At 54.8% G+C, this 57671-nt stretch carries 44 protein-coding genes and 3 pseudogenes (1 of these 47 running past the window's edge); 19 read left to right on the top strand and 28 right to left on the bottom strand.

Annotation, left to right across the window (positions count from 1 at the left end):
* The 8 genes and pseudogenes from EAO80_RS17560 to EAO80_RS17525 all read right to left on the bottom strand — a co-directional run.
* Window positions 1–1152: the 5' portion of a serine hydroxymethyltransferase gene (locus tag EAO80_RS17560; RefSeq protein WP_122091136.1), read on the bottom strand. 105 nt of this gene lie to the left of the window's left edge; the window shows 1152 of its 1257 coding nt (coding positions 1–1152); it begins with the start codon at window positions 1150–1152; the stop codon falls past the left edge of the window.
* Between the two features lie 124 nt (window positions 1153–1276).
* Window positions 1277–1735, bottom strand: a complete 459-nt coding sequence (locus tag EAO80_RS17555; protein ID WP_122091135.1) for a hypothetical protein — start codon at window positions 1733–1735, stop codon at window positions 1277–1279.
* Window position 1736: 1 nt separating this feature from the next.
* Window positions 1737–2624 carry a DUF3100 domain-containing protein gene (locus tag EAO80_RS17550; RefSeq protein WP_122091134.1) on the bottom strand — a complete coding sequence of 296 codons (888 nt, stop codon included), beginning with the start codon at window positions 2622–2624 and terminating at the stop codon, window positions 1737–1739.
* Between the two features lie 196 nt (window positions 2625–2820).
* Entirely contained in the window at window positions 2821–3807 is a 987-nt protein-coding gene (locus tag EAO80_RS17545; protein ID WP_162994067.1) for an aminopeptidase, read from the bottom strand.
* A 425-nt stretch (window positions 3808–4232) separates the two neighbouring features.
* On the bottom strand, window positions 4233–4478 hold the full coding sequence (locus EAO80_RS17540; protein WP_122091132.1) for an acetyl-CoA carboxylase: 246 nt from the start codon (window positions 4476–4478) through the stop codon (window positions 4233–4235).
* Window positions 4479–4557: 79 nt separating this feature from the next.
* Window positions 4558–4950 (bottom strand): annotated as a pseudogene (locus tag EAO80_RS17535) (RNA-guided endonuclease InsQ/TnpB family protein); the annotation flags it as partial.
* A 45-nt stretch (window positions 4951–4995) separates the two neighbouring features.
* A complete protein-coding gene (locus EAO80_RS20905; RefSeq protein WP_122091131.1) occupies window positions 4996–5079 on the bottom strand; it encodes a helix-turn-helix domain-containing protein in 84 nt (27 codons plus the stop codon).
* 3 nt (window positions 5080–5082) lie between these two features.
* A complete protein-coding gene (locus EAO80_RS17525; protein WP_122091130.1) occupies window positions 5083–5229 on the bottom strand; it encodes a DUF2080 family transposase-associated protein in 147 nt (48 codons plus the stop codon).
* Between the two features lie 269 nt (window positions 5230–5498).
* Here EAO80_RS17525 and EAO80_RS17520 point away from each other — a divergent pair, with 269 nt between their 5' ends.
* From EAO80_RS17520 to EAO80_RS17510, 3 genes are read left to right on the top strand one after another with little or no spacing between them, the layout of a single operon-like run.
* A complete protein-coding gene (locus EAO80_RS17520) occupies window positions 5499–6401 on the top strand; it encodes a 5-oxoprolinase subunit B family protein (protein ID WP_122091129.1) in 903 nt (300 codons plus the stop codon).
* Window positions 6401–7390, top strand: coding sequence for a 5-oxoprolinase subunit C family protein (locus tag EAO80_RS17515; protein ID WP_122091128.1), 990 nt, complete (start codon window positions 6401–6403; stop codon window positions 7388–7390). Before EAO80_RS17520 ends, EAO80_RS17515 begins: the two co-directional genes overlap by 1 nt.
* On the top strand, window positions 7383–8735 hold the full coding sequence (locus tag EAO80_RS17510) for an acetyl-CoA carboxylase biotin carboxylase subunit (protein WP_122091127.1): 1353 nt from the start codon (window positions 7383–7385) through the stop codon (window positions 8733–8735). Before EAO80_RS17515 ends, EAO80_RS17510 begins: the two co-directional genes overlap by 8 nt.
* Before the next feature lie 35 nt (window positions 8736–8770).
* Here EAO80_RS17510 and EAO80_RS17505 read toward each other — a convergent pair whose 3' ends face one another.
* The gene (locus EAO80_RS17505) at window positions 8771–9532 is read right to left on the bottom strand and encodes a LamB/YcsF family protein (protein WP_122091126.1); all 762 of its coding nucleotides are present in this window, start codon (window positions 9530–9532) and stop codon (window positions 8771–8773) included.
* 115 nt (window positions 9533–9647) lie between these two features.
* On the opposite strand from EAO80_RS17505, the gene EAO80_RS17500 reads away from it, so the two are divergent.
* The gene (locus tag EAO80_RS17500; RefSeq protein ID WP_122091125.1) at window positions 9648–11150 is read left to right on the top strand and encodes an amidase; all 1503 of its coding nucleotides are present in this window, start codon (window positions 9648–9650) and stop codon (window positions 11148–11150) included.
* A 198-nt stretch (window positions 11151–11348) separates the two neighbouring features.
* Here the strand turns inward: EAO80_RS17500 and EAO80_RS17495 are convergent, their stop codons facing one another.
* From EAO80_RS17495 to EAO80_RS17475, 5 genes are all read right to left on the bottom strand, one after another.
* Window positions 11349–12221 carry an FAD binding domain-containing protein gene (locus EAO80_RS17495; RefSeq protein ID WP_122091124.1) on the bottom strand — a complete coding sequence of 291 codons (873 nt, stop codon included), beginning with the start codon at window positions 12219–12221 and terminating at the stop codon, window positions 11349–11351.
* Window positions 12221–14629: a xanthine dehydrogenase family protein molybdopterin-binding subunit gene (locus EAO80_RS17490; protein WP_122091123.1), complete on the bottom strand. Its 2409-nt coding sequence runs from the start codon at window positions 14627–14629 to the stop codon at window positions 12221–12223. Before EAO80_RS17490 ends, EAO80_RS17495 begins: the two co-directional genes overlap by 1 nt.
* Window positions 14626–15105: a (2Fe-2S)-binding protein gene (locus tag EAO80_RS17485; protein WP_122091122.1), complete on the bottom strand. Its 480-nt coding sequence runs from the start codon at window positions 15103–15105 to the stop codon at window positions 14626–14628. The genes EAO80_RS17490 and EAO80_RS17485 overlap by 4 nt, the downstream gene beginning before the upstream one ends.
* Window positions 15106–15622: 517 nt before the next feature.
* Window positions 15623–16951 (bottom strand): IS4 family transposase, encoded by a 1329-nt coding sequence (locus EAO80_RS17480; protein WP_122091121.1) that lies wholly within the window; start codon window positions 16949–16951, stop codon window positions 15623–15625.
* Between the two features lie 576 nt (window positions 16952–17527).
* Entirely contained in the window at window positions 17528–18082 is a 555-nt protein-coding gene (locus EAO80_RS17475) for a type 1 glutamine amidotransferase domain-containing protein (RefSeq protein WP_122091120.1), read from the bottom strand.
* A gap of 83 nt (window positions 18083–18165) precedes the next feature.
* Here EAO80_RS17475 and EAO80_RS20480 point away from each other — a divergent pair.
* Window positions 18166–18375 (top strand): annotated as a pseudogene (locus tag EAO80_RS20480) (branched-chain amino acid transaminase); the annotation flags it as partial.
* Between the two features lie 133 nt (window positions 18376–18508).
* On the opposite strand, the gene EAO80_RS17465 reads toward EAO80_RS20480, so the two are convergent.
* The 3 genes from EAO80_RS17465 to EAO80_RS17455 form a co-directional block, all read right to left on the bottom strand.
* Window positions 18509–19222 carry a haloacid dehalogenase type II gene (locus tag EAO80_RS17465; RefSeq protein WP_122091118.1) on the bottom strand — a complete coding sequence of 238 codons (714 nt, stop codon included), beginning with the start codon at window positions 19220–19222 and terminating at the stop codon, window positions 18509–18511.
* Between the two features lie 240 nt (window positions 19223–19462).
* On the bottom strand, window positions 19463–20230 hold the full coding sequence (locus EAO80_RS17460; RefSeq protein ID WP_122091117.1) for an IclR family transcriptional regulator: 768 nt from the start codon (window positions 20228–20230) through the stop codon (window positions 19463–19465).
* A gap of 159 nt (window positions 20231–20389) precedes the next feature.
* Window positions 20390–21472, bottom strand: coding sequence for an RNA-guided endonuclease InsQ/TnpB family protein (locus tag EAO80_RS17455; RefSeq protein ID WP_245998728.1), 1083 nt, complete (start codon window positions 21470–21472; stop codon window positions 20390–20392).
* Window positions 21473–22065: 593 nt separating this feature from the next.
* Here EAO80_RS17455 and EAO80_RS17445 point away from each other — a divergent pair.
* From EAO80_RS17445 to EAO80_RS17435, 3 genes are all read left to right on the top strand, one after another.
* Window positions 22066–23505, top strand: a complete 1440-nt coding sequence (locus tag EAO80_RS17445) for a sodium:solute symporter family protein (protein ID WP_122091114.1) — start codon at window positions 22066–22068, stop codon at window positions 23503–23505.
* A gap of 2 nt (window positions 23506–23507) precedes the next feature.
* Window positions 23508–24596 carry a phenylacetate--CoA ligase family protein gene (locus EAO80_RS17440; protein WP_245998697.1) on the top strand — a complete coding sequence of 363 codons (1089 nt, stop codon included), beginning with the start codon at window positions 23508–23510 and terminating at the stop codon, window positions 24594–24596.
* Between the two features lie 136 nt (window positions 24597–24732).
* Window positions 24733–26118 carry an aldehyde dehydrogenase family protein gene (locus EAO80_RS17435; RefSeq protein ID WP_122091112.1) on the top strand — a complete coding sequence of 462 codons (1386 nt, stop codon included), beginning with the start codon at window positions 24733–24735 and terminating at the stop codon, window positions 26116–26118.
* A gap of 46 nt (window positions 26119–26164) precedes the next feature.
* Here the strand turns inward: EAO80_RS17435 and EAO80_RS17430 are convergent, their stop codons facing one another.
* The 8 genes from EAO80_RS17430 to EAO80_RS17390 form a co-directional block, all read right to left on the bottom strand.
* Window positions 26165–26908, bottom strand: coding sequence for an SDR family NAD(P)-dependent oxidoreductase (locus EAO80_RS17430; protein WP_245998696.1), 744 nt, complete (start codon window positions 26906–26908; stop codon window positions 26165–26167).
* 680 nt (window positions 26909–27588) lie between these two features.
* A complete protein-coding gene (locus EAO80_RS17425; protein ID WP_122091110.1) occupies window positions 27589–28287 on the bottom strand; it encodes a hypothetical protein in 699 nt (232 codons plus the stop codon).
* A 172-nt stretch (window positions 28288–28459) separates the two neighbouring features.
* Window positions 28460–29215, bottom strand: coding sequence for a hypothetical protein (locus EAO80_RS17415; RefSeq protein WP_122091109.1), 756 nt, complete (start codon window positions 29213–29215; stop codon window positions 28460–28462).
* Complete coding sequence (locus tag EAO80_RS17410; protein ID WP_122091108.1) at window positions 29209–29415, bottom strand: hypothetical protein; 207 nt, start codon at window positions 29413–29415, stop codon at window positions 29209–29211. Before EAO80_RS17410 ends, EAO80_RS17415 begins: the two co-directional genes overlap by 7 nt.
* Window positions 29416–29983: 568 nt before the next feature.
* Window positions 29984–30907 (bottom strand): hypothetical protein, encoded by a 924-nt coding sequence (locus EAO80_RS17405; RefSeq protein ID WP_162994066.1) that lies wholly within the window; start codon window positions 30905–30907, stop codon window positions 29984–29986.
* Between the two features lie 77 nt (window positions 30908–30984).
* Window positions 30985–31605 carry a hypothetical protein gene (locus tag EAO80_RS17400; protein ID WP_162994065.1) on the bottom strand — a complete coding sequence of 207 codons (621 nt, stop codon included), beginning with the start codon at window positions 31603–31605 and terminating at the stop codon, window positions 30985–30987.
* A gap of 117 nt (window positions 31606–31722) precedes the next feature.
* Entirely contained in the window at window positions 31723–32382 is a 660-nt protein-coding gene (locus EAO80_RS17395; protein WP_162994064.1) for a hypothetical protein, read from the bottom strand.
* Between the two features lie 76 nt (window positions 32383–32458).
* A complete protein-coding gene (locus tag EAO80_RS17390; protein WP_122091104.1) occupies window positions 32459–33550 on the bottom strand; it encodes a hypothetical protein in 1092 nt (363 codons plus the stop codon).
* A gap of 308 nt (window positions 33551–33858) precedes the next feature.
* On the opposite strand from EAO80_RS17390, the gene drmD reads away from it, so the two are divergent.
* Genes drmD through EAO80_RS17370 form a run of 4 tightly spaced genes read left to right on the top strand, consistent with a single transcriptional unit; the run spans window position 33859 to window position 47695 of the window.
* Complete coding sequence (drmD, locus tag EAO80_RS17385; RefSeq protein ID WP_122091103.1) at window positions 33859–37137, top strand: DISARM system SNF2-like helicase DrmD; 3279 nt, start codon at window positions 33859–33861, stop codon at window positions 37135–37137.
* Window positions 37134–41681, top strand: coding sequence for an Eco57I restriction-modification methylase domain-containing protein (locus EAO80_RS17380; RefSeq protein ID WP_122091102.1), 4548 nt, complete (start codon window positions 37134–37136; stop codon window positions 41679–41681). The genes drmD and EAO80_RS17380 overlap by 4 nt, the downstream gene beginning before the upstream one ends.
* A 52-nt stretch (window positions 41682–41733) precedes the next feature.
* Entirely contained in the window at window positions 41734–42273 is a 540-nt protein-coding gene (locus EAO80_RS17375; protein WP_122091101.1) for a TATA-box-binding protein, read from the top strand.
* A 55-nt stretch (window positions 42274–42328) separates the two neighbouring features.
* The gene (locus EAO80_RS17370; RefSeq protein ID WP_122091100.1) at window positions 42329–47695 is read left to right on the top strand and encodes a DEAD/DEAH box helicase; all 5367 of its coding nucleotides are present in this window, start codon (window positions 42329–42331) and stop codon (window positions 47693–47695) included.
* Window positions 47696–47737: 42 nt separating this feature from the next.
* Here the strand turns inward: EAO80_RS17370 and EAO80_RS17365 are convergent.
* A pseudogene (locus tag EAO80_RS17365) lies at window positions 47738–48905 on the bottom strand (IS701 family transposase).
* 99 nt (window positions 48906–49004) lie between these two features.
* Here EAO80_RS17365 and EAO80_RS17360 point away from each other — a divergent pair.
* Window positions 49005–49958, top strand: coding sequence for a DUF4268 domain-containing protein (locus EAO80_RS17360; RefSeq protein WP_122091099.1), 954 nt, complete (start codon window positions 49005–49007; stop codon window positions 49956–49958).
* Between the two features lie 48 nt (window positions 49959–50006).
* Here EAO80_RS17360 and EAO80_RS17355 read toward each other — a convergent pair whose 3' ends face one another.
* Window positions 50007–50879 carry a PDDEXK family nuclease gene (locus EAO80_RS17355; RefSeq protein WP_122091098.1) on the bottom strand — a complete coding sequence of 291 codons (873 nt, stop codon included), beginning with the start codon at window positions 50877–50879 and terminating at the stop codon, window positions 50007–50009.
* Window positions 50880–51059: 180 nt separating this feature from the next.
* Complete coding sequence (locus EAO80_RS17350; RefSeq protein ID WP_162994061.1) at window positions 51060–51398, bottom strand: hypothetical protein; 339 nt, start codon at window positions 51396–51398, stop codon at window positions 51060–51062.
* 115 nt (window positions 51399–51513) lie between these two features.
* On the opposite strand from EAO80_RS17350, the gene EAO80_RS17345 reads away from it, so the two are divergent.
* The 6 genes from EAO80_RS17345 to EAO80_RS17310 form a co-directional block, all read left to right on the top strand.
* Window positions 51514–51852, top strand: coding sequence for a hypothetical protein (locus tag EAO80_RS17345; protein ID WP_122091096.1), 339 nt, complete (start codon window positions 51514–51516; stop codon window positions 51850–51852).
* Between the two features lie 303 nt (window positions 51853–52155).
* Window positions 52156–52338, top strand: a complete 183-nt coding sequence (locus EAO80_RS17340) for a hypothetical protein (protein ID WP_122091095.1) — start codon at window positions 52156–52158, stop codon at window positions 52336–52338.
* A gap of 539 nt (window positions 52339–52877) precedes the next feature.
* The gene (locus tag EAO80_RS17335) at window positions 52878–53708 is read left to right on the top strand and encodes a sulfite exporter TauE/SafE family protein (RefSeq protein ID WP_122091094.1); all 831 of its coding nucleotides are present in this window, start codon (window positions 52878–52880) and stop codon (window positions 53706–53708) included.
* Window positions 53709–53714: 6 nt separating this feature from the next.
* The gene (locus EAO80_RS17330) at window positions 53715–56132 is read left to right on the top strand and encodes a heavy metal translocating P-type ATPase (RefSeq protein ID WP_122091093.1); all 2418 of its coding nucleotides are present in this window, start codon (window positions 53715–53717) and stop codon (window positions 56130–56132) included.
* 467 nt (window positions 56133–56599) lie between these two features.
* A complete protein-coding gene (locus EAO80_RS17320; protein WP_122091091.1) occupies window positions 56600–56812 on the top strand; it encodes a hypothetical protein in 213 nt (70 codons plus the stop codon).
* A gap of 613 nt (window positions 56813–57425) precedes the next feature.
* Window positions 57426–57671 (top strand): FAD-binding oxidoreductase (locus tag EAO80_RS17310; protein ID WP_245998695.1); only part of this gene is annotated, 246 nt, incomplete at its 3' end.

Below are 57671 nucleotides of genomic sequence, written 5' to 3'. Positions count from 1 at the left end.
GATCAGGTCAGCAACGGTCTCCATCTCCTCCGGGCCGAGCCCCCGTGACGCCAGACAGGACGTTCCGAATCGGATTCCACTTGCACCTGACGGATGCCGGGGATCGGTAGGGACCGTTATTTTGTTCGCAACGATCCGGGCGTCTTCTAGAGCTCGTTCGGCTTCGCTCCCGGTTAGGTCCGGGTGGGAAGTCTGGAGATTGATGACCACGATGTGCGTTTTAGTCCCGTTGGCTACAACATCGATACCGGACTCACTCAACCGTGTTGCAAGCGCTTTCGCACTGGTGACGGTCCGCTGGATATATGTCTGAAACTCGGGACGGAGTGCTTCAGCGAACCCCACTGCTTTCCCTGCAATGTTCGGCAGTGCAGCACCACCTTGGAGATAGAGGAACAGTGCAGTATCAACCACGTCTGGATACTGTTGATCACACAGGATGAATCCTCCACGGCCCGCGCGGATCGTCTTATACCTTGAGCCAGTACAGAAATCGGCGTGAGCGACCGGTGAAGGATACTCGCCGGCTGCGATGATTCCGGCGATATGAGCGATATCAGCCAAATGAAATGCATCAACCGCATCAGTGATTGTCCGGAAACGTGCCCAGTCGATTTCACCGGGATACGCTGAATAGCCAGAGATGATGAGATCAGGGTCAACTGCTTTGGCACGATCAGCGATCTCTTCGTAGTCGAGTTGGCCGGTTGCGGGATCGACGTGATAATAGAACGTCTCGTACAGATCACTGGTAATATGCCGATCGTCTCCGTGGGTGATGTGCCCACCGTCTCGGGGGTCAAGTGCCAAGATAGAATCCCCCGGATCAAGCACAGCGAGATACACAGCGAGATTTGCCAGAGATCCGCTGTGTGGTTGGACATTGACGTGATCTGCATCCCACAGATCTTTCGCACATTGAATTGCGAACGATTCGATCGCGTCCATACTGTCGGCACCAGGATACAACCGGGAATCGGGATAACCGAGCACGTTACGATTAGTTAGCATGCTTCCCTGCGCTTCACGGACTGCCGAACTCGCGATGTTCTCCGACCCAATCATCATCAATGACTGGTCTTGTCGTGCATGTTCCGCTTCCAACGATTGGCGCAGTTCTTGTGTAACCGATCCCACGTGCTCGTATGATATACTGTCGCGCTATTTTTGGACACTGAGAATAAGCATTGTGACGACCAGGTTACGATCGGCGTACTCATCGGTTAAGGTCGGAGTCAGACATGCTATTACGACGATATCGAAACGTTGGAGGCGATTAGATAATCCCCTGCAAAGAGAGAACGATGTGCGCAACAATCGCGGATCCAAAGAATGTGCCGAAGAACACGAAGACTGCAACCAACACCAATTTCCAGCCAACCTGCTTCAAGCGATCCATCTGGAGACTGATCGAAAGCCCCGCGTAGGCCAAGATTGGGGTCGCAGTTGCCAAGAAGTTGATTCGATCCGTGAATTGGAGGAAGATGTCCTGTGTTGGCGAAAATGGAAGAGCAAGCAGCGTCGCGATAAATATCGCGTAGGCAAAGGCGGGGAGTTTCAGGGGAATTTCCTGAGCCAATATCAGAGAGACAAGGCCAATTGCGAGGATTATCGCCATACCAGGAAGAGCAGCAAGAATGTTCACGCCGTATCCCACTTGGTTCCCAACGAGGATGATAATCCCGACGATAATCAGCATCTTCAGTGCGTTCAGGGTGAATGCTGTGCGTTCCATGCTATTGTTCACCACCAATGATTGGGCTCATGATGGCGTACAACTTGTTGATCAACGGCACTGCGACGAACAGGACGACATACACACCTGTGAGACCGGTGAGGAGGTTACTAGTCGCAGCAAACGACAGTACCTGTTCTTCGGGAACCGCGGTAACAACTTGAGCCAGAGACGCGGAACATGCCGTCATCATACTGGCGCTTCCGATCCCACACGCCATTGATAACGCGAGTGGATGGATACCTGTCAATGGAGCAAGGCCCCCTAACAGTCCGAAAAAGAGAGTGCCGAGTAACGTTCCAGTCAAGTAGGTCCCTAGAACCCCGATCCCCTCCGGGGAATCCGGTCCATAGAGATCAGTGATGATTCCTAGCGTTGGTTCACGAGCGATACTGACTGCTGCACCGATCGCCTCCCGTTTGAGTCCGAGCAGCAATGCAATGGGGAGTGCAATGAAGATCGTTCCCAGATTGCCGAGTTCTTGTAAGAGGAACGCTGGTCCGGCACCAACGATCTCCCAGAAGGATGGTGCAACCAAGGTGCCGTACTTCACGCCAAGTGGCATCAGACAAACGATAATCATTGGCGAACTGATCACGCTGACCTCTTTTGGGGCTACCTGTTGGAGTTGGGTGATATATGCGCCGAGCGCTCGATAGCTGAGGAGCATCCCAAACACCACTGCATAGAGCATGGGAATGATAACGACTGCTCCAGGGCCAACGGAATACTCAAGGGTTCCGATGGCTTCGGCAATGACAACAATCACAAGCACCAGTAGATGTGCTTTGAGATGAAATGACCACCGGCCAGCGGTTCGTAATGGATCCCACCGTCCGTTCTCACCCGTTTCCTCTGAAGAGTCGTCTATAGAACTATTTTCTGGCATTGTGATTTATACACACGGTGCTGTCATCTGGTACTCTACTTAAGATTTCCCATAGGGCAGAGGGGTGGCTATTGATCAAGGATCGTTGGTGAGAACCGTCACTAGCCGTTTAAGAATACACCCGCCTCAACCAAGAATTCCTCGCGAGTTCCAGTGGTCGGACCCGTTAAACGGCGAGCGAGGCAGCGAGCAGACATCATAACGTGGCAGCATGATCCAGCACAGCCTGCCGTTGAAACCGTCCAGTATCAAGAACGGTGACACCATCGAACGTGACGGTCGCATTCAACAGAGTCATATCGAGATGAATATCACACACAACCGATCCGCCGAGGGTTACATTATCTCCAATCGCAATATGCATCGTCCCCATCTTTTTCTTATCAGTAGATTGGTTACCGGTCAGACTCACATCCGGATTCGTTCCAATTGACGGTGCCTCCGCGATATTTCGCGCGCAATCGCCGTTGTGGGCAACGACTTCGCGGAGCTTCTCCGCCTGTGACCCTCCTGAAATAGTCTTTACTCGTCCATCTGCAATCGTCAGTTCGACTGGGTCAGTGAGACGGCCGATGCTATCGATCGAATAATCTACTACCACCGTTCCCTCAGCGCTCCCTTCGACGGGCGTAATCGCGGACTTACCGGCCGGCAAAACCACAAGTCCCTCATCGAATCCATCATCGATTGGAAATCCAGATCGACCAGTGAGGTTGACCGTCAGATCAGTCCCCCGTTCGCTTGTAACCCGCGCCGAATCGGCGGCCGTCTGTATCGCTGCTACCGCTCGGGTCACCTTCTGGAGCTCCTCGTAATCAGTGTCCATCTGATCCATTAGCACGTCCTCTGTAATTGCACGCATCAGGACAAATCGAGTCCCAGCGTCGGATGCTGCTCGGCGGGCCTCTGTGTGTGCAATATCGTGCGTTCCGACATCGAACACGATATCTGCGTTGTATATAGCGCCAGCAACGGCAGAAGGCAGTTCGACATTGTGTGCGTCGAGTCGAGGTTTAATGAGTACCGTCGTCGTTGCTCCGATACCTCGAGATGTGGCAGCGAGTGGACGAGCGATCTCGACCATAAGAGGATCGGTAAGAACGACGACTTCCTCTTCAGCAGTCACATCGCCAACCTGTTCAATGATATCTCGACAAGCCTCACTGTATTCAAGTTCTTTCATTGGACAATTGCTCTGGTAGAGTGTCTCTATCAGGTTGTCTCTATCGATACCGTTTCTCAGATAGATATATTTCAATCTAAGTGAACCAGCTCAGTCTGTGCTTAGACCTCGGGATTACTGAGCGAGACCTACGACTGAAAGACTAATCACTGCATCTCTGAGGGACGACAATTAGAAGGGACCAATGGAAACTGCGGTAGAGAGCCTTGTACAACAGATCCAGTCGTGGGAGGCGAGTGTTGCACAAGGCGATGACTGCGCATAGCGTAGTGGGACATACATCCGAAGATAGAACCAGCAAAATCGTTGCTACTCCCTCTACCATCAGAACTTGTCCGCTATTCTACGTACTGAGATTATAGCTATATACGAAGGACTGTCCACAGGTAACTATCTAAGAAGACTGTAAAACGAATTTGCGAGAGTTACTCGGCCTCGAGAACGAAGAGATCGTCTCCAGCATCGACTTCTTGCTCGTTTTCTGCAAGAATCTCAGCGATCGTCCCATCTGCCGGAGCGGTAATATCGTGGAAATTCTTCATTACTCCAACTAACCCGACAACATCTCCTTCAGAGACGTTATCACCTTCTTTCACAAAGTCGTCTTCTTCTGGATCGGGGCGCCTGTAGAACACGCCAGGCATCGGCGATTGAATTTGTTCTGTTACCATCTCTGAAATCTCACCCTTCTATCTTCCCCCTGTCTACATAATCTTTGAGAAGGCCTATTCGTCGACCATCAGCGGTGAACTACCCCGCCCTGCTCGGCCTGACGGCCTCGCTGAGGACGGGGCTTCCTGTTTCTAAGACGCGCTTTGCAGGAACCGAATCGGTTCCCGTAGGGAGTGCAGTCTCCGCAGGCATTGAATCGGGGTGAACCACCCCTACTTGATTGAGACCGCGTGAAAGGATGTTGTAGGCGGCGTTGAGGTCGCGGTCCGCCTCGAACCCGCATGACGGACACGAGTGTTCCCGGACCCACAGCGGTTTGTCGGTCGAAACGCCACACTCCGAACACTCTTTCGTCGTTCCTCGTGGATCGACGGCGGCGAAGTGCGTACCTTCGCGTTCGCACTTGTACTCCAACATTCGGAGGAACGTCCCCCACGCCGCTCCGGCGCGGTTGCGGGAGTTCGACGGGAGTGTGCCGTCTACTCGGTTAAGTCGGTGAAGGAAGTGATTGTAGACCTACCGGCAGGTATCGACGGTCCACGCTAATCGTTCGTGGAGTTCGTCGGTCGGTTTGAGCCTGTACCGGTAGTTGTAGCGCATGGTCTACTCGTCGGCGGATGGATCGGTGACGCGGACGACCTTGACGGTCGCGCCGGCCCACGCTTTCGGGACGTAGACGTGCGCGCCGTTGCCGGATCGTTTGGCTTCTGTTTCGAGGACTTCGTGTCCTTCGACCTCGTACCGATCCATTGAGTGTATCTACGAAGTAGATACGCATAAAGCTACCGATGGCGTGGGCCTGCGGGTCGGCAGTATCGCATTGATGGAAGACGATGACGGCGCTGTATCCCCTCCCTACTCGCTCCCTTCGGTCGCTTGTTGAGGAAGGGGCCTTAGCGCCTGCGTTTTGGTAAATCCTTCAGTAGTGTCAATTGTGAGCAAACGGGTGCATTCAATATGTTCGCTATTAGGGTTGAGTCGATACCTATACGGTGGTAACTACTCTCTATCGCAGTAGAATGGCGAATAAAACGATAACGAGACAGGAGCTTTCCTCCCCACGATATGAATACGGTGGGGATGATTGGGTGTTCGTTGAGCTGGATGAAGCAATGAGCTTCGATGCGAATTTTAAAGCACAGGCGATAACACAGGAGATTCGCCAGAACGGTCCTGACGGCCTTATTGAAGTAGCACCATCGAATGCCTCGTATCTGATTCAATTCGATCCAGGGACACTCCACCCTGATGATCTAATTGACGAGCTCAAGGCACTCGAGGAAGAAATCGACGTCTCAGACTATCAGTGGGAAGCACGCATATTCGAGATTCCCGTCTTCTACGATGACCCATGGACGCATGAAACGGTGATGGATTTCCGGGATCGACATCAAGATCCGGATTCGACCGACCTCGAGTATTCTGCTGAGATCAACGGATTCGATTCGGTTGAGGCCTTCATCGATCATCACAGCGGCGCGCCACATATGGTGACGATGATCGGATTCGTTCCTGGACTCCCATTTTGCTTCCAAATGGTCCCTCGTGACGAGCAGATCGAGGTGCCAAAATACGAACAGCCACGAACAGCAACGCCAAGTCGAGCAGTTGGGTTCGGTGGTGCGTTCACTGCGATCTATCCTGTTCCTGGTGCTGGGGGCTATCAGCTCTATGGACGAACACCTGTTGAGGTGTTAGACGTTGATCAGAAGCTGTCGGCATTTGAGGATTCGATGGTACTTCCGAACCCAGGAGATATTATCAGCTTCCGTCAAATCGATCGCGACGAATACGATTCGATTCGAGAAGACGTTGAAGACAACTCCTACCAATACAATTACTCGAAGATAGACTTCGAACCGCAGGCGTTTTTCGAAGATCCACATGGCTACAACGAGCAGCTTCTGGAGGTGCTTGACTGATGCGTATCCTCGATGGGGGACTCGTTACGACGGTTCAAGACACTGGTCGCTATGGCCACTATCATATCGGAATGCCGCCATCCGGTGCGATGGATCAGTTTGCTCACAAAGTCGCTAACTGGCTTGTCGGGAACGACGAATCCGATGCCACTCTCGAAATGACGTACATGGGGGCGGATATCGAGTTTGCGGAGGACACCGTCTTCGCCATTACTGGTGCCGACATGGATCCATCGCTCAACGATGAGGAGGTTCCCCTATGGACGGCTGTGCAGGCTGAGGCCGGTGATACGCTTGCCTTCGAATTCGCAACGGAGGGAACACGCGCATATCTCGCCGTTGCTGGGGGAATAGATATTGAACCCGTAATGGGAAGCCGTTCGACCTATACACTCATTGGCATCGGTGGTCATGAAGGGCGCTCACTCGAAGAGGGCGATACATTGCCGATCGGTAGTTCGTCGAACGCCGAGGAGATGATCGGCACATCGATCGATGAGGACAACCAACCCGACTACGCGACACACGAGATCAACGTTGTGATGGGTCTGTGTGCGTATCGTCTGACCGACGATGGACGGGATCGGTTCATCGATGCCGAGTGGAAGATCTCCGATGAAGCCGATCGGGTCGGCTATCGATTTAATGGACCGGACATCACAGATATGTTCGAAAAGCGCGAGCAACCCTTTGGTGCTGGTCCGGATGTGACCAACGTTGTGGACCTTGGCTACCCCGTTGGGTCCATTCAGATGGCCGGGCAACCGATCATCCTCATGCGAGATGCCGTTACCGGTGGTGGGTATACGACTGTTGGAACCATTGTGAGTCCGGACCGAGATCTGCTTTCGCAGTGTCGAACCCACAATACAGTCACTTTCAACGCGGTCGATATCGATGACGCACTTGCGATGCGGCGCGAGCGAGACCAGACCCTCGAGCAGATCCGCACATCACTGCAGGAAGATTCCCCTTCAACAGATGATTGATAAAGTACTCGTCGCAAACCGGGGCGAAATCGCAGTTCGTGTGATGCAAGCAGCGGCCGAGCTTGGAATCGAGACGGTCGCCGTCTACAGCGACGCTGATGAGACGGCAAAACACGTTCGCCGTGCCGATGAAGCGTACCATATTGGATCATCAGTTGCCGGGAAAAGCTATCTCGATCAGGAATCGCTAATAGAGGCGGCAACCGAAGCTAACGCAGACGCAATCCACCCTGGCTACGGATTCCTTGCGGAAAACGAATCATTCGCTCGTCGCGTCGAAGAGTCCGAATTCATCTGGGTCGGGCCACCAGCAACGCTGATGGCTGATTTCGGTGAGAAGACGAAAGCACGCGCCATCATGCAGGAGGCGGGTGTTCCAACGGTCCCCGGAACGGACGAACCGATCGACGATGCGTCCGAAGTGAAAGCGTTTGCTGACGAACATGGCTATCCGGTAGCGATCAAAGCCGACGGTGGTGGCGGTGGACGAGGGCTAAAGGTCGTTACTGGGCCTGAGGAGATCGACGAGCAGTTCCAAGACGCCAAACGTGAAGGCGAGGCGTATTTCGACAACGACGCAGTCTACGTCGAGCGATTCCTTGAGAACCCACGTCACATCGAAGTACAGGTTATCGGTGATACACACGGGAACGTACGGCATCTCTACGAGCGCGACTGTTCTGTGCAACGTCGCCAGCAGAAGCTCATCGAAGAGACACCGTCGCCGGTACTCGATGCGGACACACGGGCTGATCTCTGTGAGGCAGCCCGAAGTGGGGTTGGCGAAGCCGGCTATAGCAGCGCCGGTACAGTGGAATTTCTCTATGAGGACGGCGAGTTCTACTTCCTCGAGGTCAATGCCCGAATCCAAGTCGAACATACCATAACGGAGGCTGTAACGGGGATCGATATCGTCAAAGAACAGTTCCGCGTCGCCGCGGGCGAGACGGTGTCGTTCGACCAGTCCGAAGTCGAACCTAGGGGCGTCGCCATGGAGTTCCGTATCAACGCAGAAGATCCGTTCGAGGAGTTCACGCCAACACCAGGAACACTTGAAACCTATCGGCCCCCGACAGGCATGGGGGTTCGTGTCGATGACGGCGTCAATGAGGGAGACCGAATCAGTCCGTTTTACGACTCGCTCGTTGGGAAGATCATCGTCACCGCACAAGACCGATCGGAAGTGCTTGCACGCAGCAAACGGACGCTCACGGAGACGGACATCGAGGGTATCGCGACGACGATTCCGTTCCACCGTGCCGTCCTCGAGGATGAGGTCTTCGTCGAGAGCAATCACACGACGAAATATCTCGATCAGCAGTTCAGTGGACTCGACGACTCCTGATCGAATCGACTAGCGTTGATACGTGTAAAGTTACTCTATACGATGTCGTCGAGGCGGGCCAGCTCGACGCCGTGTTGTTCGAATCGATCATGGATCGTTTCTAGAAGTTCGACGGAATTGGGACCATCACCGTGGATGCAGATCGACGAGGCAGGAATATCGATCACCGTTCCATCAGCGGCTTCGACTTCGCCACGCGTTGCAATAGAGACGGCTCGATCGGCGACCAAATCAGGGTCCTTTGGTTCAACTTCCTTCTCGACGATCAGCGTTCGATCCGGATTGTAGCTAAGATCGACGTAGCCTTCGAAAACAGCGTCTAGCTCGTCGTACTCCTGCGTTACCTCGTAGATGTTCATATCCGTCGCCAGATAGATGAGATCGGGATCGACCTCGAGGATTCCCTCGAGGACAGCACGACAATGGTCCTCGCTTTCCGAGAGCATGGAGTACATCGCCCCATGGGGTTTGACGTGCTGGACAGACGCGTCATGGCGCTGTGCAAACGCCATCAAAGCGCCCAGCTGATAGATGACGTAGTCTCGGAGTTCTTCAGGAGAGGCGTCCATCGTCCGGCGACCGAACCCCATTTTGTCTGGGAGGCCGGGATGAATGCCGAGTCCGACATCGTGCTCAGCGGCGAGTTCGACGGTTTCTCGTAGTACGTGCGGGTCGCCAGCATGATAGCCGCCAGCGATATTTGCGGACGTGATGTAGGGCATTACTTCCTCGTCGCGGCCCATTTCCCAATTTCCGAAACTCTCGCCCATATCGCCGTTGATGTCCATTGCTGTCATGGTTGATGGTCGTTGTTTGGTTTATCGCCCTCCTACTTGAGGTGTCGCAAATGTACTCCATCACGTCTCCAGTAGGTAGAGCTATGGCAGTATGTGGTGATTGTACCGTCGATCCGTGGCATTCGAAGTAACAGACGCAACGATCGACGAGATTCACACAGCCTACCAATCAGATGACCTCACCGCTCAAGAGCTGGTCGAGACATATCTCAACCGTATTGAAAAGTACGATCAGCACGGCCCTGAACTCAACGCAATCATCACTATCAACCCACAAGCAGTAGAGCAGGCAATCGAGCTGGACGAGAAATTCGATGCTGAAGGGCGTGTTGGACCTCTACACGGTATTCCGTTCGTGGTAAAAGATCAAGTCGAGACGGCAGGGATCACAACCACGTTCGGGTCGGAAGCATTTGCCAACTACCAGCCATCAGCAGATGCAACACTCATCAAGCATCTCCGTGAAGCAGGTGCAATCATACTGGCAAAGACGAACCTCCCAGATTGGGCGACATCCTGGTTTGGCTACTCGTCGGTAATCGGGCGAACGAAAAATCCGTATGATCCGGAACGCGATCCAGGAGGATCAAGTAGCGGGACTGGCGCCGCAGTTGCGGCGAATCTCGGAGCTATCGGAATTGGTGAAGACACCGGTGGATCGATCCGACTCCCTGCTTCGTTCAATAATCTCTTTGGAATTCGCGTGACACCAGGGCTTCTCAGCCGGACGGGTATGTCACCACTTGTCGCCTCGCAAGACACGCCTGGACCGATGGCCCGAACCGCGAAGGATCTCGCATCCGTGCTTGACGTTACAGTAGGTTACGATGCTGAAGACGAGTATACTGCTGTGACCGAGTTCGCGGATGAGGCGGGCTCGTATGTTGATCACCTCGACGCCGACGCGTTCGATGGCACACGAATCGGCGTCCTCCGGGATGCGTTCGGCGATGAAAACGATCCGGAGAGTGGACCGGTCACAACACTGGTCGACGAGGCAATTGACACAATGGCCGATTTAGGAGCCGAGATTGTTGAGCCGGTCAGTATCCCGAATCTCGATGAGCATCTCGATAGCACGTCACTGTATCTTCTGCAGTCAAAGCGAGATTTGAACGAATTCTTCCAAGCACGTCCGGATGCACCAGTTGATTCGGTTGCTGAGTTGTACGAATCGAACCAGTACTCCGAAATTCTCGATCTGTTTATCGGGATCGCCGAAGAAGCACCAACGGACCCAGAGTCGGACCCCGACTATTGGAAAAGTGTAGCCGCACAACTCTCATTCCAGCGTGATGTTTTGAACGTCTATGCAGCCAACGATCTCGATGTGTTGCTGTGTCCTGATGTCCAAGTCCTGCCACCCAAAGCAACGGATATCGAATCAGGTGCACTCGACACACTAACGTTTCCGACAAACACCGTCATTGCCTCTCAATCCGGACTGTGTGCAATATCGATTCCAGGAGGGCTGACGGACAACGGCCTCCCCGTCGGTGTCGAACTTCTCGGGAAGCCATACGATGAGTCGATGCTGCTGTCGTTGGCATACGCATTCGACCAGCATACCGATCTACGAGAACCACCCGAAAATGCACCGCCGCTCGAAGATCTGTAGAGATCAGTAGACACCGTCTGACTGATCACGCCGTGGTGTGTACGTTTCCGAGAGTAGAATCGACGAAATGTTTTTCAGCCGGATACGAGCATTCTCGACTCGAATGCACGCGACGACGACCCCTGTGGTCGCGTCCAGCACATCGATCGTCTACAGGTAGCGGGCCGAGTGTCTCGAACCACTTGGCCCCGAGGCGGTTCACCGACTGATATCCAGAACATCATACAGCGCACGCTCGGTATCGATCGTCAACAGGTGTTCGCGATACTCGGCGCTCGCCTGCACGTCCGAAACGAACGCTCCGTCGTCGACTGTTGTACCGGCTTTGGCCGATGCCGCGGTGATCGTATCCTCGGTAATCGCTTCCCCCTCGAGTGAGTCCTCGACAGCCGGCAGTCTCGCAGGAGTCGTCGTCGCACCGGTGACGGCGACTCGAGCTTCCTCGATCGTCTCGCCGTCGGTTCGAAGCCAGACGCCGATACCGACTAATGCATAGCCCGAGAGCGGATCTCGACGTTTGCGATAGCCGCTTACTGCATCGTCGATGGTCGGTATCCGAATGCCAGTGACGATCTCGTCATTAGCGATCGCCGTCTCGAACGGTCCCTCGAAAAGGTCGGTCGCGTCGATCGTTCGCTCGCCGTCTGACCCGCGAACCTTGAGCGAACCGCCGAGTGCGAGCAAGGCGGCCGGCGGATCCGAACGCGCATCGCCGTGGGCAAGATTGCCGCCGATCGTCCCACCGTTTCGAACCTGTGGGTCACCCAACTCGGCCGCAGCGTTGGCGAGTGCGCTCGCACGCTGTCGGACAGTCTCGGAGTCGGCGATTTCGGCGTGTGTAGCGAGTGCGCCGATCGAGAGGGCAGTCCCATCGTCATCCTCTTCGATCATATCGAGCCCACGCAGTTGGCCGATATCGACGAGCGCTGGCGGCGATTCGTCCCCTGTCTTCATTCGCGGTAACAGCCCGTGTGCGCCGGCGACCAGTTCGGCACCGGCGTGGTCACCGAGCAACGAGAGTGCGTCGTCGACGCTGTCTGCCCGGTAGTACTCGAAGTCATTCGTGTACATTACCGATCACCCTCCATGGCCCGCCAGACCGACTCCGGTGTGAGAGGCATATCGAGGTGGTCGACGCCGAACGGCTCGAGCGCGTCCACGACGGCCGACACCATCGTCGGTGTCGCCGCAATGGTAGCCGACTCGCCGACGCCTTTCACCCCAATCGGGTTGTGTGGACTCGGCGTTACCGTGTTGTCCGTCTCGAACTCCGGTAGCTGCGTCGAGTGCGGGACGGCGTACTCGTCCATTCGACGAGTCTGAAGGTGGCCATTGTCGTCGTACGCCGCTCCCTCGTAGAGTGCGGCCCCGATCCCCTGTGCGATTCCGCCGTGAACCTGCCCTTCGACGATCATCGGGTTGATGATCTCGCCGCAGTCGTCGACCGCGACGTAGCGTTCGATCTCGATTTCACCCGTTTCGGGATCGACTTCGACGACCGCGACGTGGGTTCCAAAGGGGTAGGTGAAGTTCTCCGGGTCGTAGAAGTTAGTTTCCTCGAGACCGGGATCCATTCCCTCAGGCAGGTCGTGACCGAGGTATGCCTCGTGTGCAATCGTCTGAATGTGAAGCGATCGATCTGGCGCACCGGTGATGCAGAACTCGCCGTCCTCGAACTCAAGGTCGTCTACGCTCGTCTCGAGCTGGTGGGCGGCGATCCGACGAGCTTTCTCCCGAACTTCGCGAGCACCCCGAGCGATGGAGCCGCCGCCGATTGAGGCGCTTCGGCTGCCGTACGTCCCCATTCCTTGCGGAATCCGATCGGTGTCGCCTTCGACGACATCGATGTCGTCAACGGAGAGCCCCAGTTCTTCGGCCGCGATCTGGGCGTAGGTCGTTCGGTGTCCCTGTCCCTGGTCGGCGGTTCCAGCGAGGACCGTTACCGACCCCGTCGAATCAAAGCGGACGATCGAACTCTCCCAGCCGCCGGCCTGTGCGCCGAGATCGCCGGCGAGTCCGGATGGCGAGAGCCCCGCGGATTCGACGAAGTTACCGATTCCGATTCCGAGGTACCGATCTTCGTCTCGAAGCTCGCGCTGGCGCTCGCGTAGTTCGTCGTAGTCGATGTGATCGAGCGCCAGATCCATCGCGCGTTCGTACTCGCCGCTGTCGTAGACGAGCGCCGCCGCCGATTCGTAGGGGAATTCGTCGGGTTGGACAAGATTGCGCCGTCGCAGTTCAGCCGGATCCATCCCGAGTTCCCGTGCACCGACGTCAACGAGTCGCTCGATCACGTAGATCCCCTCGGCCCGACCCGCACCGCGATAGGCGTCGACGGGTGTCGTGTTCGTGAACGCGCCAATGACCCGACAGTGAATCGCCGGGATGGTGTACTGGCCGGAGAGAACCGTAGAGTAAAGGTACGACGGTGTCGCTGTGCCGAACTGAGAAAGCTGTGCGCCGAGGCCAGCGTGCGTTTGGACTCGAACTCCACGGATCGTTCCGTCATCGTCCAGAGCGATCTCGCCGGTCGTCACGTGATCCCGGCCGTGGCAGTCGGTCAGATAGCTCTCCGAGCGCGTCGCCTGCCACTTTACCGGCCGGCCGAGTTGCATCGAACACCAGGCTGTCACGGCCTCGTCCGGATAGTGGTAGATCTTGCTCCCGAAGCCACCGCCGACTTCAGGAGCGATTACCTGAATCTTGTTCTCCGGAAGCCCCAATGTGCCCGCTGAGAGCAGCATTCGATGGAGATGGGGGTTCTGACTCGTCATCCAGAGACGCAGTTTTCCGGTTGCGTCCTCCCAGTCCGCGAGGGCCGCACGCGGTTCCATCGCGTTCGGAATGATACGTGGCTGTCGGAGGTCGACGCTCGCAACCCGGTCGGCGTCGGCGAACGCCTCGTCGGTGGCATCCACGTCGCCGAGTTCGAAGTCGAAGGCGACGTTGTCTGCTGCCTCGTCGTGAACCGGGGGCACGTCGCGTTCGACGGCCTCGACCGGATCGGTGACGTGCTCAAGCGGCTCGTACTCGACTGTGATCCGCTCGAGTGCGTCGTGGGCCACGTGGGGCGTCTCCGCGATGACGGCGGCAATACCTGTTCCCTCGTGACGAACCTTGTCCGTGGCGAGCATGCGATACTGTGGTTGGACGAGGCCAGGAAGGTCCCACGCGGTCGGAATCGTGTTCGGAACACCGCTTTCGACGACGTCCTCGCCGGTGTACACCGCGATAACGCCGTCCATAGCCTCGGCGTCGCTGGTATCGATACTCTCGATTCGTGCGTGGGCGTGATCGGACCGGCGAATAGCCAGATGAGTCGTTCCACGCAGGAAGATATCGTCGGTGTACTCCCCGTCACCGGTTAGCAGTGGAACGTCCTCGCCGCGTTTGATGGCAGAGCCGAAAGTGCCACTACTACCGTCCCCGTCGGGTTCGGCAGCTGCCGCCGTCGCTTCATTCGTATCCGCGTCGCTCATGGTTGTCCACCCAACTGGTTAGCTGTGGCTTCGATGGCATCTACGATGTTCTGGTAGCCGGTACACCGACAGAGGTTCCCCTCGATCGCCTCTCGAATTTCCTCACGGGTTGGATCGTCGTTCTCACGGAGGAACGTATCGGCGGTCATGAGCATCCCTGGCGTACAGTAGCCACACTGGAGTCCGTGTTGTTCCTGAAACTGCTCTTGTAGGGTCGTGAGATCGCCGTTGTCGGCGATTCCCTCGACCGTCTCGACTTCCGATCCGTCGACTTGGACGGCCAGGCGCGTACAGGACTTGATCGTTTCACTGTTCACCCTGACGGTACAGGCACCGCATCGTCCCGTTTCACAGCCGACGTTCGCCCCGGTATAGCCGAGTTCATCTCGAAGTGCCGATACGAGCAATGTTCGTGGCTCGACGGTCAGCTCGTGTTGTTCACCGTTAACTGTTATCGATATATTGTGTTCTGACATTCAGAATCCTCACAGTACGTGGCTTACTCATTCATGCGTATTGTTTCCAACATCCGTGTTAGAAGACCACATATCACACTCACCATATCGAGGTAAATAGGTTTGGACTCGAAATATCAGGTCCCAACGGTCAGTACTGCAAAAATCTCGCTCTGGAGTCTTCTCCGCGACATTCTAGTCCGAATAAACTATCAGCGGCGTGTTTGGCCTTGTGCAACAGATTTCGTTAGGTAAGTGATGAAGTTGCACAAGGTACCGTTAGACTACTCACACCGGGGTGTGATATGTGTCCGAAGCATCCGTTCTAGCTTAGCGATTGACTGAGACGGCGATCACGCCGAAATTGCGTTGAGTCTGACCGCAATCATGCCGTGATAGCTGCTGTTTCAGCAAACCAGTCGGTTATTGGTCATCTCTTCTGTCGAAGGCGGCGCACTCGCGGTCGTGAGTGCGCCGCCGTTCCAAGGCCGTCGCTGATCAGTCCGGGCGATCCAGTCCGTCTCGTCAGGCGAGTTCGTTACCAGAACTCGCCTGACTCCACCTGTTCACGTAACCTCGGTCGGTGTGGATTTGGATCTCGTGACGACCACAGCAACAACGAATCGAGATCCGGTAGCTCGTACCCCAGATCCAGCATTAGGTACAACTGGATCAGATGCGCGTGCCGTTCGACGGCGTGTGAACAGCGCCGTCGAGGAAGCCGCGTCGACGACGCTGAGGCGTCGTCGGCGCAGTCTCGCTGGGTTGCGTCCAGTTTCTGGAGTTCGTTGACGATAACCCGACTCATCAGCAACGAGAGTGCTGCCATGATGATCAGCGCCTCGATGATGTAGGCGTCGGTCGTGTTGATCTCGTCGAGGCCAAACCGTGATTTGAGTTCTTTGAACAGCAGTTCGATCTCCCAGCGCGCCCGATAAAGCTGTGCGATATCGGGCGCGCGGTAGTCGTCTCTGGCCAGATTCGTCAGGTACAGGTGATACTCGCCGCTGTCATCGTTGCGAACGCCGACTAATCGGAAGGTTCGGGTCGCGCTGGCGCCCGACCCTTGTTTACGGTCGAACGAGAGAGTGATCCGTACGTCGATTTCCTGTCGCTGCAGGTCGTCGAGGACGGCCTGCAGCGACTGTCCTTCTAGAGGAATGCTGTTCCCTCGCCACGTACGGAGTTCTTCGACAATCTCGAAGTCTGCGTTTTCTTTGACGCGAGAGACGAACCAGCCGTCATTGGCGTCAATGCGGTCGAACAGCCAGAAATCGTAGTAGCCCAGATCGAACAGGACGAGGGCGCCAGCTACCCACTCACCGGTGGGTAGCTGGCTTCGTTCGTGCGTTTTACCGTCGGTTGTCTGGAATCGCGTCGGAAGGCCAGTCGAGAGCGATTCGGTGAGATGGAGTTTCGCCCCGGCTCGGTCGTCATCGAGTGTATAGACATCTCTAGCGTCTTGATAGAGTGAGATGATCGTGGCGTCAACAATCAGGACGTCTCGAAATCGTTCGAGACGTCCGGTAAGCTCGCTTTGGCCGGTATCGAGATTCTCGATGGCGTCATCGAGAATCTCTCGAAGGAGTGCAACGAATCCAGGTTCAAACCATCCGTGAAAGGTCGCATAGGAGAGTTCGTCACAATCAGCCATCTCGACGTAGCGTTCGAGAAACGCCTGAATGGATCGGTCAGATCCAGCAGCGAAGCCGAGCGAAAGCGTGTAAAACAGCGCGACGACGTCGCGTTTCCGCTCTCGCTGGATGAGGTTCGTTGCGCGAGCACGCTCGCGCAACTCATCGGAGGGAAACGCTCTTTGAATTCGATCCACAACTATAGAATCCGGTGGTGTGTACACACTCTCCACCGGATTCTCACATTCCTAGTTACTGACTATTTTAGTTCGACGTCGCCGGATACATCGGTTCGTTAAACTAGAACGGATGATGCTTTACCCACATATGACTTGTCACTCAATATGGTTGTTCCCTCGAAGATACAACGGTGAGATACGCGTACGAACGGGTTATCAGTATTTACGGCTGAATACGGGGCAGAAATGGCAGCCTAGTTACTGCCTCTGAATCTCGCACGTGATTTCTGATAGAGATTAAGTAGATGGCTACCCAGAGCGACACATCGTTCGTCTGTATGTAGCGCTGGGTGGTCCTACCAGTTCATCTGTAGAGGATCTCAACAGAGTCGCGACTCGTTTTGAGCCCGACCCATGATTGTGGAACCGATGATCAGGCGGATATATCGTATGCCGAGAGTGTTTCAGAAACCGAAGCTTGTGCAACACAGTTGTGGAGAAGGGGTCGATATTGCACAAGGGCGTCAAAATGAAATCTGGTAACGTTCTGGCTGGAAAATCGGAGTATCGTCGATCTAATCAGTTATGGCATATTAAAATAGCGATACCGCTACTCGGCTGCTACACCCGCTAATGCTGTCCTTCTTCGAATTCCTCAACGATTTTATCGCAGAAGGCAGGCAAGTCATCGGGGTTGCGACTGGTTACCAGTCCTTCGTCGACGACGACTTCTTCGTCGACCCACTCACCGCCTGCATTTTGAATATCGGTCTGCAGGCTGGGATAGGAGGTTACGGTCCGACCCTCAACTGCATCCGCCTCAACCAGCACCCACGGCCCATGACAGATTATCCCCACTGGCATTTGTGCTTCAGCAAACTCACTAACTAAGTCCACTGCATCTTCATCCATCCGAAGGGTATCGGCCCCAACCGTGCCGCCCGGGACGATCAGCGCATCATAGTCGTCTGCGGAAACCTCTAAGAAGGTTTTCTCTATCTCGTAGGAATCGCCCGGTTCGAGATCGTTATTGACGGTTTGTACCTCGCCGGTTTCCGTACCGAGAACCTCAACATCGGCTCCGGCGTTCTCGACAGCTTCCCTTGGTTCGGTGAACTCAACCTCTTCAGTGCCTCTCTGTGCAAGAAAGACGGCGACAGTGGTATCGGTGAGTGGATCTGCCATTGTGAGTGTTCTCCACATGGCTAGGTAGCCTAATTCCAGTTAAAAAGAGAGCCTGCCACTGCAGCCACAATGAAACACGTTTCGAGTCGACTATATCGCGCGACAAACTGGAGACTGCCAGTGAGTTGTTCTTCGCAGGGACAGCTGCGGAAATCACGCCAATCCGCTCGGTTACTGATATCGCCATCGGCAACGGTACCAATGACCTTGTTACGGATGAGATCCAGTCTCGGTTCTTCGACATCGTTGCAGGTCGGACTGATGACTACGAAGAATGGTTCACTCCAGTGTAGGCCGGACTACGTGCTTTGAACACAGTGTCGGCACTCGGTAGAGTCGTCTATTGTCTGGAGTTGAAGCGGTGCCAACCTCGATCAGTGCCTTCAGACAGTTGCTTCGGTAAAGATGAAGCAGTCCCGGCTCCTCCTAAGAAGTTAGCCTATCAGCCAGTTCTCCGGTATCAGCAACGGTAAGATCCGGTCGGTGTATCCAGCCGCCGTACGGGTTCTCATGCCTGTTAAGGAATGCTCCGCGCATTCCGACCGCTTTTGCACCAACGAGGTCGAATGTATGAGAAGTTACAAATACTACCTCGTGAGGTGCGACATCGAATTCGTCACAGCACAGATCATACGACGCTCGGTGTGGTTTGTACGCGCCAGCATCAGCAACCGATACAACGCCGTCAAGCTCTGTCTCGAAGTTTGGACGTACCGCGTTGAGCATATCCGGATCACCATTCGAAAGCCCGACCAATTTGTACTCGTCACCTAAGCGATCCAGAGCTGAATCTACGTCCGGATAGGGTTGCAGGGTCTTCCATTGTCGGATGACTCGACGGATTTCCTCGTCAGGGACATCGAGACCGAGTTGCTCTAACCGGTAACTGAGCGCTCGACGGCTAATCTCCTTGAACGGAGTATGAGGCCCGGGAATCAGTGAGTCAATCATCGAGTCGCGGAAGTGCATCGCCAGATATCGTCGCAGTAAGATTTCTGGATCATAATCGCAGTCATGATCAGTCAGCAACTCATCTAATGCAGGGATTAGTGTCGATTCACGATCGAGCAGCGTATCCCACAGATCGAAGGCGAGAACGCTCGCTTCTTCTTGGATTGTCTCCGCAGCAATCTTGGACATTTGACGAGTAAATATACGAATTTATGGGTAATAATAGTATGTATTGTATGAACTATTGAAATAAGTGTAGCAATAGCGAATAATGCCAGCAAATTCACTACCGCATTCACTAATACCGAATACACCTTCGGCACAGTTACTGCAGCAAATATGCCGTTGCACTCGTGGTAACTAGAGAGCCGCCGATTTGCCACCAATTACTGCTGTTCTCTATCACCGAATTACACTAGCGAATAGAGATCACGTATATTTGAGATTGAGTGCAATATCTTCGATCGCCCCCAGTAATTTGTCACGATATTCCTCGTTTACCTCACCATCAGTCGCGATTCTATGAGCTGGCCCAGAGATACTAATAGCCCCGATTACTTGATCATCAACCGATAGAATTGGTGCACCGACAGCTATTAATCCGGCTACGGTTTCACCGTTATTCGTTGCAATCCCATCTTCTCGTATCGTTTCCAATTCTGATGCGAGTGTTTTTTCGTCTGTAATGGTATTCTCCGTCTGCTGTGGGAGGCCCCAGTGATCAATAATCTCGGTTCGACGCTCTTCTGGAAGATGTGCTAATATCGCTTTCCCTGAAGCGCATATATGGAGGTATCGAGGTTTTCCAAGGGACGTATTGTTCGGCGCTCCATGGACGCCTTCAGCTTTATCGATGTAGATTCCACGCCCCTGTTCCTCGACCATGAACTGGACACGCTCATTCGTCTCCTCAGCTAATCGCCTAACGTTTGTCTTGATACGATCAAGGCCCTCTACTCTCTTCTGCCCATGTCTCGCAAAATATAGAAATCGATTCGAGAGATTATATTTCCCGTCAACCATAATGAGATACCCGAGTTGGTGGAGGGTCGTTAGATGGGCGTGAACTGTACTCGGTGAATAATCGAGTTCCTCTGCGAGTTCGTTTACTCCCTTGGCACCGTTCGTTACAATATATTCTAGTATGGAGAACGACCGTTCAAGAGACTTGATCGTCTTGCTGTCCTTCGCGTGCATGCCTCACCCTAGTACACGACAATAGATAAGCCACATCTGTTATAGGCAGCGTCTAGTTATCGGTTTCTTACTTCCCTGGCAGGTGTACGCTCATCCAATGCTTGATTCGGCCGTTGTGTATTCTAGTAGTGGACGAAGAAGGCAGTCAACTGCCCCGCCCTAACGCTCGCTGACGCTCGCGTTTGAGGACGGGGCTTGTCCGTGGGACTCCCCCTCTGGCCGAAATTCGGCGGACGAACTGTCGTCACTCAGGTTTAACGTCCCGGACTTCAGAGCCAGTTGACCGTGGCTCAACCCCGAGGGGCGTTTGCCCTCGGGTACAGTTAGCAACTCCATCCCGATATTCTTCGCCGCGTTGTAGTCGCCGTCGTACTCTTGCCCACACTCGTTGCACGAAAACCACCCATCCGAACCGCGATTTGTAGACGATTGGTGGCCGCACCGCGAACACGTCTGCGACGTAAACGCGGGCGGGATGGGTTCGACCGAGATACCGTACTCGGCGGCTTTCCATTCGAGCATTTCCTGTAACTCGCGGAACGCCCAATTGTGCATCTGACGCTTGATGCGGTCGTTCCCGTTATCCATGTTCTCACGGATGTGGGTTAGCCGTTCGACGGCGATATACGAACAGTCGTGGGCGTCGGCTTCTTCTACGAGTCGCCGAGAAATGGTATGCAGGCGGTCCAAGACGAAGCGGTTTTCTCGGCCCGACAGTCGCGCAAGCGCCTGCGTTGCGGACCGAGTGCCTTTGGCTTGGAGGCTCCGGCGGACTCGGAAGTAGTGGTTCTGACCCCACAACAGTTCGCCACCATCAAAGAACGCGCCTGTACTGGTTACGGCGACGTTCTTCAAGTTCAAATCGACGCCCATCACGCGGTTGCCCTCCCGCTGTTCGACCTCTTTCAGGAGGACGATATGAAGGTAGAACGCGCCTTCGTCCTCGCGGTAGTGGAGCGTCCCCATCCGCTTCTCGTAGTTGTCGTCATCGAGGTACGACCGCTGGTAGTCACCGAGGACGTATTCGACGGCGACCCGTCCGTTAACCGTCGAGAGGGTCGCAGAACGGTCCTTGATGGTTAGCGTTCGTTTGTCGTAGACGGTGGACGGCTCCGAGAATCGGGGGAGCGGACGGCTGTTACCCTTCTTCCACTCGGCGACCGTCGATTTGAGAGCTTCGACGGCTTTCGAGTAGGCGCGAACGCAGAGGTTCGACGTGAGCTCGAGAAGAACATTCTTCAGCGCAATTTTTTGAATTGGGCATGAGGCGGGCCGAATCGACGCCCTAGGGACTGCGACCGCTACGATGCCGGTTGGTATCGGTAAGTTGCGCCATAAAACGGAATCTTTCCCTCAACCCATAAAGCACGTAGGTTGGGTATCTCACCAGTTGCAACGCGGATTCCGAGGGGGAAAGCTAGCCTAGCAGAGACGTGAACGCAGCAGCTCCGAAGTCACCGACTGTACGGTTTTCCATCGTCACCTACGGTGTGAGGAAAAACATCATCAGGACGATCAGCCCTACCGATGGGGATACCAGAGCTGGACAGCCGATTCGATAGATTAATCAAACCCGCTATAACCAGATAATACTATCCGATTATGACTTCGGAAATGATATCGGTTGATTCCGAGACCGGACTGTGGTGGTTGTTTGGAATCCTGTTCGTCTTGATGAGTCTAGCCGTGTGGCTTCCGGTCGAACCAATCGTTTGGGGGCTCCCGCTCTGGGCCGCTGCAACACTACTATTCATGATTACCGCAGCCTTCATTGCGGCGATAGCCGGTGTCCGCTACGAATGGCCTCTCAGGCGACCAGTAGAGGATGAGAAACGGTGAATACCGTCGTCATCGGCATCATCGCCGTCTATCTCCTCGTGACGCTAACGATCGGCTGGGCTGGCTACGTCCGCACCGGATCGACGCCCACGGAGTACTTCCTCGCGGGCAACACGTTGGGGGTCGTGGTGTTTCCTCTCACGATGTTCGCAACACTCATGAGCGCCTTCATTTTCCTCGGGAGTGCCGGCTGGGGCTATCAGCACGGGATGGCGTGGTTCGCTCTGTTAGGTGTTGAGGCACTTGCCGGGATTCCGCTTGCACTCGTCGGGTTGAAAGTCTGGCGCATCGGCCGCCAACGAGGGTATCTCACCCCGACCGAATATGTCGGGGACGCGTACGACAGCACGACAGTGAAGCTCCTGATCTTGGGAGTGCAGTTTGTCTGGGCGATTCCGTATCTCTCCATTCAGGCGATGGGAGGAGGGCTCCTGTTCGAAACAATCACAGAGGGAGCAATCACGTTCACCCAGGGAGCTATCCTCCTAACGCTTGTCACGACTATTTATTTGGGTCTGGGTGGGCTCAGAAGCGTCGCCTGGTCAGACGTCCTTCAAGGTATTGCGATGGTCGTCCTGCTCGTCGCCGCCTTCCTCTATTTGTTTCCGACGCTGGAGCCCGCGGGGACGACCGCGATGCTCGCCGAAACCTCGAACCACCTCGAACCCAGCGGCGATCTCGGATTCTTCACGCCCGGCGTCTGGGTTTCGTTTCTGCTGATGAATACGATGGCGATCATCGCGTACCCACAGATGTTTCAGCGATTTCTGGCGGCCGACGGCGAACGGGCATTCCGATCGCTATTGATCTGGTGGCCAGTGATGGTCATCGTGGCCGCACTAGTCCCGGTCCTGCTGGGGGTGTGGGGTGTCGTGACGATGCCTGGACTGGACTCCCCCGATACGATCCTCCCGGCGTTGCTCGCGGAGTACACCCCGGTGTGGATCTTCGGTATCATCATGGGTGGGGCGCTAGCTGCAATGATGAGTACCGCCGATAGCCTCGTACTGACGCTCTCTTCATTGGTATCTCATGATCTGTACCGGGCCCATCTCGCCCCGGCTGCGAGCAATCGACGTGAGACCTGGGTCGGCCGTCTTACGACCGTCGGCTTGCTAATTGGGGGGCTCGCACTTGCCCTGCCCCAGCAAGGAACGATCATCGACCTCGCGATATATTTCATTCAGGGGAACGCCCTCCTCCTACCGGCGTACATCGCCCCGCTGTACTGGTCGAGAGTGACTGCAACCGGCGCGATCGCGTCAGTCATGCTCGGCCAGGGGTACTTCCTCGCGGCTACATTCGGCCCTGCACCCTCGTTTATGTTCATGCCATTCCTCCCAGCACTCGTGCTTGCATGTAGCGGTCTCGTTCTCGGATCGCTTCTTTCCCCAGAATCGGAGCCGACAGAGTTCACCGCCCTCCTCGAATCATGACCATGACCGGAACCACCACGTGGACGAATCCGTACGGACCGGTAGATACGACCCTCAACGAGTGGATGCGACGGGTAATCGAAACGCACTTTGACCCCGACACCGGGACGCCGTTTTGGCTCGATTGGCAGGAGGCGCAAGGGATCGACGTTCGCGCCCGCGTTACCGGGTTCGACGACCTCACCGACATCTTCGAGCCATTCGACGAGGACGTTCTCCGGACGCTGCCCGTTGAGCAGTTCGCACCACGCTCGCTTAATGGGGAGCGGCGCGTCTACGAGACCGGCGGAACGACCGGCGCCCCGAAACGGGTGCTCATGCGGGACTACTGGCGCCAGCAGGCGGGTTGGATGACACGGGTCCTTGATCACTGGGAGTTCCCGACGGGCAACGTCCTCGGGGTCGCACCGCCCGGCGGTGCGAACAATGCCGGGACCTTCGTCCAGCATCTCGCGCATGAATGGGGTAGTCTCCCCTTCCACGTCACAATGGATCCACGCTGGGCGAAACGCCTCTCCGAGCGTCCGTCCCGCGGGGAGTTCGACGCATACGTCGATCACCTGCTCGAACAGGCCGAGCGCGTCCTCGGTACCCAGTCGATCGACGTTATGTTTACTACGGCCCGCCTGCTCGAGCGACCCGCGGTCCGGGATCTGATAGCTAATTCGGAGATCGACGGAATCATCCACGGCGGAACGTCCCTCGATAGGGACACGTACCGCGTCTTTCGGGAGAAGTGGTACGCCGATCAGACGCTTGTCGGCGAGTACGGTAACACTCTCATGGGTGTGGCACCGGAGGTACCGCCCACAATCAGTGCCCCTGAGGACCGTGGATACCATCTGGACTACGTCCCGTGTTACCCGCAGTTCGTTCCCGAAACCGTCGACAAGGACGGCGGCCTCGTCGACTACGGCGAGCGAGGGACTGTTCGACTGACGGTGCTCAACGAGGAATTTTTCCTCCCCCTATTCGAGGAGCGTGACGTCGCCACGCGAATCCCAGGAACGGATCCATTTCCCTGGGACTGGGTACGGACGCCCGCAACGGGCGAAGACGCCGAACAGGACGCAGTCGAGGGGGTGTACTGATGGTGCCGCTGCCGGCGACTGATCACCGATACGGGCTTGGTCCTACGGGAAAACGTCCCGCTCCGCCCGCGACCACGGCCGCGGTAAAATCCCCTCAGCCCCAATTCCGGATCCGCATATCGGTGAACGGGCACTGATGCTCCCCGTCGTCTCCAGTGGCGAGACCGAAACGGCTCGCACCATGCTTTTCGAGGCGATCGATGGGGAACCGCTCTACGAGGTGGCGCGAACGCCCCATGTCACCGTCCACGACGCCGTCTCGACGGCACGCGAGGACGGCTTCGACGCGTTGCAGGCGCTACCGGTAGGGACCCTGCTTGATCGGATCGCGACCGCCGGGCAGCTGTTCGTCGACGAGGGCGCGCCGGCGGCGAGTTCCACTACCTTTTGTGTCCCGTTCGACCGATACCAGCGAAGCGTCGTCAAGGCGACGGGGCTGCCGGCGGGCTGGGTACGGACGAGCGCTCACTGGCTTGCGTTCGGCCTCAGACACGCCGCCGAGTCGCTGCGTGCCCAATCGCCCACCGGCGCCCTCGATGTGTACGACGACCCGGCCTACACCCGGGAAACCGACGTCGGATTGGCGTTCACACCTCGTGTGCGGGTCCTCGGCGGGATGATGCCGTCGAACGATCCCGCGGTGTACGCTTGGCCAGCTCTCGCGCTTGCGATGAAGATACCGATCGTCCTCCGGCCGTCCGACCGTGATCCCCTGACGGCGATTCGACTGGCGCGCGCTCTCCGGGGTGCCGGCGTCCCCGAATCGGCGGTCCACGTGCTCCCAGGCGATCGGTCGATCGGTGAGACCGTGTGTCGCGAGACCGACCACGCGATGACGTTCGGCACCGAAGACGCGGTAGGGTCGTTTCGGACTGAGCCGAGCGTCGAGACGTACGGGCCGGGACAGAGCATCGCCGTCCTTGCCCGTAAGCCGACGGAGCAAGAACTCGATTCCCTCGCTCGTGGCGTGCTCCGTTCGGCCGGACGGGCATGCTATTGCCTCACTCGGATCGTCGCGACGGGCGAGTGTAACGGCGACGTGCTGGCCAAGCGGCTCGCCCGTCGGGTCACGGAACTGAGCGGACCGACATACGGATCATTAATCGACGAGCAGGCCACCGTTCCGGGATTCGCCCCGGATACGGCTGAACAGGTAACTAACGCTATAAGGCGTATTCCGGGACAGGACGTCACCGCCGCGTACTGCGAGCAGCGCCTCGTCGAACGAGACGGTATCGCCCGGTTGCGTCCGACTGTCTTTCGAACGGATACGCTGGTCCCCGAACTCCCATTCCAATTCGCCGGCGTTACCAACCGCGAGTCCGACGCCGTCGTGCCCCCCGATGGCGCCTACCTTGCGGTCGTGGTCGGGAGCGACGACCTCGAACGAACGCTGGTCCGCTCGCCAGCGATCGCGAACGTGTACGGCGGGCGGTACCCCGCGTCCGTCGATCTCCGGGAAACACACGAGACATATCTCACCTCGTTCCTCTATCGGACGACAACCTACGATCCGAGCTGATCGAGTCCCGAGCCGCCCGTAGGGTTCGATTGGTGGCGGCCCGTGCTCAACTGAGCGACATCCCGCCGTCGACATGCAGTATTTCGCCGGTGATGAACTCGTGGGTCGCGAGAAACCGCACTGCGGATGCGACCTCCTCCGGCGTCGCCTCATACCGATCGAGGAGCGTATCAACGGTGTGGTGGCCACGAAACCGGCGGTCCTCGAGCGAATCGGTGATCGTGTCGTTCATCGGGGTGTCTACCGGTCCGGGTGCGACGGCGTTGACGCGGACGCCATCTGGGCTGACTTCCCGCGCGAGCGATCTCGTAAATCCTAGCAGGCCCGCTTTCGCGGTCGCGTAGGTCGTATCGACGGTACCGTGGACCGCCGCGACACTGCTGATGTTGACCACGCTTCCATCGTTCTCTCGAAGCAATTTGATCGCCGGTGTCGTGACGTTGATCGCGCCCTCCACGTTAACTGCGAGCACGTTCCCGATGCTATCGGGTGCCTCCTCAACCGGCCCGGGATTGACGGCCCCCGCGCCGTTGACCACGACGGCGACCGGCCCTAAGGTGGCTGCTTGTTCGACGAGTGCAGCCGCCTCTTCGGTATCGCGGATATCGGCCTGGACGATCGTCGCTCGCTGACCGTGCTCTCGGACCGCTTCGGCAGCCGCTTTCGCTCCCGCTTCGTCTCGATGGTATGCGACAGTGACATCGAACCCCACCCGGGCGAGCGTCGGAGCAACCGCACGCCCGATCGCACCCGAGCCACCGGTCACAAGAGCTGTATCACCGTTGGGCATGATAGACAGTTGCCAAAGTCGGCACCTCTCGGATTAATCCCGTCGATTTCTGGGGCTCCGTCGAAATGACTTTAGACGCTTTTCATCGCGATATTTATCGTATATGTTTACGGGAGATGGTAAATAAAGAGAAAGAGATGAGAGCCAACTACGCGTATCCGCCTGCTTACTTCTGAGAAGTGGGCTACCCGTCGATTCATCGTCAGAGACACGGTCACGAACCAACCGGCTGTTGTCGTTCGCCAGTAGCTTGTCGGGAAGTTCGCTTGACGGCCTCTCGAGGAGTACTGTAGTGATTCTCGGATTGTAGCGCCTGCTCCAAAACCTTGTTCAACATACGGAATGGGCAAAGAATTTGAGCTTTACAGCCACCAATGAGACACGCACAACGGACCGACTATTCACGCCGACGTTTCGATCTGTTTCGAAATGGTGGCGATCTCAGTCTCAATGAAAGGCTCAAATAGTGTTGAACAAGGTACTGTATGAAGAGTCTGATTGAGATAACCAACCCAATCACACCGTGGTGTGATACGCGTCCGAAGGCAGAACCAGCAAATTCGTTTCTCCTCCCTCTACTACTACTATAACGGGAAGAGGGTGTTCGGAGTTGTGACTAGGAGAGGAGGGCTTACCCGGGGTGGTTGTCGTCGGCTCTGCTCCTTGTTGTTGTCCCGTTGTTAGGACATCACGCTCTCCGTAGGGGCGTGCTCACTATCCCGATCACAACGATCGTGATAGCGGTCGGCCGCCTCTTCGTCGACGACAACGAGCTTCTTGCCACGCCGTTTCGTCTGCTCGACCTCGTCTTTTCCAAGTTTTGCGAGGAAATCCATGACGCGGGCCACAGTTTGCGTGTGAGGCTTCGACCCTTCGGCGGCAGTGATGACCTTCGCAATCGTCCGGCTATCGAGCACGAGCCCAACAGGTGCCTTCTCGGCGTAGTCGCGCACGTCACGTGCGATGAAGCGAGCGCGTTTCTGATTCGTCGTGAGCTCGCGATCGGCGACGTGCTCGGGGAGCGTACAGATCCGTTCTAATGGTGTCTCCGTGGTCGTGGTCTGGGAGCCGTTCTCCTCGGGGTCGATAGTCTCCATGGGCGTCTCCTGAAGCGTTGTTTCGAGCTCGTCGGTCTGTTCTTCGACATCGGTAATCCGTCCGCGAACGTCGGCGAATTCCGAGCCGGCAAAGCGCTTGTACTCGGTGAGCTCTGCCTCGAGTTCCTCGATGCGCTCGTCTTTGCGTTCGACTTCGGCTTCAAGCTGCTCGAAGCGGTCGGTGAGCGCCTCGAGCTGTTCATAGACCGACTCAAGCGTTGGCTCATTGGTCGTCGCGGACTGGTCGGTGGCGGTGCTCTCGGTCGTTGTAGTGTCGGTCATTGGAAACAGGATGATGATGAGACGATCGCGGGGCCCGTCTCGTGGCTGGCAAGCGTTTCGACGACGTGGCGCAGCGGGGTGATGACACGTAGAACACAGACTGGGACAGGCAAGGCTCTCGGTGGGCGTACAGCGCTGGCGCTGTGCGAAAGCCCGCCCATTGTGGCGCGGGTTACTCCTGGCTCTGGTGGAGCGGTGTCCGAGCGCCCGTGCGTGTGGCCGGACTCGTCGCGCGCTGAGTGTCGGTGATCGCGGGGTCGCCGTCGGGAGTGGTCTCCTCGGCGGCGTCGGTCGGATCACCCGTACATGCCCGGACGTGTTGGGGCCACGCGCTCATCCCGATCTTGGTATTGCAGTGGGGACAGGACTTGGTCGCCTGTTGGCCCTCGCGGGCGATCTGGCAGTTCTCGCACCGGCGGGCCGTACTCGCCTCGGCTTCTTCGAGTGGGACCGGCGTGTACTGAGCGTTCGTCTCGCAGTTACAGAGGGGCTGGCCCTCCCCGTCGTCGATGTGATAGACGGCGCTGGCGGGGTTCTGGATGTGGGTATCCCGCAGGAGTGCTGTCGGGGGGTCGTCGGCGTGGGCTTCGGCACTGCCTTGGCTCGGGGCGCTTGTATCGAGCGTCTGGATCTCGCCGAGTGTCTGGAACTCACGCTGGGTGCGAACGTCCAGCGTTCGGGTAAGCCGGGTTTGGAGGAGGTGTTCGCTTAGGCCGAGCGTTGGATTGGTGAGTTCCTCGGGGGTGCACTGTCGGCAGTAGATGCGTTCGATGGCGAACGTGGGGGCGTCTTCTTGACGGGCGGCATAGATCGTGACCTGTTCGCCTTCTCTGAGGGTTCGGTTGCAGGCCGTGCAGTTGGGATTGGTTTGGGAGAGTCGCGCGCCGGCGAACAGTTGGGTGGTGTCGGTGGGAATTTCGGTCAGCATTGGTCGATCACCTCGCACTCGTCGGCGTGGAAGGTCTCGCGGTGGAGGTCCTGCTCGCGGATGGATTCGCGTTCGCAGGACTCACAGCGCCAGTAGGTGGTGGCGTTTGCAACCGTTGGGGGTTCGGCGTGGGGACCCGTGATTCGGTGCGTCTGTTCGGAGGCGATACTGTTTTCTGCGGTTGAGTTGCTAGTGCTCATTGCTTCTCCCTGGCGAGAAGCATGGTTCGGTGCCACAAACACCGGGCCAGATCAGTTCTGGCGAAACCATCCTCCTCAACTACTAGTGTGGCTTAATGCTACTTTAACTTTGCGTATTGCGAAGTACTAGTGCAAAGTATTATTGCAAAGCAGATACTAATACCCAAAGCGCCTATGCGCAATTGTATGCCGATTCAACTGACTGAATCTATGGTCGAGTTACTTGACTGGTTTGCCGGCCAGCCCTGTTCTTGTGCAACTGTTGGTCGGATTGAGAACGAAGTTGATTGGTCGCGAGAGACGATTCGAAATAATCTTAAGCAACTGATCGCAGCTGATTATGCTGAACAGATGTATGCACCAACCGGTGAATACCGACTAATAGAAGATCCTCGAGAGTCAAGAGATCATTCCTGATTATATACTGAAATAATAAAATTGGTTAGTGGGAGGGAGAGGTGTGTACTCATTTGTAACGGGAGAATCGGAACGGAAAACAAATGGCACAAATTGAACAAATATATTCGCAACATATAGTATATTATTTTATATACGGAATTATTAACTTCTATCCGTTTTCGAGATACTCGTTGATTGTTTCTCCTCTCTGCTCCGCGAACATTGCCAACATATCGTCAATATCCGCAGATAACTCAAGTCCTTGAGCTTCCGCGGCCTCGTCCAACTGCTTGAAGAAACTCGCTGGCGGGTAGCGCTCATTTCGAGGGAGTTCCAACCAGCGTAGATACTCCGTGACGAACTGATCTACAACACGGGTCGCGGTGACAAACCGCTCCGCCATACCCCGTTGCCGCAGATCTCCAGCGACGTGGACATGTACTTGCCCGTTCACATTGAGACTGGCCTGAATGTAGCGGTCGTCTAGCTCGAATTGTCCACGTAATTTTTCGAATTGATTTTCCGAGAGCAAGGCTGCGTGTATTAGACTACTGGTCACCAGCTCGTCGCCATCAAGTGTAATATCACGACCAAAGGTGTCAGTATCGCCGACCATTGTAGCACCGGTCAGTCGAATCGGTGTAATCTTGTCGAAGCGGGCAGTCGTATCATGCCAGTGGCCCGCATAGATCCACAGGAAGAACGCAGGTTCGAACTCAATTGGCAAGAGACGACCCTCGCGGCCGAGGTTTTGCTCCATTTGTTGCTTGATATTTTCAGTAAACTGATGTGGGCCGCGTATTAGTAACCGCTGGGGAGACATCGCCGCGATATCGGCCTGAGTGGTGTTGATCTGATGGACGTCGACAACGGTGTTGCTGTCGGGGTCGATGGCTTCAATACGGGCCCCAAGTTGGTACTGCGTAAGCCGAACCGCGCTCAAGGTCGGCGGAAGCTGCATGTGCGTTTCAGCGAGTTCGGCACTGAGATGGGCGACAAGGTCTTCGCGTTCATAACACTCTGGATGGGTCGTAGACAGTCCACTGCGACCGGGGCCGTTAGGGAGCGCTTCGAGTAGTTCCTCAACGCTCATCTCAGGTCCTCGGTACTCGTATGCGTGATACCTTAGCTGGCCTGTGTAATCGAACGGAGTAGCGTCAGTAGCCATCGTTAATCAGTCACCTTGATTTTTAGTAGTTCGTTACCGTCTCGCTTTAGTTCATCTGGCGGGAGTGGTCCGCCGGTATCGTTCTTCGAGACATCATACACGTAGACATACGTGTCGGGACCACCTGCGAGCCGGCCGATGCGCTCAATCTGCAGGATCGGTGTGACGATATCGTTATTCATCTCTCGGTCGAACCGAAACCCCTGGTTCTTAGGATAGGCAGATATGTCAGTTGGCAGCTCGTCGCCGAGCGTGAAGGTCACGCTGTTGCTTGGCGAGTGTAGTTGGATATCCATTGCATCGACTTGCCCAGGGATGCGTAAGATGAGCGCAATATCGTACGGTGTCTTGCGTTCAGCTCGGAACGTTCCGTGCTGGGCTTCCTCAATAACGCGGGCGGTGGGCCGAATTGGGAACCAGCTCGCCTCGTAAATGAACGATCCCGAGCGCCAATAGAAGCGGAAAGGTTGAATAATAAAAACTATCGCCAGCGCGAGGGCAGCGAAGATGAAAAACAGATCATTAGCGACACCCCGACTGACGTTTCCGTACAGAGGAATTTGTGCACCGGGAAGAAGTCTGACACAGATCCCGGCGATTATCCAGCAGACAGTCGTAAGCACAGTCGTCCGAGCGTACTCCACTGATTCACGGTACGCCGCAATGAAGAGCTTGAATCGTGCCCCGTATCCGGAGGGCCAAAGTGAGCGACCAGAGGTGATTATTCGCTCAAGAACCATCTACTGAGCTAGAACGTCTGTCTCGAACCGCTGGAGAATAAACTCGTATAATTCGTCGCTGTTGGTGGCAACCTCTAGGTGGCCGTGATCGTAAATGACGCTAACCGGATCACCCCAAGGAGCCTCGAATACGAGGTCGGCGAAGGCAATAGGATACTCGCCATCGATATCCTCGAAGGAGATATTCTCGGACTCTGCGTACTCGGTAAACGAGACGTCCTCGCTTTGAATCCGTAGCGTGAGCGAGCTTACCCATTCTGCGGAATGGATAAACGACCAGATGCCTTCGCGGGACGGATGAAACTGGTCGTGAACAGTAACATCTTCTCCCAACTCGTGGTCCAGTCGCTCGTCTAAGGCGCTCACAATAGACCGGAGCTTCGCTGATCCGCTCTTTTTCTGGACAAACAGGACACGAGAGCCGCGACGGAGCTGAAACGCTACTGACGCAGAGGCGATCCCCAAGAAGCTCTCGTCTTCATACTTGAACGTACCTTCAAGAATGCTCTGTTCAGGGTACGGATACTCGTCACGCGGCCGAATGTAGACTTCGTCTACCGTTCGAGAATGGACGAAATACTCGGTAATCGGAGACTCTCCAGGGAAGTCTTGTGAGTCAGCGCCATCAAATCCGACCTGTCGAACGCTGCTCTTACTCACTGGCATCTCCGGGTACTGAGTCTATGATGGCCGACATAATGGCAGTTTCGAAACGGTGAGTAGGTGTCATAGTTGTCTACGAGAAGTCTAGGTGCTTCCAGTCATCTAGCGATTCCTTGCGCTTGGCCACCTGTTTGCGGACAAGTTCCTTGTCAAAGTCAATTGAAACGTTTTGATCTTTCGCGTTATCATATAGCGTTTTCGAGAACTCCGGAGAGACGAACTTCTTGTCCGGATCGAAGTACTCCCATCTCTGTTGTGCTTGAACGAGGTTTTGGACAAATTGAATTCCCAAGAGTGCCCGTTCAAGCTTGGAGGCGGCACTGATGGCCTCTTCTGCGCGTATATGTATTCGACCGGAAGCACTAATGTCGGCAATTAGATACTCGCCACCAATATCGAACTTCGCTTCAAGCCCGATGGGTAGCATTCCGTGGAGGAGACCTGCAATCACTTGCACAGACTCAACGGCGTCAGTAGAGCCGGTCACCCGCGTTTTATCTCCAAACGTGTCTCTGATGTCGGCCTGCTGCTTCAGTTGAATATTCTGAATTCGAAAAATACCAATATCTTTACTTATTGGGTTCGAGTTGTTGTTTTGATATATAAGCCAGAACAGAAACCACGGGTCGAAGTCGACAGGCTTGATGCTAAGAAGGCTTTCAATCTTGTCATTAGTAATGCCTAGCGCATGATAAATCGCTTTCATCGCTCGCTCCCGATCCGGCTTTGCACCATGAACCAAGAGCAGTGATGTAAGATTCCAGTAGAGATATGCTGAGTGTTCTTCAATCTCCTCACCGCTGATTCGCTGGTTATCCTCAGTCAGAACAAGTGTCTTCCCAGTGAATTCCTCCTTAACGTACTCTAAGTCAAGCATATCCGAGACAATCTTAGAATGGATCGGTTCGGAGAGCTTCGCGTTCTCTGCATTGAAGTCGTACCGTTCAAGGGCCTCCGAGAATCCGATGTGCCGAAAGCCAGATTGAGGGCCGCCGCTTGTTGACGCCGCTAATTCTGGAATTTGAGCACGAATGCGCTCTTTGGCATCCTGTTGATTGAGATCATTAGACGGACTCTCTTTAAGTGTTGATGTGTAAATGCCGTTGAAGAGTAGCTGACCACTGTAGCTAAAATCTGGTTTTTCATCTTCAGCTGCCGACTGCATCGATTAATCCAAGTACCCACTTACATAATAAACCCTCGTGTAGAACGTTCTTTGACGCGGGATGAACCGAACTTGACTGAGCCGCAGCTCTTGATTTCCGTGGAAGCTAATTACAACGACCAATCTTGCGGGTACTACTCTTAGCGATAAATTCCAGGGAATGTGTAGTTTGGTCCTCGTCTAGGTTTCGAAGACTGTATTCATTGTCAAGATAGCCGCCGAAAGTTCCTGCCGATTTCTCCTATCAACAGGTTCATTACTATTCGATAGAAGTAATCCATTCATCAGAATATATTTGATCCCCAATCATGAATAGTTCTCGTCAAATCGCCTCGCAGCCCCCTGAACGTGGGCAACTCATACAGGTTCGGAATCGGCCAGCACTCGTAACAGGAGTGACGAACTCGAATAGTCAGGAACAGCCCTTGAACTTAGTCACTGTCGATTATCTCGATGGTCATGAGCATCCCCAAACTGATCAAATTCTGTGGGAACTTGAACCCACCTCTGGATTTTTAGAGAATGCTGGCTGGCCGAATATTCCACAACAACAGCCCGATCAACCACAATATTATGATGCCTATCTAGATTCTGTCCAATGGACTAGTCTCCAGTCCATTCAATCTCTTATCGATTCGAATGAAGATTTACCATTAGTCTCACCATGGGCATCAGCAATTCAAATCGAAGATTATCAACTGACGCCACTATTGAAGGCGATGAGCATGCCCCAGGTTTCGCTTCTTCTCGCAGACGACGTGGGGCTCGGCAAGACGATTCAGGCCGGTTTGATCGCAACGGAACTCATTCTTCGTCGGCGGATCAAACGGATCCTTATCGTTTGTCCAGCCAGTCTTCAGGTCCAGTGGCAGGAGGAGATGGAGGAGAAATTCCACCTCAACTTTACCATTCTCGATGCTGACGAGGCACGTCGTACGCAGCGTGAACTCGGGAGTGACGTGAATCCGTGGGCAGTCCACAACCACATCATTACGAGCATGGACTACCTCCGACAGGAGGTCATCTACCAGGACTTCGAAGCGAGTGCGAAAAAACGTCAAGAGGAGATGGGCGGCACCTTCGCACCGTGGGATCTTCTCATCGTCGATGAGGCTCATCACTTCGCGCCGAAATCCACGCGTGACGAGAAGGTCCGTACACAGATGATGCGGCGTCTCACAAAGTGGTTTGAGCATCGCCTCTTCCTCACTGCCACGCCACACGACGGCTATACCTCGCACTTCCTTGGGTTACTCGAACTGCTGGATCCCATTCGTTTCATCCAAAAACCGAGCCTCTCCGAAACGGACCGCCGACATCTCGATACCATCATGTCGAGGCGGCTAAAGAGGGAAATCAATCAGGCATCGACTATCGACAGATTCCCCGACCGGCACGTGAATGGCGTTCCTGTCGATCTGACGCCAGAGGAAAAGCAATTGTTCGAAGCCCTGCGTGAGTACCGTGATCGGGCGAAATCAGAACTCTCCGAGCGAGGAAAGCAAAAAGAGAACTGGGGACAGTTCATATTCACAATTCTCAATAAGCGACTCCTCAGTTCGCCGTACGCATTCGCTAGAACGTGGTGGCGTCACGTTGGATCGCGAGAGTTCTACACCACTGAACAAGAGCTGCAACAGACCTTCGACGAGGTGGAAGAGGATATCGAAGACGATATCGAGCGAGAGGATCGTGAACGGCTTGCAGCAGCCGAAGGTGGCTCGTGGCTTTTCGAGGAAGCACCCAGCTTGGAGGACCCTGCTGAGGTGGTAAGCGAAGCTCTACGCAACCTTGGGTGGACGGCAGAAGTCACAGCGAAGGGTCCTGAGACGGGACTCGACATTCCAGATTCGAAGGCTGACGCACTCGTTCAACATCTCAAACACGGATTCCCAACAGAAAACCTTCAGCCGCTTCTCGGTGCCCCTTCCGATCCGAAAGACGATGAGCGCCTTATTCTCTTTACTGAATACAAGGACACGCAAGATCACGTCTTAGCTCGACTCGAAGATGCTGGCTACAGCGGTCACACTGTGCAAGCCGTCTATGGCGGGATGTCGCGGACGGAGCGAGATGATATCAAGGAAGCATTCAACGATCCTGATTCACCTCTCCGAATTCTCGTGGGGACGGACAGCGCGAGTGAGGGGTTGAATCTCCAGCGAATGTGTCGTTACGTTAGTCACTACGAGATACCGTGGAATCCGATGAAACTTGAACAACGCAATGGTCGCGTGGATCGCCACGGACAGGAACGTGACGTCGGTATCTTCCATTACACGAGCGATGAGCAGGCCGATCAGCGCTTCCTCGCGTATGTGCTGAATAAGGTTAATGAAGCACGCGACGATCTCGGTAGCGTTAGCACAGTCATCGATAGCGGTGTCCAGCGTCGGTTCTGGGGCGGTAGCATCGAACAAAGTACGCTAGATGACCGCGTTGAACGAGTCCGTAGTGACGATCCCGCTAAAGAGGACCTTGAGGAACTTGATGCACCCACGCAGGAGGAGTTCTTCGAAGCCAAGCAGCAGTTCCAACAGGCAAGTCGCGAGTACGACCTGACCCCTAGCTCGATACGGAATGTCGTCAACTCGTATCTCGAACTGCATAATGCAGATCTCCAGCAGAATCGGAACGGATACCGCATCACTGGTGCCCGCGGACGACTCAAAGAGTTCCTAACTCGAAATCTCGCTGATGCCCAGGAGTCGATGCCCGAGCTCGTCTTCGATCCGCAAACCTTCATCAACGAGGTAAACGGCCGGGAGATCTATCGGCCGCAGAAAGGCTCCCGTTTGATCCGTATCGGTCATCCGCTCGTCGAGACGAGTATGTCGTATTTCCGCCGGGCAATCTGGGGCCAGGAAGACGATATCAACCGCTGGACACTCGTCGGCTACAACCCAGATATGGGACGGGAGGCATACGTCGAGTTCCACTACTTACTGACTGCACGTAACCAGCTCCAAGAAGTCGTACACGCCGATGTCGGGTCGTGGTGGTTCCACGTCACACCTGATGGCCTCTCAAGAGCGGAGAACCCGCCGACGGTAGACAATGAGCGAACACTGGATGAGTCGACGATGGTCGAGTGGTGGAACGATCTCCGCCCTGCTTTCGTTAACGTTGACCTACACGTCGAACCCCTCGAAGAGAACCTCCGACAAGAGACGCGAGAAGAACTCGAGTCAGAACTCGACGCCGCAGGCGAGGATGCTCGCGAACAGCTCGAAGAAGAATTCGATCAACGGATGAAGGAACTCGAACAAGACCTCACCGATCAGCGGAAGGAACGACTGCGCGAGGAGCTTGCGCAAGCCGAGGAGAAAGCACAGCAACTCACCTTTGACCCCGAAGAGAACGTCGACCGTCAGCGGCGCGTTGAAGAATTACGTCGCCAGCTGTCCGAAGAGGACCTGCAAGTGTGGGAAGAAAACCAGCGGCTCATGAGAGAACGACTCGAGCGTGAGAACGAACGATTCTTAGAAGAAGTGCTCCCGAAACGCTACACGCTGGCTGATGAAATCGACGTCACCGAACTAGGCGCAAAACTGTACGTCCCTGTTCGAGGGGGTGACGCACAATGAGCGCTGTCGAAGTTGTCCAAGAGGACGAACCCAACGCCTGGTGGACGACACTCAAACATCAGGGTGTCCTCCTGAGTCCAATCGTCCTCGAGGAGATCTTCCCGGATGGACCGCCAAGTCTCGGCGAGCGTGAGTACGAGACGCTCAGGCGGTCGTACAAGAGTTTCCGGAACGACTCTGACGAACTCTACGACTGGCTCGACGTCGTTCTCGAAGACCTCCTTGGCCATTCGAAGTCGTGGTGGATGAAGGAGACAAATGTTCCCGCAGAGTTCCGAAGAGGGGACCTCCGACCGAATCGCGTCCTTCTCAATCAGGACGACGAGGCTCGGGCGATGGTGTGGATCGACACCGATCGCGTCACGGATGATAACGGTGACCCGGATCAGATCGGGATCTACAGCGGGAAGCGAACCTACGCAAAGTTCGTTCGATTACTCCGGGAGACTGGAACTGATATCGGCATTCTCACAAATGGCCATCAGTTCCGCGTCATCCACGCAACGCTCGACCACGAGAGCTGGACTGAATGGGATGCACAGGCGTGGTTCCAGGGCGGCGAGGGTCGACGAGCACTCCGTGGGTTCTACGGTTTGCTAAGGGACGACGTCCTCCCGACGCCGTCCGAGGACGAAGAGGAATCACTTATTGGTCGGATCAAGGCCAGCCGAGACCGGCAGGCAGACCTTTCGGACGTGATGGGTACGCAGGTTCGCGAGGCGGTCGAACTCCTCCTGAAAGACCTCGACGCGATCCTGATGGAGATGAGTGAGGAGGAACGCGAGGAGATACTCGCACCGTTGACAGAGCAGGATCTCAGTCAGCGTGACGAACTTCGCGCTCGCTACCAGGCTGCGATTCGAATCGTAATGCGACTCGTCGTTGCGCTGTACGCCGAGAGTCGCGAGCTATTCCCGAAGGGCAACCCAGTCTACTACAACTCGTACAGTGTCGAAGGGTTGTTCCAAGATCTTCGGGAGGCCCGCATCGAGGAAGGCGAGGACACGCTCGAAAAGCAGTACAGTGCGTGGCCGCGTCTGCAGGCCCTGTCCCGTCTCGTCTACTACGGGAGTCCGCACAGCGATGTCCCCCTCCGCGCGTACGGTGGTCGTCTATTCCGACCGCCCGGTGAAGACGGGGATGATGACGTGCTCGCAGGACTCGCTGTATTCGAGGATGACGATATCCGACTGAGCGATGCGACCATCCTCGAAGTTCTGGAGAAGCTGAAGATCGCCGAGTTCAAGAGTGGCGGACAGCGCCGCACCGGCCCTGTCGATTTCAGCGATTTGCGAACCGAGTACATTGGCATGATGTACGAGGGGCTGCTGGACTACGAACTTCGAGAGGCGAGTGAGGAAGATGGAGCTATCGTATTTCTGAACATTGGGGACCAACCAGCACTTCCGTTTAGTGTTCTCGAAGATCTAGATGAGGACCAGATAAATACTTTAGTTGATAACCTAAAAGGCGATGCCTCGGGGTCTTTCCTCGGCGACGAAGAGGTGTCAGAAAGTGACTTCGATGAAAATGAGCCTGATGATGTTTCGGAGGGTATAGCTAATGAGATAAAGTTCGGGGATGAGTTAGAAGAAAGAGTCCATCGGTGGGCGAAACGAGTTGTGGAAGAAACGCAAGTGTTCATGCCTCATCATAATACCGTCCGTGCGATGGATCCTACGACCAAGGAGAAATATGAAAACAAAGCTGCGAAGCGCGTAGTTGATAAGATTGTTCGCCAGGGTGGTACATATCTTGTGAGTTACGGAGGCACTCGAAAATCAACGGGAACCTTCTATACTCCTCCTGAACTAGCAATTCCGACTGTCAAACGGACACTTGAGCCGCTTGCATACAAACAGAGCGATAACTCAAAGGTTCCCAAGACCCCCGAAGAGATACTCGAGTTGGAAATTTGTGATCCTGCTATGGGATCTGGAACATTCCCCGTAGCAGCATTAAATTATCTCACAGAAGCCCTCAAAGAGTCCTTTGAAGAATACGTCTTCCCAGAACTTCGTGAAGGCGAGCCAGTTTCTGCTCCACTTGGTGAGACTGCAAAGGGATATCTGAATGAACGGTTGCTCAATATCCATATGGAGGAGGACGAAAACTGGCAGGGCCGACTTGAAATTCAACTCAAACGTTCGGTTGTTGAGAGATGCATCTATGGTGTTGATATTAACCCACTAGCAGTGGAGCTTTCCAAGCTCAGTCTTTGGATTGAGACACTTGATTCGGATCTTCCATTTACTTTCTTAGATCATAAATTGAAGACCGGAAATAGTCTTATTGGTGCTTGGACTCAAGAATTTGAATCATATCCAATTGGAGCATGGAATAGAGGTGGAGGTGACGGAAGATCTGGAGATAATACAAAGAAAATTAAACAGATACGTAAGGAAAAAATTGAGCCCGGTATCGAAATAATAGAAAAACAACGACAATATCAAACACACTGGTTCAAGAAAACTAAAACAACTGATATTAAATCGAGTCTTGCTGACACATATAGCGAAATGCACGACTTGATTGATGAAAACGAACGAGATCAAAAATATCAAAAAGAAGTTCTGGAAAATGCTGGCTCTAACCGATTAAAAACCCGCATGGATCGGTGGTGCGCTCTTTGGTTTTGGCCAATTGAGAAACTTGATTCCGCGCCGTTACCGCAAGATTGGGAGGATCCGCCGTCAGATGAGGAGCGTAAGATTATTGAAGAGATTAAATCAGATTCAGATTTACAGTTCTTCCATTGGGAATTCGAATTCCCGGATGTCTTCTCTGGGCAACAAATCGGTTTTGATGCAGTCTTGGGGAATCCACCATGGGATATTGTGAAGCCACAGAGTCGAGAGTGGTTCCAGCGCTATATTCCACATGCTCGCGCTTTAAAGCGCCGGGAATTCAATCAGAGACGGAACTCTCTATTAGAGAACTATGGTGATATAAGGACCGAATGGTCCGAGTATAGAGCAAAAATCAAAGCTCGAAAACATTGGATAAAATCTGTGGGAAGACCAGATAGTGTATTCGGAAAAAAGTCAAATATTGGTCAAGTCCGGGATTTTGCCTCACATGGGAAAGGAAATATTCAGACTTCAAAGGCGTTCATGAGCCATTCTCTAAATATTGGTAAAAATATAGGGATGTTGTTGCCTTCAAGCGTTCGATTTGCACAACGAGCATCCAAATTGCGAGAGGCTTGTTCAAACAGAGGGCTTTCTTGGGTTGCCACCATCGAAAATCGTGCCCCAGACGGAAGAAAGGCTTTTGGAGCAAATTTCGACAGGTTTTCTATTCTAATATGCCATCAAAACTCTGAAGAAGTACGAATAACTCGTCCTATCCTTGACTTCCGTGAGTGGGCGGAGCAAGATATACGAACTATCATGGTGGGTTCCGATTTTATTTCCGAATTTTCACCAGAACTAAATAGCTTCCCACCTCTATTTGATAAAGATACAGCGAAAACCATCTTGAAAATTTGCAAGAATGCTCCTAGGGTATACGACTTAGTGGCAGAAGGGACTTTGGAATTTGGCCGGGAATATCATTCAACAGACGATGCTAACAAATTCACATCAATTGATGCTTCTAACGAAGACTTCACATACGGTGTGGTGAATGATGGATATTTGCCAGTAATTGAAGGAAAGGACTACTGGCTAGGAGTCACACAAGCAACGGTATCCGATAACCGATGGCCAACGTCATTCCCTGCCTCTAATGACTGGGTTCCAATTGAAGAATATAAAAATAGCCACGGAAAAGTCGAGAATATACGGCTAGTTTTCCGAAACACCGGAAATTGTCAGATGGAGCGATCGTTCTGTCCAGGGGTTTTACCGAACTGGCCAATGGTCAATAGCGCTACTCGTGCCATGATGCCAGATGAAAGTATTGAGACAAAGCTCGAACTCGCCGGTGTTATGCAATCTCACACTTTTGATTATGTCTTCAGACGCCGAATCGATGCTAATCATAACAACTGCTTCGTAAGGGAACAACCCCTACCCCAGTTCAGCTCGAAAGAATCGAGCTTGCTTGCTTCACTTATAGCTAGTATTGTCTTCGACGCGGAAATGTACGCTCCTTATCGATACTACTTATGCCATATCAACCCTGAAGTAGTTCAACTTCCGTTAGCGATCTCTGATGTCTCGGAAAAGGTGATCCGAGCAAACTGTGAAGCTCTTGTAGCGAAAGGTTATGGGTTATCTAGTGAGGATCTTAAACATGTCTTGGCTGAGACTGAGGATCCCCGGTCTTTCCGTTTAGTAGACTCAGAAATAAAACAGAATTGCTTATCTGCATACAATTACTTGGATGAGAATGATATCGATTCATTTTGTCAAAACCCCTGGAATATACCCACGTCATCCACAACTCATGAAGGTTGGAACCCTTCGCCTGATATTTCTACCCTTAAAGAAACCACGAAACAGGTCCTGACATCTGACCAAATGAAAGCCCTTGAGAATGAATTACGGTCGAGTTCTGGTTCTTTTTCAGTGATTTGGGATTCACTATTAAAAAAATGAACGTCCAGATGGTTTTCTATATCGATCCGCCAATTGAGACACTAAATATAATATGGCAAAAATCGTAAACGCGGTCGGCGGAGGGGATTTGCATCAAGAACTGGATCTTAATATTTTGCATAGCGTGATTGATGGGGAGATCGCTAGATATGATCCTGAACATTGGCCTGGATTATATTTAAGATTGACCCCAAACTCTCCTGCGGTTCTCGTATTCTCAAGTGGAAAATACAATATTGCAGGTGCAACATCTATTGAACATCTATTGGGATCTAATGGCGAATTTCTTTCAAGATTAGAGGAAATCGAGATAGTCGTTGCCGATCCTTATTTTGAAGTACGCAATCTGGTACTATTAGACGATCTTGGAAAAGAGCTCGATCTTGGACAAATCGCGATCGCATTAGGACTAGAATCGACAGAGTATGAACCAGAACAATTCCCTGGATTGTTATATCGTCCTAATGAGCTTGAAGGAACGTTTCTAATATTCCGTACTGGAAATATTTTACTAACTGGGCTCGCCACCCGTTCAGAGGCGGAAAAAGCATTTGATGAGTTATTTGAAGACCTCACAACACTGTTACCATGACTACAATTTATGAGGGCTGACTACTGACTTTCAGTAACGAATCCAATACGTGAGAATGACTCTTAACCCACTCCAATTTTCTGAAGAGGTTAACAAGCAATACCTTCGCTATCAACTAACCTCTGCCCGCCTTACCGACGAGATTCTTAGCAACCAATTCGAAGAGAAGCTCTGGCGAAACGACTCCCCGCTATTCAAAGGCCCGTTCGTCTCACTGAGCCGTGCCTACAAGGAAGGTTCTCGAGTCAGCGACCTCGTTGACGACGGGACGCTCCACAATCGCATGCGAGGAATCGTGCCGTATGAACACCTCTACGAACACCAAGAGCAAGCGCTTCATTCGATCAAAGACGGCAATGACACGCTTGTGACGACCGGAACGGGATCCGGCAAGACTGAGGCATTCCTTTATCCGATCGTCGACCGCTGCCTTAGGCTCAACGAGGATCCTGACGCTCCTGATGGCGTGACGGCCGTCATCGTCTATCCGATGAACGCCCTAGCAGCCGACCAGCTCGATCGCCTTCGAGAACTCCTCGTGGGTACCGGCGTCACGTTCGGTCGATACGTCGGCCCAACCCCTGAAGACGAAACTGGGCTCTCGTTCGAGGGTCGAAAAGTCCCCGAAGGAACGTCTCGCGAAGAGTACCAGGAACTCCGTGAGGAGGTCGACGAGGACGAGAACGTCGTCCACCTGCCACCTGAAGAGCGCTACACCCGTGAGCAGATTCGAGCAGACCCTCCGCAAATCCTTCTGGTGAACAAGGCCATCCTCGAGTTCCAACTCACCCGTGGAAAAGACCTCGATCTGTTCCTTGACGCTCCGCTGGAGTACGTCGTGATGGACGAGGCTCACACCAATACCGGTGCGCAGGGTGCTGAGATTTCACTGCTGCTCCGCCGGCTGAAATCGCTCGCGAAACCGCCAAAGGGTTATACCTCGAACATCGCGACGAGTGCGACCATCGTCGACGAGAAACACGAGGATGAGGGGCAGCGATTCATGGCTCGTCTGTTCGGCGTCGACAAAGGCAACGTCTCCATCGTCCGTGAGTCGTACCAGGGCATCGACTGGCCCGACGACCGATACGACACGACGCTTCCGCCGAAGCCAACAGACCTCTTTCAGCGAACGCTCCAGGCCATCTCGATGGACGATGGCCCAGCGAAGAACGCCGAAATCGAGATCATCTACGAGGAACTCACGGGCCGTGCGTTACCAGCAGGCGACGATATCCAGGAGCGACTTTTTGATGGGTTGCTGCAGAACGAATTCGCTCACCTGATTCACTACTACGGAAACACCGTTCGGTCGTTGGAAGACCTCGTCGATAGCGTCTGGGAGGGATCCGACCGAGGTGTGACGGCCACACGCGATGGTGATCGCGAGGAGATTCTAACGTACCTCGTGCTTGGTGCTGCGGCGGAAAAAGAGGAAACGCCGCTGTTCAGACCGAAACTGCACTACTTCGTGAAAGGGCTAGAAGGGGCGGTCGCAGTCCTCGAGAAGGGCGACGATGCACGCCCAGCCCGCCCGGATCTCTTCCTTAACGCCGATGACGCGAAGAAACGCTACGACGGACGGCGTGATGATACCGCATTTTTCCCGGTTCTCGTCTGTCCTCAGTGTGGTCAGCACCACTACGAGCAGTACGTACAGGACGCCACGAGTTCGCCTGGTGACGAACTGAAAGGTGGTCACCAGACGAAGAGTGGAACTGTATTTTTCCCCGATGAAACCGACACCGAGTCACGCGTTCTCTTCACAGATACTATCGTCCATAACGACGACGAGTGGGGTCCCGGTGACTCGAACAAACACTCAGAGGGCTACGTCTGCTATGCGTGCGGTGCACTCCACAAGGGCGAACAGGACTCCTGTGGGTGCTGTGAGCGAAAGGGAACGCTCCTCCAAGTACTGATTCTCGAGAGCGTCGACGAGGTCTCCAGCTGTCCTGTCTGTCGCTACAACCAGGGTTACGGGAACAACTACTACGACGACCCGTTCCGAGCCCTTCGCGAGGTCACCGTCGCGAACGTCTATGTCCTCGCTCAGGACATGCTCAATCAAGCAGATGACGAAGGCGAACGCCTGATTGTCTTCACTGATAACCGCCAAGAGGCGGCGTTTCAGGCTGGTTGGATGCAGGACCGTGCACGCCGGTATCGCTTCCGGCGCCTGCTCTATAACTATCTCCCCGAACTGCCGGATGATCCGGACGAGGAACCTCCCGAGATTAGCATCACGACGGTTGTCGAGCGACTCGCTGATACGCTGATGGAAGACAAGGGGCGAGCGAAACTCATCGCGCCAGAAGTCTTCGAGGAAAATCTCGAGAACGCATACGACTCGAAGCTTCGACGGTCACTCGAACGTTATCTGACTGTTCAGGTGCTTCGTGAGGTTTCAACATCATACAGCACCCGGGCCAGCCTCGAGACCTGGGGTAAGCTTCGCGTCCACTACGCCGGTGTCGACACCTCGAATGAGGCCATCCGTGATCTCGCGGCCGAGTACCACCAAGCCCCCGAAACACTGGTGGCATGGCTTCAGAGCTTACTCGATGGCGCACGGAAGCGGCAGATGCTTCACCATCAGCGTGAACCGATTTTCTCGCAAACGTGGGACAACCGGCTCGACTTGGTGAGAAACCAGTACCTGCCACCCATTGATTTCTATCCCTCCGGGATGCGACTTGAAGGGTCCTCCAATGACGCTGGATCTCAATATATCAAGAAATGGGTGGGGAAAAGCACAACTGGAATCGAAGACTGGGCTCAGCGTCTCGACTTAGAGAATACCGAACGTGAATCGTTCCTCGGAGATGTCTGGAACTTGCTTACTGAAGAACTTGGCCTGTTGACCAGGCTTGATTCGCTCAAATGGGCGTCAGGCGACCCCATTAAAGGGACGCAGAACGTCTATCAGGTCGACGCTCACCGAATCGGTATCTCAAAGCAGGACGAGCGATATCGCTGCTCGTTCTGCGGTCGCATCCATCCACGACCCACACCAAATCACGCTTGCACTCGCTGGCGGTGCTCGGAGGGTGAAGTGGAATTTATGGAGGATACCGAACCGAGGGATTACGACCTCGTCGAACTCGAAGATGCAGATACCTTCGTGATGGCTGAAGAGCACACGGCACAGGTCCCGAACAAACAGCGGGAACGTATCGAGCGCGAGTTCAAAGAAGGCCGTGACGTTAACGCCCTCGTCGCGACGCCGACACTCGAGCTTGGCGTCGACATCGGGGCTCTTGATATGGTTCTCCTTCGGAACGTCCCACCGCAAGCCGCCAACTACTGGCAGCGTGCAGGCCGAGCAGGACGGCGTAACCGGATGGCGATTATCTATACCTACGCTCGCTCGAATCCCCACGATCTCCACTTCTTCAAACAGCCAGAGGCGCTTCTTGACGGGGACGTCCGACCACCGAATTTCAACTTACAAAATCCGGTGATGATCCGTAAGCACGTTCATGCGGCGGTTCTCACCGAAATACATGCGGAGCTCCTCGACGAGGATGAGAAGTGGATTGACGCTGTCATCCCCGGTCGAATCGGTGATGTCGTCTTCGACGACCGACAACCACGAGAAAATTTGGAACCAGTCGTCAAGCCACTCCGCGAAGCACTTGCTGATGAGAGCCGTAAAGAGCGCATTCTCAATCGACTCGAAAACTCGTTCACCCAAGAGTGGCCAGATGATCCAGATTACGTCTCTCGTGATCAACTTGAGACGTACGTCGGCGAGATGGCAGACGAGCTTGAAGGAACGTACCAGCGCGTTCTTGATCGTCTCACATGGGCGTGGGAGCAGCGACGCCGCCTCGCTCAGAAGGAGGTCGATGGGGAAACGCTGACAGACGAAGAACGCCGGTTCAAATCTCGGTGTGAGAGCACCATTGACATACTTCGACCCTACTCGACTAGTGATTCGAATGACGCCGATCAGGGCTATCGTACGTACACACTCTCGGTTCTCTCCCAAGAAGGATTCCTACCGGGCTACGCGACGTCTCGCGAAGGCGTGGTCGCGTCGGCAGAACGCGCGTACTCACGTGGCTGGGACAAATTTGAGTTCGATATCAATCGGCCAAACACGATCGCGATTCACGAACACGTCCCTGGGAATCGAATCTACGCGAATGGGGGCAAGTACCAGGTGAGTTACTACAAATTCCCGGCGAGCGACGAGATCAAGAACCCACGAGAGTGGGACGTTGATCCCGCCCGCTACGCAGTCACGAACAAAATGGAAGTGGAGGCAGGCTACAATAACCCACAAGCTACAGAGGTCTCATCGCTTCCGCTCGTTGACTCACAGCTCCGATTCATCAGTCACGTCGAGGAACTCGAGAATACGCGGTTTCGAATGCCGAGTGTCACTGCTGGGGTGCTTCGAAAACGACATGACGGGGGGCGTCGCTACGAGTTTACTGACCAGACCGTTGACCACCGTGAAAGCCAGTTCGTGACAATTCTGAACTTTGGTCCCGAGCAGCCTGATCAAGATCGACCGCTCGGCTATCCGATCTGTACCGTTTGTGGCGGCGTTCGGAGCCCCTACGATAGCGACGATCGGATCGAAGATTTCGTCGAGTATCACGAGGAGCATTGTGGCGAAGAACCAGGGTACTTCGCACTCCATGTTCACAGCGACGTTGATGGCCTCCTGTTCACGGAACTAGCCTCACAGGGGGACGCTGTGAGCCTGGGTGAAGCGATGACGCTTATCGGCAGCCACCTCTTCGATATGGAGCGCGACGATCTGCAATGGCTTCCAATTCCCGTGGACGACGAAATGTGGCAACTGTTTCTCTACGATCCAATGCCTGGCGGGAGCGGACTGCTTGAGCAATTCATCAATGAATGGGATGCAGTCTACGACGCCGCTATAGAGCTTCTTGGGAGCTGTCCGAGTGCCTGTTCGACGAGTTGTTATGACTGTCTTCGGACGTACTTTAATCAATTCTACCACGACCAACTCGACCGTCACCGTGCACTTGAGCTCATTCAAGGAATGGGTCAGGAATCAATAGCATCGAACCCAATCGAACCTATTAACGAGGTCGAAGAGGAGAGTAACCAGGACACGAACATATGGGAGAAACGACTCGAGGATATTGTCTGTAATGAATGGGGCTATAATAGATTCGAGCCACAGGGAAAGATCGATCTTCCGCATATCAATGCATACACTCTCCCTGATTTATTCCATGAAGAAGCCGAGATTGCTATTTATTTGGATGGTCCAATACACAGTGAACAAGAACAGAAACAGAAAGACAAGTATCTCCGAAATGCGTTGAAGGCAGAAGGGTGGACTGTGATTGAGATTCATATCGAAGACTTTGAAAATGATCCAATGATGGACGTTTATCGAGCGCAGATCGGGAATCATCTTGACAATTTGTGATTCCCGCGTTAGTAGAACTCATTAATTACTTGACTTCGCACGTTAGAGGAACATGCCTTCGATCTGGTGCATTAGCTCGTCGATGCTGCGGTTGGGGCTGGTGAGTGCCCAAGAGAGAAGGTTCTCGACGCTTTCCCGGAAGGATCGTTTGAGGTCGTTGCGAAGCGAAGTCGCACGTGCGAGAATCGTTCCAAGAGTGCTGGATGCAGCACCGAGCTTGAGGAGACTGTAGGCCAGCATCAGCAGGTGCCAGTGCCGACTGGCACTTGCGCCATGCCGGAGCTCGCAATCTCCAAAACCAAGATCCTGCTTAGTGTCTCTGAAGAACGTCTCCACCCGCCATCTCATCGCGTACAACTCGATGAGATGGCTCGCTGGCGCGTCGGTCTTGTTCGAGACGATGTACTTCACGCTTGGTTCCTCGTCTTCCTCACTCGATTCCTTCTTCGTAATGAGCAACTTCACCTTCCCGAGACGGCTTACGTCACGTTTCTGCGTCCAGATGTGATAGGTTTCACCGTTGATCGTGCGTGGGACTGTGTCGATGCGCTCGGCCAGCGCATCGACACGGATGCGCTCACCTCCATAGGTGACGCGTGCGTCGCTTTTGACCGCTGAAACCCACTCCTTCCCGTTGGTTTCGAGGTGGGTGACAAACTCCTCAGAACAATAGGTCATGTCGAAGAGATAGGTGTCCGCCGGGACACCTATCTCGATGAGTTCGTCAATGAGCTCGATGGCAAGTTCGACGCGTCGCTTGGCGTCTTTTTCATAGAGACGAAATCCGAGCGGGGGTTTTTTCGTCGGCGTAGAGTGCGTAGATGAGATTCTGTCCCCAGATGTACCCAGGACCGGTGTGGTCGTAGAATTTCCCGGCATTGAGAATCTGCTCGCCGGTCTTGTGCGTGAAGGTGTCGTCATCATCGACGACACCTTCACTGCTCCACCTCGTGTCGTCGGCTTGTTGAAGAAGCTCCAAGCGTTCTTTGTTGAGTTGGACTTCGTCCCAGTCGTACTCGGTGAGGAACTTGTTCAACACCCGTTCGCTTTTGGCCGGGAGGACAAGCGTCGAAATCCCTTGAACGGTCTTGTTGCTGGCCGCAACAAGACCTGTGACGTAGGTCTTGGCATGGTGTTTCTGCCTCGTCGAGAAACACTCTAACTGGTCAATCGGCTCCGTACATGACAAGAACGACGTGATCGGCAGCATCAGCAGTTTCTACACTCATTACGCGCTCAGTCAGCATAACGTGCGAAGTCAAGTAGTTAGCCGCATACTATTTGAAGCACTGGAATGAGTGGTATACCTATGCCAGCGTTTGAGGGACTGTATTTTCAAGAACTCGAACCTCAGGACGTTCGGGAATACTGGGCGGATGAAGCACGTCAGTTCACGCCGTGGTTGGCTACTGAAATCCAATCAGAGGACACATCCTATCTAGAGGATGTTCTTGAGTTAGATCTCGAGGTAATTGAAGTCGAGAAACGCGTCGGCAAGTACAGTGTCGATATTTTGGCCCGCGTTGAAGGAGATGGACGAAACGTCGTCATTGAAAATCAGCTCACTACCTCCGATCATGATCACCTCGGGAAAGCAATCGCGTACGCAGCTGGTGTTGATGCGGACATCATCGTCTGGATCGCACCCCAGTTCAATGACGAACACAGTGATGCGATTCAATGGCTCAACGACAATAGCCGCGAAAGGATCGATCTATTCGCGATCCGATTGGAGGTATGGAAGATCGGCGACTCTGATCCGGCAGTGCGATTTAATCCTGCTGAACAGCCCAGCGAGTGGAAAGAACGGGCTCGACGCGCGAAGAACGAACTATCTGAGCAAGAGGAACGACGCGAGGAATTCTGGATTGCGTTTCGGGACAGGATTGAGGAAGATGAAACACCGCTCCAGCCACGAAAACCCAGTCCCCGGTTGTACTATTCGAACCCGATCGGAAAGTCCGGATTCCATCTCTCCTTCGTGTTCAATACGACAGAAGACGAGCGGTACATCAGTCTGATTATTGAGGACGACGAGGAGACCTATTGGCAACTAGAAGCCGAGCGTGAGCAGATCGAAGACGAGATCGGCGAGTCACTCGTCTGGATCGAACCTGAAAAGACCCGCGGTGGAAACATGCGTAGCCAGCTCCAGCTGCGAACTAACGGGACGCTGGCCGATCGGGATATGTGGGAAGATCACATCGGTTGGTTCCTGACCTATGGCGAGCGTTTCTACAATGTCTTTCATGACCGTGTTTAGCGGCGCTAAGAATAGCCACTGATTTTGCGAGTATCCTCACAATCCCCTCTACAATCCAAGCTCTTCACGAACGTCGGCCTCAGTAAGAACCCCGCTCTCAACAAAGAAATCCTGTAACCCAACACCCTGATATCCACCAGGACCAAGCCGAAACTCCGGATCTCGGAGCGAATTCTCAAGCAGTTCAATAACGGCGTTAGCCTCAAGCAACCGGACCTCCCGAATCGGCGTCCGGATCTTCAGCGCACGAATTTCTTCACGAGCCTCATCAACGAACGACCCCGAGATAACGGCGAAATAGATATTGTCAAAGCCTCGCCGTTGGAGCTCGCTAATATGCTGATTGATGTAGTCTTCAAATTGTCGTTCAGCGTCCGTTCGTAGTCGATAGGGCTCACCACTTGATTTGGCATCGTAAATAACCGCGTAACTGCTGTCGTTCCCCCGGTAGGTGAAAATCCCATCCGGATTGCGCCCACTTCCTTGCCCGAGATCCTCGACATTGTAGCCAAGAATTCGGAAACACACTGCAAGCCGATTCTCGAACAATGACTCAACGGTTGTCCCGTTTTGCTCTGCCAAGGCTATCATCTGGTCCGTCCGTCTCGCCAAGTCGGGGAGGATCGAGACGATCGGTGGGATATAACTACTCGGCAGTGTCTCGGCTGGTTCGGCTACAGCTACCGTCTCAGACTCTGGTTCACTAGCTGGCTCCGACTCCGTAGTCGCCTCCACCTCTGCCTCTTCGCGGTGTTGCCAGTAGTAAAAGGCATGCTCAATATCCCAGAGATGGATATCCTCGCCGGTATACTCAGTAAGGATCTCGCGCATTCGTTCGTTCAGTGCGCGGAACTGAAGGTACGTCTCTGCAAGATCCTCTGTTGGCTCCCAGATCGCTAAGTCCGACAGTGCCCGCCGCATTGAGGTGTAGTAGATCGGGTGCGTATCCGGATTCTGCAACTGCCAAAAGTAGGAGAGAAAGTACGGAATCGAGCCGAGTCGCGGCGCGCTTCGAAGGTTATCAACGTCCGCTCTCAGTTCCTCGACGTACTGTTCAAGCGTCCGTATCTGTGCTTCAATCTCGGAGTCATCCTGTGGTTCCTACAGGACGGTCCGGAGTAACTCGGCAAGCTCCTGTTCACGAGATTCCCCAGAGGAGTTATAGAGCATATTGAAAAACATCATCCCGTTCATTCCTTTGAACCCCCAGAGCCGATGTCGCTTGTTTTGGCCGTCTATTTCTGATTTGAATTCCCCAGGTGCGAGATTTCCCTCAACGAAGTCACTCAGCGTTTCGAGAAGAGTCGGGATCCGTTCTCTACGAGCGGTATCGAGTTTATCTGGAGGAAACCCGCCGGCACTCACGGATTCAACGTCCGAGAAATTCGCTTGGTACGTCTCCCACACATCTCTCACCTGTCCTGCAATATCACGGTCCATGATCGAAGCGTTAGAGACAGCGATGAAAAGATCCGACGATTCATCCCCGTTCACTGGCTCCATGCAGTGAAAGCTAAACGCCCAACCCGGACGGCGAGATCGATACATCGAGTGGATGTCCGAGGTTCCTGTAGCGTTCGTCCAGCGAATAAGCGAAGCAGCGTTCCTCGTCGACGATCCGAAGCTCCAGCTGGAAATCCTCACGTCGATCCCTGGGATCGGGCCTGCGACCGCAACAGTCGTTCTCGCGTTTCACGATCCGATGAACTATGCAATCGGTGATCGATACATGGTTGCAGCTCTCTTCGGTGAGGATCGAGCACTACGGTTCTCTGACTACCCGCGACTCCTCACTGCACTCCGTGACCGGAATCCGGGTGAGTTTGATCTCCGGACTGTCGAGAAGGCCTACTACCAGCAGTATCGAGCCGCACACACTGTTGGCCGTTGGTAAAGAGCTTATCCTCTACTGAGAACAAACGGGTCTCCCCATTTCAGAAGCGACCCACAGTATGCAACGTCGATCTCAAAACGACTCCCTTGCATAAGGCACCACTGAAAAGGAGCAACGGAATTAAATTGCGTCACCCTATAACATGGCTGTCGACGGGCTACCTGCCATCGACAGAGATCTTATCGGCCCTCACCCCAACGGGCCGATTTCCACGCAGACTGCTCACGTGATCGCTACCCAAGCCCAGCACTACCAACCTAGCCCTCCAAGAGTTTATCCCAGAAGACGGGCCCACCCAGGCGTATGCCCGCCGGAACCCCCGACGAATGGCTGTTCGAAGACTGGCTACTGATCGCCCGCGCACTCACCGCTGCAACGCACGAAGATTGCCGGTGCTACGAGTGTGATACGATCGATGCCCTGCTCGGCGATATCGCTCACTACTGGGACCGCGACGACCACGAACTGACCCAACTACTGCACTGACGGCAAACCCCCGGGAAGCTGTCGTAGATCCCCAATCAGGTCTATTGCCGCTCAGCAATAGTCTGATACTCCATATCGAACCATCCCCTAGTTGGCTCTGAAGCTCTCTTCTCCCGGTGAGGAGGTCCAAATCTACCTAGATCCAGCTGACCCGGACGCTCACACCCATGGCACGGTCTGCAAAGTCGTTAACGTCCTAGCCAACGATCTCGACATTCAAACGGATCGTCCGATGAATGCCTACTCCTACAAAGTATCATTATCAGGAGAAACGGAACTATGCTAGCTGAATTCAACCACTACAGTGTTTTATGATCTCTTCGTTCGACGGACAAACCAGAACACGCGAAAGAGGCCAGTCAGATATCTCGCTAGATGCCCGACACTCGTCGTCGATTGGTTGTTCAGCCTGTGTCCAACAGCCAGTTCCGTACCCTTATTGGCGCGCATGATCTACCTCGAATCATTGCCTGTAGAGAGAGGCGTAGTCCAGACAGATTACGCGATTGCCGTCCAAAATCCATCAGCACGTCCTAACAATGAGCATCGATATACTGCATCTCATAACCGTCAGTAGCGTCCCGATCTACACCGATCTAGTCGTCTTTTTTCTCATTGGTCTCCTGGGCGGCGCCCACTGTATTGGAATGTGTGGCCCACTTGTGACGACTTACTCGAAGGGAATGACGAGCACGGAGGGCACGCTCACCTCCCACGAGGTGCGACAACACGGGCTGTTCAACGTCGGGCGGGCGGTAAGTTACGCGCTGATCGGAGGCCTGTTCGGACTGTTCGGGTCGGTCCTGTACGGGACAGTCTCGATCGTCGGCCTGCTACAGCCTATCCAGGCGGTCCTCGGGGTCGTAATCGGGGCGCTGATCATCGCCGCCGGACTCACCCGCCTGTTCGGCTACCGGCAGGGATCGGTTGAACATGCGACCTCGAAGCTCGGCGTGAGTGCTCTGTTCGGACGAGTGTACGCTCTTCTCACGAGCCGGATCAATCAGTGGGTCAACACACCCGGAATCGTCGGATTGGGGGCCCTCCACGGCCTGTTGCCCTGTATGTTACTCTATCCAGCATACCTGTACGTACTCGCACACGGAAGCGCAGTTTACGGAATTGTTGCTCTGGGCGCCCTCGGTATCGGAACGATCCCTTCGGTGTTTCTCTATGGAACCGTTATCGGTTCGATCGGCCTTGACGAGCGGCTCGTCCTCAATCGAGCGCTCGGTATCGGGTTTGTGATTCTTGGATATATCCCGCTCGCACACGGGCTGGCACTGCTCGGCGTTCCCGCTCCGATGTTCGATCTCCCGTTCTACCAGCCGTTCGGCGAGTACCTCCCAGGCGGCCACAACCACCACTGATCAGCCATGACCTGCACACTCTGTGAACTGCCGACGGGCGAACAGCCGGTAACCGACAGCGACGTCGACGGCGAGTTCTGCTGTCGGGGCTGTCTCGAGGTCTATCGGACGCTCGGCGATATCGACGTCGAAGAGCTCGACGCGACGGATCTCGCGGACGAACCCGCCATCGACCCTGACCTCGGCAAGACCACCTACCTCTCGGTCGACGGAATGCACTGCAAGACCTGTGAGCTGTTCATCGACGAGATCGCGGCCGACATCGAGGGCGTCTACGATGCCCAGTCGAGCTACGCGACCGAGATGGTCCGCATCCAGTACGACCCCGAGACGCTGAGCGAGGACGATATCATCGACGAGGTCAGCAGGCTGGGTTACCGGGCGTCACGCCCGACGGAGGAGGACGAGGGTGCGCGGAGCCGCTTCGAATTCGGGAAGTACCGCTCAGTGATCGCGCTGCTGGTCATGATGCCGGTCATGGTACCATACATCCTGTTCATCTATCCGACCTATCTGGGGCTCTATCCCGAGGAGTTCCTCTACAACTCGACGCTCGGAGCGATGGTATACGCGCCGCTGTTCGTCTGGAGCACGCTCATCATTGCCGGCCTCGGCTATCCGATGCTCCGGGGCGCCTACGTGAGTCTCAAGGTAGGCCAACCCAACATGGACGTCTTGATATCGCTCGCAGTACTTGCGGCCTACGGCTACTCAGCTGCGGCGTTTGCTATGGGTCAGCGTGACCTCTACTTCGACGTCGCGGTGATGATCCTCGTAGTCATCACCGTCGGCAACCACATCGAGTCGAGCGTTAAACGCAGCGCGCTGGGAAACCACTCAGATCTCACTAAATCCCGGATTACGACTGCCCGCAAGCTCCTCGAGGACGGCTCAACTGAGTCGGTTGACGTCGGCAGCTGTACGACCGGCGATCGCGTGCTCGTCAGGCCAGGCGAGCGGATTCCGGTCGACGGGTCGGTGGTCGACGGGACGGCCGCGGTCGACGAGGCGCTGATGACCGGCGAGTCAATTCCTCAGCCGAAATCGTCCGGCGACAACGTCCTCGGGGGGTCGGTCGTCACCGACAGCGCGCTGGTCATCGAGGTCGGCGACGACGCTGAGAGCACGCTCGACCGGCTCGTCGAACTGCTATGGAACGTCAAGAGCTCTGACTCGGGGATGCAGCGGCTCGCCGACCGATTCGCGGTGATCTTCGTCCCGCTGGTCGTCACGATATCGCTGCTGACGGCTGCGCTTTGGGTCTCGCTCGGGCTTCCGGTCGGCAGCGCGGTCCTGATCGGGGTGTCTGTGCTGGTGATCTCCTGTCCGTGCTCGCTGGGGATCGCGACGCCGCTCGCGCTCGCCGCGGGGACCAACGAAGCCTCCGAGCGCCAGATCCTGCTCCCGAACTCGAACGTCTTAGAGCGGGTCACCGATTCGGAGGTCATCGTCTTCGACAAGACGGGAACGCTCACGACCGGCAAGATGAGCGTCAAACGGACGATTCCGGCTACCGGCGAGGACGCAACGGAGGTACTCTCGCGAGCGGCGGCGATCGAGGGCCGGTCGAGCCACCCCGTCGGCGAGGCAATTGCCGCGGCGGGCGGGGCTACGGATGCGACTGTCGAAGGCTTTGAGCGCGAGGCCCGGGGCGTCTCCGCCGTCGTCAATGAGACGCCCGTGACGGTCGGTCACCCGACAGTTTTCGAGACCGACTGGGAGATCCCCGAATCGGTCACGGAAGCCATCGAGGGTGCTTTTGAGGCCGATACTCACCCGACAGTCGTTGGTTGGGACGGTGTCGCCCGAGGCGTGATCACGATCCGAGACACCCCGCGGGAGGGCTGGGAGTCGGTTGTCTCCGAGCTCGCCTCTGAGGGCCGGGAGATCGTCGTCCTGACGGGCGACGATGAACGCATGGCCAGGCGTTTCTCCGACCACCCCGATGTTGATGACGTCTTCTCAGGCGTTCGCCCCGAATCCAAGGAGGCAATCGTCGGTCGGCTTAGGTCCGAGGGGACCACGACAATGATCGGCGATGGGACGAATGACGCGCCCGCGCTCGCAAGCGCGGACCTCGGTATCGCGCTAGCGAGCGGGACGGAAGTCGCGATGGATGCCGCCGACGCGGTCGTAATGAACGACGACCTCTCGGCGATCCCCGAGATTTTCGAAATCGCCCACTCGACACAGAAACGGATCCGACAGAACATCGCGTGGGCGATCGGCTACAATTTGATCGCAATTCCACTAGCAGTGCTCGGCTACATCAATCCGCTAATCGCTGCCGTCATAATGGCAATCAGCAGTCTCATTGTTGTCGCAAACTCGGGACGACGTTCACTACCGTGGTTCGGATCAAATGCGGATGGGGGCACTGAAACGTCATCAGTAGGAAGTGCTACTAACGACACCCCTTCGTGAGGTAACGTCTCCTCTGTCTACCTGTTTCCGCATCTTCTGAGTGATGTATTTGGGATTGGGGGCGAGTCCACTAACTAAGTCTCATGTGATCGCTGCCCAGTTCCACTACTACCAACTCAAAACTCTGAGATTTTTCCCAGAAGACGGACCCACCCAAGCGTCTGCCCGCCGGGATCCCTGACGAATGGCTGTTCGACGACTGGCAGCTGACCGCCCGCGCACTCACCGCCACAATGCATGAGGACTGTCGATGCTACAAATGTGACACCATCGACGTCCTGCTCGGTGACATCGCTCACTACTGGGACCTCGACGAGAACGAACTAGCTGAAGTGATAGCCTGATTGAGGCCGCGTGTAACACCATCCAGATCCCAATTACCGATGTTGCATGCGGCTTTCACTACAAAGGAGCTCACCACGTGAGGAGACGGAATGATTGATCTGCCTCAAAGGACTCGTTCCCATATGATCGAAGTCACATACGAGGACGCCACTAATGAGGTAACGACGGTTCAGGCTAATGAAGCGAATATAACGCCCCAAGAGCGCTATCTCCAAATACGAATTACAGACGACGAACGCCAACTCAATATCCCGACACGAAGAGTGATCTCCGTCGAACGTGATCTCGAAGAAGGAGATACGGATGAACGGACAGCAAGCGCACAGTATCTCTAAATCGCTTTAGCAAGCCGCTCTCGGGATACTTCGGGATGTTTGGGCTCCATCCAGAAGATAACACTCAACACTGGCTCTACCAGATCAGCTGCTGGAGACTGTAGTATCCTTGTCTCGCTTTGCTCGCCATTTGTCGAATCTCACTGGAGCTCCGCTTTCACCGACCGTCGCACCAACGAACGCACCGATGCTGGCGCCTGTCCGTGCTGCGTTTCGACTGGTCACTCCTCCGATTGCAGCCCCGCCAGCTGCACCAAGAGCTGCATATTTCGCCCGGTTGATCCGACGCTTGGCTTTTGCATTCATCAAGTACTGTTGGACCGCGTCGGAGTAAAACTAGCCGATGCGAAGACCGCTACGAGGCGTTTGATGCCCAACAGACCGCCGTATCGTATTGCAGAATTCAATACTGAGAAAATACCCTACCGGGATCCGCATACGGCAGTTCCCTGTCTCTGGGCCATCAGTCACGAGATCGGTCCCGCTCTCAAAATATCGTACGTAAGCGCCGCAGATAATCAGGCGAAAATTCTATCTGATCGTCTCAATTGGGCTGCTCTCACGGTTTTCCTCAAGCCGGTCACTTAGGAGACTCGCAGCCGGTTGTGTCTACATGCCATTCGAAGCAACGATCACATCGATCCACCAGATGACTCCCCAAGTAAAACAGTTCATCATTGAAGCCGACGAGCCGTTCGAATTCGAACCCGGACAGCATACGACGGTTCAGTTTGAACAAGATGATCCCGACGAAGACGAGGACCAAGAGGTCGTCCGGCCATACACGGCCACCAACACGCCGGGCAACACTGCGATCACACTCGCCATCAAACGCTACGATGACGGAACCGCGTCAGTA

Source organism: Halalkalicoccus subterraneus (assembly GCF_003697815.1).
Classification (GTDB): Archaea; Halobacteriota; Halobacteria; order Halobacteriales; family Halalkalicoccaceae; genus Halalkalicoccus; species Halalkalicoccus subterraneus.
Note: the sequence above shows the minus strand (reverse complement) of the source record. Positions and strands in the feature narration are given on the sequence as shown.

Coding starts and splice junctions, on each gene's coding strand:
- EAO80_RS17555 (WP_122091135.1), bottom strand. CDS start 1,735: ATGGAACGCACAGCATTCACCCTGAACGCACTGAAGATGCTGATTATC.
- EAO80_RS17495 (WP_122091124.1), bottom strand. CDS start 12,221: ATGTACACGAATGACTTCGAGTACTACCGGGCAGACAGCGTCGACGAC.
- EAO80_RS17335 (WP_122091094.1), top strand. CDS start 52,878: ATGAGCATCGATATACTGCATCTCATAACCGTCAGTAGCGTCCCGATC.
- EAO80_RS17340 (WP_122091095.1), top strand. CDS start 52,156: ATGCCCGCCGGAACCCCCGACGAATGGCTGTTCGAAGACTGGCTACTG.
- EAO80_RS17355 (WP_122091098.1), bottom strand. CDS start 50,879: ATGCGGCGGGCACTGTCGGACTTAGCGATCTGGGAGCCAACAGAGGAT.
- EAO80_RS17465 (WP_122091118.1), bottom strand. CDS start 19,222: ATGTCCAAGATTGCTGCGGAGACAATCCAAGAAGAAGCGAGCGTTCTC.
- EAO80_RS17425 (WP_122091110.1), bottom strand. CDS start 28,287: ATGACCGACACTACAACGACCGAGAGCACCGCCACCGACCAGTCCGCG.
- EAO80_RS17460 (WP_122091117.1), bottom strand. CDS start 20,230: ATGCACGCGAAGGACAGCAAGACGATCAAGTCTCTTGAACGGTCGTTC.
- EAO80_RS17505 (WP_122091126.1), bottom strand. CDS start 9,532: ATGACAGCAATGGACATCAACGGCGATATGGGCGAGAGTTTCGGAAAT.
- EAO80_RS17435 (WP_122091112.1), top strand. CDS start 24,733: ATGCTCCCCGTCGTCTCCAGTGGCGAGACCGAAACGGCTCGCACCATG.
- EAO80_RS17520 (WP_122091129.1), top strand. CDS start 5,499: ATGGCGAATAAAACGATAACGAGACAGGAGCTTTCCTCCCCACGATAT.
- EAO80_RS17550 (WP_122091134.1), bottom strand. CDS start 2,624: ATGCCAGAAAATAGTTCTATAGACGACTCTTCAGAGGAAACGGGTGAG.
- EAO80_RS17375 (WP_122091101.1), top strand. CDS start 41,734: ATGGCAAAAATCGTAAACGCGGTCGGCGGAGGGGATTTGCATCAAGAA.
- EAO80_RS17475 (WP_122091120.1), bottom strand. CDS start 18,082: ATGGCAGATCCACTCACCGATACCACTGTCGCCGTCTTTCTTGCACAG.
- EAO80_RS17545 (WP_162994067.1), bottom strand. CDS start 3,807: ATGAAAGAACTTGAATACAGTGAGGCTTGTCGAGATATCATTGAACAG.
- EAO80_RS17380 (WP_122091102.1), top strand. CDS start 37,134: ATGAGCGCTGTCGAAGTTGTCCAAGAGGACGAACCCAACGCCTGGTGG.
- EAO80_RS17320 (WP_122091091.1), top strand. CDS start 56,600: ATGATCGAAGTCACATACGAGGACGCCACTAATGAGGTAACGACGGTT.
- EAO80_RS17360 (WP_122091099.1), top strand. CDS start 49,005: ATGCCAGCGTTTGAGGGACTGTATTTTCAAGAACTCGAACCTCAGGAC.
- EAO80_RS17490 (WP_122091123.1), bottom strand. CDS start 14,629: ATGAGCGACGCGGATACGAATGAAGCGACGGCGGCAGCTGCCGAACCC.
- EAO80_RS17485 (WP_122091122.1), bottom strand. CDS start 15,105: ATGTCAGAACACAATATATCGATAACAGTTAACGGTGAACAACACGAG.
- EAO80_RS17345 (WP_122091096.1), top strand. CDS start 51,514: ATGTCCGAGGTTCCTGTAGCGTTCGTCCAGCGAATAAGCGAAGCAGCG.
- EAO80_RS17410 (WP_122091108.1), bottom strand. CDS start 29,415: ATGAGCACTAGCAACTCAACCGCAGAAAACAGTATCGCCTCCGAACAG.
- EAO80_RS17330 (WP_122091093.1), top strand. CDS start 53,715: ATGACCTGCACACTCTGTGAACTGCCGACGGGCGAACAGCCGGTAACC.
- EAO80_RS17350 (WP_162994061.1), bottom strand. CDS start 51,398: ATGGACCGTGATATTGCAGGACAGGTGAGAGATGTGTGGGAGACGTAC.
- EAO80_RS17540 (WP_122091132.1), bottom strand. CDS start 4,478: ATGGTAACAGAACAAATTCAATCGCCGATGCCTGGCGTGTTCTACAGG.
- EAO80_RS17405 (WP_162994066.1), bottom strand. CDS start 30,907: ATGAGCGTTGAGGAACTACTCGAAGCGCTCCCTAACGGCCCCGGTCGC.
- EAO80_RS17390 (WP_122091104.1), bottom strand. CDS start 33,550: ATGCAGTCGGCAGCTGAAGATGAAAAACCAGATTTTAGCTACAGTGGT.
- EAO80_RS17440 (WP_245998697.1), top strand. CDS start 23,508: ATGACCGGAACCACCACGTGGACGAATCCGTACGGACCGGTAGATACG.
- EAO80_RS17430 (WP_245998696.1), bottom strand. CDS start 26,908: ATGCCCAACGGTGATACAGCTCTTGTGACCGGTGGCTCGGGTGCGATC.
- EAO80_RS17510 (WP_122091127.1), top strand. CDS start 7,383: ATGATTGATAAAGTACTCGTCGCAAACCGGGGCGAAATCGCAGTTCGT.
- EAO80_RS17525 (WP_122091130.1), bottom strand. CDS start 5,229: ATGGATCGGTACGAGGTCGAAGGACACGAAGTCCTCGAAACAGAAGCC.
- EAO80_RS20905 (WP_122091131.1), bottom strand. CDS start 5,079: ATGCGCTACAACTACCGGTACAGGCTCAAACCGACCGACGAACTCCAC.
- drmD (WP_122091103.1), top strand. CDS start 33,859: ATGAATAGTTCTCGTCAAATCGCCTCGCAGCCCCCTGAACGTGGGCAA.
- EAO80_RS17515 (WP_122091128.1), top strand. CDS start 6,401: ATGCGTATCCTCGATGGGGGACTCGTTACGACGGTTCAAGACACTGGT.
- EAO80_RS17370 (WP_122091100.1), top strand. CDS start 42,329: ATGACTCTTAACCCACTCCAATTTTCTGAAGAGGTTAACAAGCAATAC.
- EAO80_RS17415 (WP_122091109.1), bottom strand. CDS start 29,215: ATGCTGACCGAAATTCCCACCGACACCACCCAACTGTTCGCCGGCGCG.